74 protein-coding genes and 1 pseudogene (1 of these 75 cut by a window edge) are annotated in these 53,098 nt (G+C 50.6%); 61 read left to right on the top strand and 14 right to left on the bottom strand.

The window, feature by feature from the left end; all coding sequences use genetic code 11:
* The 8 genes from ureE to crcB form a co-directional block, all read left to right on the top strand.
* Window positions 1-446, top strand: partial view of an urease accessory protein UreE gene (gene ureE / locus AAZR23_RS19505; RefSeq protein ID WP_052926008.1) — the 3' portion only. The gene continues 232 nt to the left of window position 1, outside the view; 446 of the gene's 678 nt are visible here — the last part of the coding sequence; the start codon falls outside the window, past its left edge; it ends in the stop codon at window positions 444-446.
* Window positions 447-470: 24 nt separating this feature from the next.
* Complete coding sequence (locus AAZR23_RS19500; RefSeq protein ID WP_004237086.1) at window positions 471-1,157, top strand: urease accessory protein UreF; 687 nt, start codon at window positions 471-473, stop codon at window positions 1,155-1,157.
* A 32-nt stretch (window positions 1,158-1,189) separates the two neighbouring features.
* The gene (ureG, locus tag AAZR23_RS19495) at window positions 1,190-1,825 is read left to right on the top strand and encodes an urease accessory protein UreG (RefSeq protein ID WP_046894043.1); all 636 of its coding nucleotides are present in this window, start codon (window positions 1,190-1,192) and stop codon (window positions 1,823-1,825) included.
* Window positions 1,822-2,787: an urease accessory protein UreD gene (locus tag AAZR23_RS19490; RefSeq protein WP_046894044.1), complete on the top strand. Its 966-nt coding sequence runs from the start codon at window positions 1,822-1,824 to the stop codon at window positions 2,785-2,787. The genes ureG and AAZR23_RS19490 overlap by 4 nt, the downstream gene beginning before the upstream one ends.
* 93 nt (window positions 2,788-2,880) lie before the next feature.
* Window positions 2,881-3,873, top strand: coding sequence for an urea transporter (gene yut, locus AAZR23_RS19485; protein ID WP_166706938.1), 993 nt, complete (start codon window positions 2,881-2,883; stop codon window positions 3,871-3,873).
* Between the two features lie 12 nt (window positions 3,874-3,885).
* Window positions 3,886-5,052 (top strand): NAD-binding protein, encoded by a 1,167-nt coding sequence (locus AAZR23_RS19480; RefSeq protein ID WP_052926006.1) that lies wholly within the window; start codon window positions 3,886-3,888, stop codon window positions 5,050-5,052.
* Window positions 5,053-5,064: 12 nt separating this feature from the next.
* The gene (locus tag AAZR23_RS19475) at window positions 5,065-6,147 is read left to right on the top strand and encodes an FUSC family protein (RefSeq protein ID WP_107680486.1); all 1,083 of its coding nucleotides are present in this window, start codon (window positions 5,065-5,067) and stop codon (window positions 6,145-6,147) included.
* A gap of 40 nt (window positions 6,148-6,187) precedes the next feature.
* Window positions 6,188-6,571: a fluoride efflux transporter CrcB gene (gene crcB / locus AAZR23_RS19470; protein ID WP_046894047.1), complete on the top strand. Its 384-nt coding sequence runs from the start codon at window positions 6,188-6,190 to the stop codon at window positions 6,569-6,571.
* Window positions 6,572-6,584: 13 nt separating this feature from the next.
* Here crcB and AAZR23_RS19465 read toward each other — a convergent pair whose 3' ends face one another.
* Complete coding sequence (locus AAZR23_RS19465; RefSeq protein ID WP_166706941.1) at window positions 6,585-7,253, bottom strand: YtjB family periplasmic protein; 669 nt, start codon at window positions 7,251-7,253, stop codon at window positions 6,585-6,587.
* 101 nt (window positions 7,254-7,354) lie between these two features.
* Here AAZR23_RS19465 and serB point away from each other — a divergent pair, with 101 nt between their 5' ends.
* Genes serB through nadR form a run of 3 tightly spaced genes read left to right on the top strand, consistent with a single transcriptional unit; the run spans window position 7,355 to window position 11,024 of the window.
* On the top strand, window positions 7,355-8,332 hold the full coding sequence (gene serB / locus AAZR23_RS19460; RefSeq protein ID WP_166706942.1) for a phosphoserine phosphatase: 978 nt from the start codon (window positions 7,355-7,357) through the stop codon (window positions 8,330-8,332).
* A 25-nt stretch (window positions 8,333-8,357) separates the two neighbouring features.
* Entirely contained in the window at window positions 8,358-9,746 is a 1,389-nt protein-coding gene (gene radA / locus AAZR23_RS19455; protein WP_046894049.1) for a DNA repair protein RadA, read from the top strand.
* Window positions 9,747-9,761: 15 nt separating this feature from the next.
* Window positions 9,762-11,024, top strand: a complete 1,263-nt coding sequence (gene nadR, locus AAZR23_RS19450) for a multifunctional transcriptional regulator/nicotinamide-nucleotide adenylyltransferase/ribosylnicotinamide kinase NadR (protein ID WP_046894050.1) — start codon at window positions 9,762-9,764, stop codon at window positions 11,022-11,024.
* Between the two features lie 330 nt (window positions 11,025-11,354).
* Here the strand turns inward: nadR and AAZR23_RS19445 are convergent, their stop codons facing one another.
* From AAZR23_RS19445 to AAZR23_RS19405, 9 genes are all read right to left on the bottom strand, one after another.
* Window positions 11,355-11,609 (bottom strand): Txe/YoeB family addiction module toxin, encoded by a 255-nt coding sequence (locus AAZR23_RS19445; protein WP_052926004.1) that lies wholly within the window; start codon window positions 11,607-11,609, stop codon window positions 11,355-11,357.
* The gene (gene yefM, locus AAZR23_RS19440; RefSeq protein ID WP_046894052.1) at window positions 11,606-11,857 is read right to left on the bottom strand and encodes a YoeB-YefM toxin-antitoxin system antitoxin YefM; all 252 of its coding nucleotides are present in this window, start codon (window positions 11,855-11,857) and stop codon (window positions 11,606-11,608) included. Before yefM ends, AAZR23_RS19445 begins: the two co-directional genes overlap by 4 nt.
* 138 nt (window positions 11,858-11,995) lie before the next feature.
* Window positions 11,996-13,663, bottom strand: a complete 1,668-nt coding sequence (ettA, locus tag AAZR23_RS19435) for an energy-dependent translational throttle protein EttA (RefSeq protein ID WP_046894053.1) — start codon at window positions 13,661-13,663, stop codon at window positions 11,996-11,998.
* Between the two features lie 29 nt (window positions 13,664-13,692).
* Window positions 13,693-14,994, bottom strand: a complete 1,302-nt coding sequence (locus AAZR23_RS19430; RefSeq protein ID WP_338856886.1) for an Arm DNA-binding domain-containing protein — start codon at window positions 14,992-14,994, stop codon at window positions 13,693-13,695.
* On the bottom strand, window positions 14,987-15,277 hold the full coding sequence (xisR, locus tag AAZR23_RS19425; protein ID WP_046894055.1) for an excisionase family protein: 291 nt from the start codon (window positions 15,275-15,277) through the stop codon (window positions 14,987-14,989). Before xisR ends, AAZR23_RS19430 begins: the two co-directional genes overlap by 8 nt.
* Before the next feature lie 32 nt (window positions 15,278-15,309).
* Complete coding sequence (locus AAZR23_RS19420) at window positions 15,310-15,879, bottom strand: 3'-5' exonuclease (RefSeq protein ID WP_434694411.1); 570 nt, start codon at window positions 15,877-15,879, stop codon at window positions 15,310-15,312.
* Between the two features lie 316 nt (window positions 15,880-16,195).
* Window positions 16,196-16,723 carry an HD family hydrolase gene (locus AAZR23_RS19415; RefSeq protein ID WP_434694410.1) on the bottom strand — a complete coding sequence of 176 codons (528 nt, stop codon included), beginning with the start codon at window positions 16,721-16,723 and terminating at the stop codon, window positions 16,196-16,198.
* 108 nt (window positions 16,724-16,831) lie between these two features.
* On the bottom strand, window positions 16,832-17,659 hold the full coding sequence (locus AAZR23_RS19410) for a YfdQ family protein (protein ID WP_434694409.1): 828 nt from the start codon (window positions 17,657-17,659) through the stop codon (window positions 16,832-16,834).
* A gap of 63 nt (window positions 17,660-17,722) precedes the next feature.
* On the bottom strand, window positions 17,723-18,085 hold the full coding sequence (locus AAZR23_RS19405) for a hypothetical protein (RefSeq protein ID WP_434694408.1): 363 nt from the start codon (window positions 18,083-18,085) through the stop codon (window positions 17,723-17,725).
* A gap of 311 nt (window positions 18,086-18,396) precedes the next feature.
* Between AAZR23_RS19405 and AAZR23_RS19400 the strand changes: the two genes are divergently transcribed.
* On the top strand, window positions 18,397-18,630 hold the full coding sequence (locus tag AAZR23_RS19400) for a hypothetical protein (RefSeq protein WP_274370994.1): 234 nt from the start codon (window positions 18,397-18,399) through the stop codon (window positions 18,628-18,630).
* Here the strand turns inward: AAZR23_RS19400 and AAZR23_RS19395 are convergent.
* The 3 genes from AAZR23_RS19395 to AAZR23_RS19385 form a co-directional block, all read right to left on the bottom strand.
* Complete coding sequence (locus AAZR23_RS19395; RefSeq protein WP_434694407.1) at window positions 18,596-18,790, bottom strand: hypothetical protein; 195 nt, start codon at window positions 18,788-18,790, stop codon at window positions 18,596-18,598. The two genes, AAZR23_RS19400 and AAZR23_RS19395, sit on opposite strands and share 35 nt — an antisense overlap.
* Before the next feature lie 59 nt (window positions 18,791-18,849).
* Window positions 18,850-19,062: a hypothetical protein gene (locus AAZR23_RS19390; RefSeq protein WP_434694406.1), complete on the bottom strand. Its 213-nt coding sequence runs from the start codon at window positions 19,060-19,062 to the stop codon at window positions 18,850-18,852.
* 114 nt (window positions 19,063-19,176) lie between these two features.
* Window positions 19,177-19,836, bottom strand: coding sequence for a LexA family protein (locus AAZR23_RS19385; protein WP_349478446.1), 660 nt, complete (start codon window positions 19,834-19,836; stop codon window positions 19,177-19,179).
* Window positions 19,837-19,932: 96 nt separating this feature from the next.
* On the opposite strand from AAZR23_RS19385, the gene AAZR23_RS19380 reads away from it, so the two are divergent.
* The 39 genes from AAZR23_RS19380 to AAZR23_RS19190 all read left to right on the top strand — a co-directional run bounded on the left by AAZR23_RS19380 (window position 19,933) and on the right by AAZR23_RS19190 (window position 45,265).
* Window positions 19,933-20,136 (top strand): Cro/CI family transcriptional regulator, encoded by a 204-nt coding sequence (locus AAZR23_RS19380; RefSeq protein ID WP_434694405.1) that lies wholly within the window; start codon window positions 19,933-19,935, stop codon window positions 20,134-20,136.
* Window positions 20,137-20,165: 29 nt separating this feature from the next.
* Window positions 20,166-20,645 (top strand): YmfL family putative regulatory protein, encoded by a 480-nt coding sequence (locus tag AAZR23_RS19375; RefSeq protein WP_434694404.1) that lies wholly within the window; start codon window positions 20,166-20,168, stop codon window positions 20,643-20,645.
* Window positions 20,646-20,709: 64 nt separating this feature from the next.
* The gene (locus tag AAZR23_RS19370; RefSeq protein ID WP_434694403.1) at window positions 20,710-20,910 is read left to right on the top strand and encodes a hypothetical protein; all 201 of its coding nucleotides are present in this window, start codon (window positions 20,710-20,712) and stop codon (window positions 20,908-20,910) included.
* Window positions 20,903-21,094: a DUF4222 domain-containing protein gene (locus AAZR23_RS19365; RefSeq protein ID WP_159298540.1), complete on the top strand. Its 192-nt coding sequence runs from the start codon at window positions 20,903-20,905 to the stop codon at window positions 21,092-21,094. The genes AAZR23_RS19370 and AAZR23_RS19365 overlap by 8 nt, the downstream gene beginning before the upstream one ends.
* Window positions 21,091-22,230, top strand: a complete 1,140-nt coding sequence (locus tag AAZR23_RS19360; protein WP_434694402.1) for a replication protein 15 — start codon at window positions 21,091-21,093, stop codon at window positions 22,228-22,230. Before AAZR23_RS19365 ends, AAZR23_RS19360 begins: the two co-directional genes overlap by 4 nt.
* Entirely contained in the window at window positions 22,227-22,475 is a 249-nt protein-coding gene (locus AAZR23_RS19355) for a hypothetical protein (RefSeq protein ID WP_434694401.1), read from the top strand. Before AAZR23_RS19360 ends, AAZR23_RS19355 begins: the two co-directional genes overlap by 4 nt.
* A complete protein-coding gene (locus AAZR23_RS19350) occupies window positions 22,475-23,011 on the top strand; it encodes a phage N-6-adenine-methyltransferase (protein ID WP_434694400.1) in 537 nt (178 codons plus the stop codon). Before AAZR23_RS19355 ends, AAZR23_RS19350 begins: the two co-directional genes overlap by 1 nt.
* Entirely contained in the window at window positions 23,008-23,403 is a 396-nt protein-coding gene (locus AAZR23_RS19345) for a hypothetical protein (RefSeq protein WP_434694399.1), read from the top strand. Before AAZR23_RS19350 ends, AAZR23_RS19345 begins: the two co-directional genes overlap by 4 nt.
* A complete protein-coding gene (locus AAZR23_RS19340) occupies window positions 23,400-23,693 on the top strand; it encodes a hypothetical protein (protein WP_434694398.1) in 294 nt (97 codons plus the stop codon). Before AAZR23_RS19345 ends, AAZR23_RS19340 begins: the two co-directional genes overlap by 4 nt.
* A complete protein-coding gene (locus AAZR23_RS19335) occupies window positions 23,690-24,094 on the top strand; it encodes a RusA family crossover junction endodeoxyribonuclease (RefSeq protein WP_434694397.1) in 405 nt (134 codons plus the stop codon). Before AAZR23_RS19340 ends, AAZR23_RS19335 begins: the two co-directional genes overlap by 4 nt.
* Window positions 24,095-24,111: 17 nt before the next feature.
* Entirely contained in the window at window positions 24,112-24,825 is a 714-nt protein-coding gene (locus tag AAZR23_RS19330) for a phage antirepressor KilAC domain-containing protein (RefSeq protein ID WP_368886730.1), read from the top strand.
* On the top strand, window positions 24,825-25,841 hold the full coding sequence (locus tag AAZR23_RS19325) for a DUF968 domain-containing protein (RefSeq protein ID WP_434694396.1): 1,017 nt from the start codon (window positions 24,825-24,827) through the stop codon (window positions 25,839-25,841). Before AAZR23_RS19330 ends, AAZR23_RS19325 begins: the two co-directional genes overlap by 1 nt.
* Before the next feature lie 30 nt (window positions 25,842-25,871).
* A complete protein-coding gene (locus tag AAZR23_RS19320) occupies window positions 25,872-26,549 on the top strand; it encodes a bacteriophage antitermination protein Q (protein ID WP_434694395.1) in 678 nt (225 codons plus the stop codon).
* Window positions 26,550-27,216: 667 nt separating this feature from the next.
* Entirely contained in the window at window positions 27,217-27,714 is a 498-nt protein-coding gene (locus AAZR23_RS19315; protein ID WP_434694394.1) for an HNH endonuclease, read from the top strand.
* A 73-nt stretch (window positions 27,715-27,787) separates the two neighbouring features.
* Entirely contained in the window at window positions 27,788-28,009 is a 222-nt protein-coding gene (locus AAZR23_RS19310; protein WP_434694393.1) for a class II holin family protein, read from the top strand.
* The gene (locus AAZR23_RS19305; protein ID WP_434694392.1) at window positions 28,002-28,481 is read left to right on the top strand and encodes a lysozyme; all 480 of its coding nucleotides are present in this window, start codon (window positions 28,002-28,004) and stop codon (window positions 28,479-28,481) included. Before AAZR23_RS19310 ends, AAZR23_RS19305 begins: the two co-directional genes overlap by 8 nt.
* 100 nt (window positions 28,482-28,581) lie before the next feature.
* Complete coding sequence (locus AAZR23_RS19300; protein ID WP_434694391.1) at window positions 28,582-28,734, top strand: hypothetical protein; 153 nt, start codon at window positions 28,582-28,584, stop codon at window positions 28,732-28,734.
* Entirely contained in the window at window positions 28,731-29,108 is a 378-nt protein-coding gene (locus AAZR23_RS19295) for a hypothetical protein (protein WP_434694390.1), read from the top strand. Before AAZR23_RS19300 ends, AAZR23_RS19295 begins: the two co-directional genes overlap by 4 nt.
* Window positions 29,080-29,250: an Rz1-like lysis system protein LysC gene (gene lysC, locus AAZR23_RS19290; RefSeq protein ID WP_434694389.1), complete on the top strand. Its 171-nt coding sequence runs from the start codon at window positions 29,080-29,082 to the stop codon at window positions 29,248-29,250. The genes AAZR23_RS19295 and lysC overlap by 29 nt, the downstream gene beginning before the upstream one ends.
* 369 nt (window positions 29,251-29,619) lie before the next feature.
* Complete coding sequence (locus AAZR23_RS19285; RefSeq protein WP_434694388.1) at window positions 29,620-29,775, top strand: hypothetical protein; 156 nt, start codon at window positions 29,620-29,622, stop codon at window positions 29,773-29,775.
* Window positions 29,776-30,032: 257 nt separating this feature from the next.
* Window positions 30,033-30,677 carry a hypothetical protein gene (locus tag AAZR23_RS19280; protein ID WP_434694387.1) on the top strand — a complete coding sequence of 215 codons (645 nt, stop codon included), beginning with the start codon at window positions 30,033-30,035 and terminating at the stop codon, window positions 30,675-30,677.
* 3 nt (window positions 30,678-30,680) lie between these two features.
* Window positions 30,681-31,202, top strand: a complete 522-nt coding sequence (locus tag AAZR23_RS19275) for a hypothetical protein (RefSeq protein ID WP_434694386.1) — start codon at window positions 30,681-30,683, stop codon at window positions 31,200-31,202.
* A 496-nt stretch (window positions 31,203-31,698) separates the two neighbouring features.
* Window positions 31,699-32,280 carry a hypothetical protein gene (locus AAZR23_RS19270; protein WP_052925985.1) on the top strand — a complete coding sequence of 194 codons (582 nt, stop codon included), beginning with the start codon at window positions 31,699-31,701 and terminating at the stop codon, window positions 32,278-32,280.
* The gene (locus AAZR23_RS19265; protein ID WP_434694385.1) at window positions 32,255-34,228 is read left to right on the top strand and encodes a phage terminase large subunit family protein; all 1,974 of its coding nucleotides are present in this window, start codon (window positions 32,255-32,257) and stop codon (window positions 34,226-34,228) included. Before AAZR23_RS19270 ends, AAZR23_RS19265 begins: the two co-directional genes overlap by 26 nt.
* Window positions 34,229-34,237: 9 nt before the next feature.
* Window positions 34,238-34,489, top strand: a complete 252-nt coding sequence (gene gpW / locus AAZR23_RS19260) for a gpW family head-tail joining protein (protein ID WP_004904843.1) — start codon at window positions 34,238-34,240, stop codon at window positions 34,487-34,489.
* Complete coding sequence (locus AAZR23_RS19255) at window positions 34,489-36,141, top strand: phage portal protein (RefSeq protein WP_404932263.1); 1,653 nt, start codon at window positions 34,489-34,491, stop codon at window positions 36,139-36,141. Before gpW ends, AAZR23_RS19255 begins: the two co-directional genes overlap by 1 nt.
* A complete protein-coding gene (locus AAZR23_RS19250; protein ID WP_434694384.1) occupies window positions 36,138-36,992 on the top strand; it encodes a S49 family peptidase in 855 nt (284 codons plus the stop codon). The genes AAZR23_RS19255 and AAZR23_RS19250 overlap by 4 nt, the downstream gene beginning before the upstream one ends.
* 2 nt (window positions 36,993-36,994) lie before the next feature.
* Window positions 36,995-37,606: a hypothetical protein gene (locus tag AAZR23_RS19245; RefSeq protein ID WP_434694383.1), complete on the top strand. Its 612-nt coding sequence runs from the start codon at window positions 36,995-36,997 to the stop codon at window positions 37,604-37,606.
* Window positions 37,606-37,998, top strand: a complete 393-nt coding sequence (locus AAZR23_RS19240) for a head decoration protein (protein ID WP_434694382.1) — start codon at window positions 37,606-37,608, stop codon at window positions 37,996-37,998. The genes AAZR23_RS19245 and AAZR23_RS19240 overlap by 1 nt, the downstream gene beginning before the upstream one ends.
* A 72-nt stretch (window positions 37,999-38,070) precedes the next feature.
* Window positions 38,071-39,117 (top strand): major capsid protein, encoded by a 1,047-nt coding sequence (locus AAZR23_RS19235; protein WP_434694381.1) that lies wholly within the window; start codon window positions 38,071-38,073, stop codon window positions 39,115-39,117.
* 12 nt (window positions 39,118-39,129) lie between these two features.
* A complete protein-coding gene (locus tag AAZR23_RS19230) occupies window positions 39,130-39,501 on the top strand; it encodes a hypothetical protein (protein WP_087769818.1) in 372 nt (123 codons plus the stop codon).
* Entirely contained in the window at window positions 39,491-39,829 is a 339-nt protein-coding gene (locus tag AAZR23_RS19225) for a head-tail joining protein (RefSeq protein WP_166707890.1), read from the top strand. The genes AAZR23_RS19230 and AAZR23_RS19225 overlap by 11 nt, the downstream gene beginning before the upstream one ends.
* The gene (locus AAZR23_RS19220) at window positions 39,829-40,377 is read left to right on the top strand and encodes an ATP-binding protein (protein ID WP_434694380.1); all 549 of its coding nucleotides are present in this window, start codon (window positions 39,829-39,831) and stop codon (window positions 40,375-40,377) included. Before AAZR23_RS19225 ends, AAZR23_RS19220 begins: the two co-directional genes overlap by 1 nt.
* A 2-nt stretch (window positions 40,378-40,379) precedes the next feature.
* Window positions 40,380-40,547, top strand: coding sequence for a DUF2635 domain-containing protein (locus AAZR23_RS19215; RefSeq protein ID WP_004904824.1), 168 nt, complete (start codon window positions 40,380-40,382; stop codon window positions 40,545-40,547).
* Window positions 40,544-42,025: a phage tail sheath subtilisin-like domain-containing protein gene (locus AAZR23_RS19210; RefSeq protein ID WP_434694379.1), complete on the top strand. Its 1,482-nt coding sequence runs from the start codon at window positions 40,544-40,546 to the stop codon at window positions 42,023-42,025. The genes AAZR23_RS19215 and AAZR23_RS19210 overlap by 4 nt, the downstream gene beginning before the upstream one ends.
* A 9-nt stretch (window positions 42,026-42,034) precedes the next feature.
* A complete protein-coding gene (locus AAZR23_RS19205) occupies window positions 42,035-42,403 on the top strand; it encodes a phage tail tube protein (RefSeq protein WP_318711308.1) in 369 nt (122 codons plus the stop codon).
* Between the two features lie 2 nt (window positions 42,404-42,405).
* Window positions 42,406-42,696 (top strand): phage tail assembly protein, encoded by a 291-nt coding sequence (locus AAZR23_RS19200; protein WP_166707887.1) that lies wholly within the window; start codon window positions 42,406-42,408, stop codon window positions 42,694-42,696.
* 118 nt (window positions 42,697-42,814) lie between these two features.
* Window positions 42,815-44,725 (top strand): hypothetical protein, encoded by a 1,911-nt coding sequence (locus AAZR23_RS19195; RefSeq protein WP_434694377.1) that lies wholly within the window; start codon window positions 42,815-42,817, stop codon window positions 44,723-44,725.
* A gap of 33 nt (window positions 44,726-44,758) precedes the next feature.
* Window positions 44,759-45,265 carry a hypothetical protein gene (locus AAZR23_RS19190; protein ID WP_434694375.1) on the top strand — a complete coding sequence of 169 codons (507 nt, stop codon included), beginning with the start codon at window positions 44,759-44,761 and terminating at the stop codon, window positions 45,263-45,265.
* A gap of 19 nt (window positions 45,266-45,284) precedes the next feature.
* Here the strand turns inward: AAZR23_RS19190 and AAZR23_RS19185 are convergent, their stop codons facing one another.
* The gene (locus AAZR23_RS19185) at window positions 45,285-45,605 is read right to left on the bottom strand and encodes an Arc family DNA-binding protein (protein ID WP_434694373.1); all 321 of its coding nucleotides are present in this window, start codon (window positions 45,603-45,605) and stop codon (window positions 45,285-45,287) included.
* Between the two features lie 123 nt (window positions 45,606-45,728).
* On the opposite strand from AAZR23_RS19185, the gene AAZR23_RS19180 reads away from it, so the two are divergent.
* From AAZR23_RS19180 to AAZR23_RS19135, 10 genes and pseudogenes are all read left to right on the top strand, one after another.
* A complete protein-coding gene (locus AAZR23_RS19180) occupies window positions 45,729-45,899 on the top strand; it encodes an Arc family DNA-binding protein (protein WP_214209064.1) in 171 nt (56 codons plus the stop codon).
* Between the two features lie 68 nt (window positions 45,900-45,967).
* Window positions 45,968-46,555, top strand: coding sequence for a BRO-N domain-containing protein (locus tag AAZR23_RS19175; RefSeq protein WP_434694371.1), 588 nt, complete (start codon window positions 45,968-45,970; stop codon window positions 46,553-46,555).
* Between the two features lie 60 nt (window positions 46,556-46,615).
* The gene (locus AAZR23_RS19170) at window positions 46,616-47,344 is read left to right on the top strand and encodes a hypothetical protein (RefSeq protein ID WP_434694368.1); all 729 of its coding nucleotides are present in this window, start codon (window positions 46,616-46,618) and stop codon (window positions 47,342-47,344) included.
* Between the two features lie 76 nt (window positions 47,345-47,420).
* Window positions 47,421-48,821 (top strand): DNA circularization protein, encoded by a 1,401-nt coding sequence (locus tag AAZR23_RS19165; protein WP_434694366.1) that lies wholly within the window; start codon window positions 47,421-47,423, stop codon window positions 48,819-48,821.
* A complete protein-coding gene (locus AAZR23_RS19160; RefSeq protein ID WP_434694364.1) occupies window positions 48,818-49,888 on the top strand; it encodes a phage baseplate assembly protein in 1,071 nt (356 codons plus the stop codon). The genes AAZR23_RS19165 and AAZR23_RS19160 overlap by 4 nt, the downstream gene beginning before the upstream one ends.
* Window positions 49,889-49,890: 2 nt before the next feature.
* Window positions 49,891-50,475 (top strand): phage baseplate assembly protein domain-containing protein, encoded by a 585-nt coding sequence (locus AAZR23_RS19155; RefSeq protein ID WP_318669194.1) that lies wholly within the window; start codon window positions 49,891-49,893, stop codon window positions 50,473-50,475.
* Window positions 50,475-50,912 carry a phage GP46 family protein gene (locus tag AAZR23_RS19150; RefSeq protein WP_318669182.1) on the top strand — a complete coding sequence of 146 codons (438 nt, stop codon included), beginning with the start codon at window positions 50,475-50,477 and terminating at the stop codon, window positions 50,910-50,912. The genes AAZR23_RS19155 and AAZR23_RS19150 overlap by 1 nt, the downstream gene beginning before the upstream one ends.
* Window positions 50,913-52,052: a baseplate J/gp47 family protein gene (locus tag AAZR23_RS19145; protein ID WP_318669183.1), complete on the top strand. Its 1,140-nt coding sequence runs from the start codon at window positions 50,913-50,915 to the stop codon at window positions 52,050-52,052.
* Entirely contained in the window at window positions 52,049-52,642 is a 594-nt protein-coding gene (locus AAZR23_RS19140; protein ID WP_098935915.1) for a YmfQ family protein, read from the top strand. Before AAZR23_RS19145 ends, AAZR23_RS19140 begins: the two co-directional genes overlap by 4 nt.
* Before the next feature lie 50 nt (window positions 52,643-52,692).
* Window positions 52,693-53,098, top strand: a pseudogene (locus AAZR23_RS19135) (hypothetical protein); the annotation flags it as partial.

Genomic DNA, 53,098 nt, shown 5'->3' with positions numbered 1-53,098 from the left:
TCGTCCAGATCGATCTGCGTGATGTCATGGTTGTTGATCTTAAACGTCTTCAGGGCAGCACGCCGGAAGAGCAGATCCGCATCAGTTTTGAACTGGGCCATGCGCTCGGTAACCAGCACTGGAAAGCAGTGATCAAAGAAAACAAGGTGTATGTCCCGCTGACCGTCAGTGAAAAAGTGATGGAATCCGTGATGCGCACCCACGGTTTCGGCAATGATACGTTTGCTTTTGTCAAAGGCGAAACCATTCTGCCGATCCTGACCAACTCAGAATCCCGTCTGCTGTTCGGCGGCGCGGAAGAAACCGATACGCATGTGCATGTGGCACATAACCACGGGCACTCACATTCACACGGCCACGATCACGGGCACAGCCATGATCATGACCACAGTCACGACCACGGCCATGATCACCACCATGATCACGACCATGACCACAAACACTGACAGACCGGAACGGGAGAACGTGTGATGAAAGCGGCTGATCTTATCCGGATCATGCAGTTTGGTGATTCGGCACTTCCCGTCGGCGCCTTTACTTTCTCAAACGGTGTGGAATCGGCGATTCAGACGGGCGTGGTACATGATGCAGAAACCCTGAAAGGGTTTGTCCGCACTGCGCTGAAACAGGCGGCCAGTGGTGACGGTATTGCCGTTGTCGCGGCACACCGAGCTGTGCTGGCGGGTGACAATGATGCCATCCTGCGGGTCGATCGGGCGGTGAATAACCGCAAACTGAATGAAGAAGCCCGTCTGATGGCAACACGGATGGGGAAAAAGCTGGCGGAGATTTCCGTCCATATTTTTGACGATCCGCTCGTGGCCTGGTGGCTGGCGCAGATTAAAAGCGGGGATACCCCCGGCACACAGCCTGTGACTCAGGCCATTGTGATGGCGGTACAGGGTATCGGCGAGCGCGAAGTGGTGGTCATGCATCAGTACGGGATCGCGATGACGATCCTCAGCGCCGCCATGCGCCTGATGCGGATTACGCACTTTGAAACACAGCACATTTTATTTGAGCTGAACAACGACATTGAAACCTTCTGCGATATTGCAGCCTGCGGCGACATTGAACAGATGTCTTCCTATGTGCCGGTGATCGACGTCCTTGCGGCAGTTCATACCAAATCTTTTGTCCGCCTGTTTATGAACTGACAGGCGGCTGACTTATTTCCGGGAGTATATTGATGAAAAAAATGACACGGATCGGCATCGGCGGCCCTGTTGGCTCAGGTAAAACGGCGATTATTGAGGTGATCACTCCGATTCTGATTGAACGCGGGATCAAACCGTTAATCATCACTAATGACATCGTGACCACCGAAGATGCGAAACAGGTCAAACGTACCCTGAAAGGTATCCTCGACGAAGAGAAAATCCTCGGCGTTGAAACCGGTGCCTGCCCGCACACCGCGGTACGCGAAGATCCGAGTATGAACATTGCCGCTGTGGAAGATATGGAAGAGCGCTTCCCGGACAGTGACGTCATCATGATCGAAAGCGGCGGCGACAACCTGACACTGACCTTCAGTCCGGCACTCGCTGACTTCTACATCTATGTTATTGATGTGGCGGAAGGGGAAAAAATCCCGCGTAAAAACGGACCGGGCCTGGTGCAGGCGGATATCCTGGTGATCAACAAAATCGACCTGGCGCCGTATGTCGGCGCGAGCCTGGAAGTCATGGAAAGTGACACCAAAGTGGTGCGCGGCAACCGTCCGTATGTCATGACCAACTGCAAAACCGGCGAAGGTGTGATTGAGCTGGTGGATATGATCATGGATAAATTCCTGTTCACCCATCAGGCGGGAGCGAAAGCATGACACAACTGAGGGCTGAGATTGCGGGGACGCCGACACGTCTCCGGGCTCATCTCTTAGGGGAAAAGGCGCCGGAAATGGCGCCTTACCAGGATGAGCCAAAACAGATGCAAAGTGGTGCCATCGGGAAAAGCGGCTATCTGAAACTGCGGTTTGCCAAACGGGAATACCGCAGTGAAATGGTGGAAATGGAGCGCCGGGTACCCTCTCTGGTGCAGCGTGCGCTGTACTGGGATGAACTGATGCCGCAAATGCCGTGTGTCACCATGATTTCAACTTCCGGCTGCCTGTTACAGGGCGACCGCCAGGCGCTGGATCTGATTGTGGAAGAAGGGGCATGTGCCCATGTCACCACACAGTCCGCCACCAAAATCCACATGATGGAGGCGAACTACGCCACGCAGTACCAGAACGTGGTGGTGGAAGCGGGCGGTTATCTGGAGTTTATGCCGGACCCGATTATTCCGCACCGTAATGCCCGGTTTTTAACGGATACACAGATAACGATTGATCCGACGGCCACGATGATCTATTCCGAAATCCTGATGTCAGGGCGGAAATATCACCACCCGGACGAACAATTCGGATTTGATATTTTCTCATCAAAGATCAGGGCGGAAGACAGTGAGGGGAAAGAGTTATTTGTTGAAAAATATATTCTGGAACCGAAAAAAGAAGCCTTGAATGTTGTCGGCGTGATGGGCGGGTTTGATGTCTTCGGTAATGTGATTTTACTGACACCGAAAGAGCATCATGCCCGTATTCTGGAACGCCTGGAAGCCCGTTATGACACGGATGAAGAGGTTGCATTCGGGGCAACGCAGTTGCCGAACGAATGTGGTCTGGTCTTCAAAGTGCTGGGAATCGACAGCCCGAAAACCAAAGAAGCTGTCCGTTATTTCTGGCAAATCGCCCGGGAAGAGATCCTCGGCATCACATTGCAGAAACCGTTCCTGTGGCGCTGATGCGCCGCAGGATGATACCGGTAGTTACTCAGGGGACTGATTATTATCAGCATAATCAGTCCCTTTGTCTGGTTCACCTTCAGGGGAAAGACAATGACAACTTCAACAGTCAGTCAGAACGGCTGGAATAAACTGGCCGGATCCAATCCTGTCATACATTTTATTGATATCACGCTGCGCGGCTGCGCACAGGTGATGTTTCAGAACAACCCGCTGACCGGGCTGTTCTTCTTCGCGGCTATTTTTATTGGTGCGTACAGTGAAGGCATTCCGGCAGTCGGCTGGGGCTGTCTGCTCGGTACGGTCGTATCCACGCTGACCGCGTACGTCAGCAAAATGGATGTCACCTCACTGCGTGCCGGGCTGTACGGCTATAACGGCTGTCTGGTCGGTGTTGCACTGCCGACTTTCCTGGAAAATTCAGCGTTTATGTGGGCGGCTATTGTGCTCGGCAGTATCGTGGCGGTGATCGCCACCATCTCACTGACCGATTTTCTGAAAAACTGGAAAGTGGCAGCACTGACCGCGCCTTTCGTGCTGGTGACCTGGACTATCCTGCTGGCCAGTTACAGTTTCTTCGGCATCAAGGGCGTCAGCCTGCCGGGACCGGCACTGCCGGATCAGTATGTGGCGCCGATCGCCGGTATCCCGTATTCCGATCTGATCCCGGATATATTCCGCGGTGTATCCGAAGTCTTCCTGCTGAGCAGCATCACTGTCGGAATACTGTTTGTGATCGGTCTGGCGGTCAGCTCTGTATGGGCGGCGATCTTTGCGGTGCTCGGTTCACTGCTGGCTTTTGGTGTGGCGTCATTCCTGAAAGCCGATTTCGGCAGTGTCCATACCGGGCTTTATTCATTCAGCGCCGTGTTAACCGCGATTGCGCTGGGCTCCACATTTAACAAACCGAGCTTCAAAGTACTGGTGTATACCGTTGTGGGTGTGATTTTCACGGTGTTTGTCCAGGGCGCACTGGATGTGGTGGTATCGCCGTTCGGCATTCCGACACTGACCATGCCGTTCGTTCTGGCCTCCTGGCTGTTCCTGGTGCCGAATCAGGACATCATGCCGGAACACCGTCAGTAAAAGGGGAGAGATATGCAGAGTAATCTACTGAAGACAGGATTACATAAGTTACTGAGTTTGCGGGTGATCCTGTCGGTGCTGCTGTTTATTGACGGGGTGATGATTCTGTCGCCGGTTCTGTTTTCCTATACCGGAGACATTGCCTGGCAGGACGGCGGCTTCACCGCGTGGTTACAGTCGCTCGGGTTTATAAAATTACTGGATATTCCCCGCTTTATGCTGGGGCTGCTGCTGGCGCTGCTGGCCCTGCTGATGATGACAGGTGCACGTATTGCCTGGCTGTTCTCCCTGTTTATCCTGCTCACGATGGTACTGATGGATCTGGGGCTGGCACATGAATACACACTTCAGGGGCTGTTCTCACTGGCGCTGCTGATTGCCTGCGGCTGTCTGTGGCGGCAGTTCCCGCATCACAGCCTGACCAGTGCCGGCGTGGTGGCGGTCAGCAGTATTATCCTGCTGGTGGTGTATTCCGTTTTCGGCACCCTGTATCTCGGCAATGAGTTCCAGCCGCATGTTACTGACATCTCAGCAGCGTTCTATTTTGCCCTGGTCTGTATGACCACCGTCGGCTTCGGGGATATCATCCCGATCAGCGTGGAAGCGCGGATGTTTACCCTGACGGTGGTGGTGTTTGGTATCACTATTTTCACCACATCTATTGTGTACATTGTGGGTGTCGTTCTGCGCGGCACACGCGAGATTGTCAAAAAGAGGTTGCTGCACATGAAAGAGCATTATGTTGTTATCGGCGCGAATCCGCTGGCGGTCAATATCTATAAGGGCCTGAAAAAACGCGGTTTGCAGGTGGTCGTGATCTGTTCTGATGACGAAAAAGCGCATTTCCCTGATGGTACGGTGGCCGTTGCCGGTGACAGCGCGGATGCGGTGACCCTGAATGAAGCGAATGTGAAAGACGCCCGCTGTGTGATGGCCATCAGTGATAATGATGCGGATAACACCTTTGCCCTGCTGGCGGTAAAACAGCTGGCCGGAGAGGGTGTGAAAACCGTGACGGTGGTGAATCAGGAAGAGAACCGCGACAAAATGCGCCTGCTGCATGCGGATATGACTTTCTCCCTGTCACAACTCGGCAGTGAAGTGCTGATGAAAATGCTGTGCGGCGAGAACATCAATAACAGCGTCATGGCTGACATCTTATTAGCCAAAGCGCCATAAGCAGGGCCGGTTGTGAAGCATAAAGAAAAAAAAATAAATCTGAGCCACGGGATCACCCGGGCTCAGTCATTCTTTTATTCCCGGTTTAAACAGCTGCACGGCATCCGCATTGCACTGGCATTTACACTGACGTTTATGGTGTTCCGGGAATTACACAGCGATAAGCTCGATTACATTATCATGACACTTATCTCTATCCTGATGCCGATGCCGTACTGGGGAAATGTGCTGATACGTTCAATGCAGCGCACGCTCGGCACCGTGATCGGCTCACTGATAGGGATGCTGCTGCTGTACACGGAAACCCACTCTTTTCCGCTGATGCTGGCGCTGGCAACGATTGCAATGTTTGTCTGCGGCCTGATTGCGCTGGGCAAAAACATGTATGTCGGGATGCTGATCGGGATGACCATCAGTATCGTTGCCACTGCACCTGTCGGGGATATGGACTCCGCGCTTATCCGTTCGGCGCAGACCGTGGGCGGCTCCATTCTGGCGCTGGTCTTCTCGGCGATTCTGCCGCTGAAAGGGTTTGTGTTCTGGCGGATGAATATCAGTACCATTCTGCGCGATACCGCCAGATTATATGATGAGCACATCATGAAACTGAACAGCACAGACCCGGAGCGATGGGATAATCAGCTGAAAGATACGTTATCGACGTTATTGGCCTGTAATACCTATATTGCGCCGTCCGTCAAAGAAACCCATGTCCCGGCGGCCACTTTTACTGCCATTCACGGGCGCATCCGGCGGCTGGTGGCGATACTGGAACTGCTGACAGACACCTTCAGTAAAAACTACTTCGCCCACGCGCTGAACACCGAGAATCCTTACATTGTGCAGTTACAGAAAAGTAACAGTGAAATTATGAAACTTCTCTCTGATATCTTTGTGCAGGGGAAAGACGATGACACGATGGATAAGCTTCAGGCACTGCGTGCCAGCACACATGAGCTGCATCAGAAGATCAATGCACAGCCGGAAAGTAATTCGGCGGATGCCATGATGGTCGGGATGAGTGTGGAGGTTATCAAACTGCTGGATGAAGTGTGCGGGCTTGTTCAGATTGACATTTTAAAGAAATGCGCATAAACACAGAAACATTGAAATAAAAATGGCGTAAGGTTTTTCTATGTTAAATGTGATCCTCAGCATTTCCGCAGGATCAGTACTCGGCGGCCTCGGCCGCTGGGTGTTGAGTAATAAATTCAATCCGGTACTGGCGATGATGCCGCTGGGAACGTATCTCGCCAATATTATTGCCGGTTATATTATCGGCCTGGCTGTGGCATTTTTCTCTTCGCACCCGACACTCCCGGCGGAATGGCGGCTGTTTATTGTCACCGGGTTCTGCGGTGCGTTATCGACATTCTCGACGTTCTCACTGGAGATTGTGCAGGCCTTTCAGGCCGGGCGCATCCACCACGGCATGGCCGAAATCGCCCTGCATGTCATCAGTTCCCTGCTGATGACCTGGCTCGGTCTGCTGACCTGGCAGGTGTTGCAGCACCGGTAAAAGAAAGGGGAAATTATTCCCCCTTTTCTTTATCTTCCGTTTTACTTCCCTGCTTCTCATCTTCATTTTTCAGATTAGCGGTCAGCAGATACAGAGATTGCTGCCAGCGGCTCGGGGTCAGTTGCAGCAGATTATTAGCCAGGACAAAACCGATGCCGAGAGCGAGAAGTAACATTACCCGCAGCAGGTTCGTGGTGTTATCCACCTGAGTGGATTCCGTGGCCAGCCGGTGAGTATCAATGGTCAGACGCAGAAAGCCTTTCGGGCCTTTTTTTCCGGGGATAGCAGCGACAATCTGATGGTTAAAATAACTGCCGGCTTTTTGTCCGTCCAGCGCCAGCCGGTCACGGACAGTAATACTCTCGCCGCTGCCTGCTATCTGCACCCCGTCATCCTGATATACTGTGGCATCGAGAATACGGCTGTTGGTGGTCAGTTGCTCTAAATTTGCCGTAATCTGTTTCTTATTGAGCACTTTCCCGTTATCGTCTATAGCATCGGAAAGGTTAAACGCCACCTGCTGTGCCAGTGAATAGGCCAGTTCATTAAACTGATCCATTGACGACTGCTGGTGTACGCGGCTGAAATAAGACACGCCCTGTAACAGACACACCATCAGGGCGAGACAAATCAGAATAATGGCTGTTTTGTGCAGCCGGAATGTTAACTTCGTTTTGGCCATTGTTTATCCGTTTTTCCGTTGTCGCCACCATATTGCCAGAAGCGGCAATTTTTATCTGCTACCATCATGAATATTATCAGGGATTATAGGAGTATCTGTTGATGTCGACGAGTCTGACCTACTGTTATTTGCCGAATGAAATCCATAAATGGCCGGGTCTTCCTCTTTCCCTGAGCGGTGATGAGGTCATGCCGCTGGACTACCGGGCGGGCGACAGCGGCTGGCTGCTGTACGGGCGCGGGCTGGATAAAGCGCGGATCAGCGACTTCCAGCACCGTCTGGGAGCGGCAATTGTGGTGGTCTCGTCATGGCGGATTGATGACTATCAGGTGGTCCGGATTGCGGGCAGCCTGACCGGGCGTATCAAGCGTGTGGCCGATGAATTTCAGATGGATGTGGTGCCGCTGGGAAATATTCCGAAATTGCGTTCACCCGGACTACTGATGATGGATATGGATTCCACTGCGATCCAAATCGAATGTATCGATGAAATTGCCCGGCTGGCCGGGGTCGGTGATGAAGTTGCGGACGTGACAGAAAGAGCAATGCAGGGCGAGCTGGATTTCAGCGAAAGCCTCAAAGCGCGTGTCGGCCTGCTGGCCGGGGCGGATGCCGCTATTTTACAGCAGGTGCTGGATACGCTGCCGCTGATGCCGGGGCTGACCAGCCTGGTGCGGAAACTCCAGGCGATGGACTGGCATGTCGCGATTGCCTCAGGCGGATTTACTTTCTACGCCAATCATTTAAAAGATTCTCTGCGCCTGATTGCTGTCTATGCCAATCAGCTGGAAATTAAAGACGGCAAACTGACCGGCAAAGTCAAAGGCCCGGTGGTGGATGCCAAATACAAAGCACAGGCGCTGGTGAAACTGGCAGAATTTCTCAATATTCCGTTAGAACAGACCGTGGCTATCGGTGATGGTGCCAATGACCTGAAAATGCTGAAAAAAGCAGGCCTTGGAATTGCATTCCATGCCAAACCGAAAGTCTATGCACGGGCGAAAGTGGCTATCCGCCACGCCGATCTGATGGGGGTCATGTGTACCCTCAGCGGTGGTCTGAAACACGAAGAACGTTAATTTATCAGTTATTACGGGGTCACGAGTGGCAAAACCAGCAAAACGCGCCTTTGTCTGTAATGAGTGCGGGGCGGATTATCCCCGCTGGCAGGGGCAGTGCACCGCGTGTCAGGCGTGGAATACCATCACGGAAGTCCGGCTGGCTTCTGTTTCATCTTCGGCGGCGCGCAGTGACCGTCTCAGCGGTTATGCCGGACAGAGCGGCATCAGCAAAGTGCAGAAGCTGTCGGAAATCAGTCTTGAGGAACTGCCGCGTTTCTCCACCGGTTTCAAAGAATTTGACCGCGTGCTGGGCGGCGGCGTGGTGCCTGGCAGTGCCATTCTGATCGGCGGTAATCCGGGCGCCGGGAAAAGTACTCTGCTGTTACAGACCATGTGTCAGCTCGCCGCACAGATGAAAACCCTGTATGTCACGGGGGAAGAATCCTTGCAGCAGGTGGCGATGCGGGCGCACCGTCTCGGACTGCCGATGGACAACCTCAATATGCTGTCGGAAACGGCGATTGAGCAGATTTGCCTGATCGCAGAGCAGGAGCAGCCGAAGCTGATGGTGATTGACTCCATCCAGGTGATGCACATGGCGGATATTCAGTCTTCGCCGGGCAGTGTGGCACAGGTGCGCGAAACCGCCGCCTATCTGACCCGCTTTGCCAAAACCCGGGGTGTGGCGATCATTATGGTCGGCCACGTCACCAAAGACGGCTCTCTGGCCGGGCCGAAAGTACTCGAACACTGTATTGACTGCTCGGTCATGCTCGACGGCGAGGCCGATTCCCGTTTCCGTACGCTGCGCAGCCATAAAAACCGCTTTGGTGCGGTGAATGAGCTGGGTGTGTTTGCCATGACGGAGCAGGGGCTGCGCGAGGTGAGCAACCCGTCCGCCATTTTCCTGAGCCGCGGGGATGAAATCACGTCCGGCAGTTCAGTGATGGTGGTCTGGGAAGGCACACGTCCGCTGCTGGTGGAAATCCAGGCGCTGGTGGATCACTCGATGATGTCGAATCCGCGCCGTGTGGCGGTCGGGCTGGAGCAGAACCGGCTGGCGATCCTGCTGGCTGTGCTGCACCGTCACGGCGGATTGCAGATGTCGGATCAGGATGTGTTCGTCAACGTGGTCGGCGGGGTAAAAGTGACAGAAACCAGTGCGGATCTGGCATTACTGCTCTCGCTGGTGTCCAGTTTCCGTGACCGGCCGATCCCGCGTGATGTGGTGATTTTCGGTGAAGTCGGACTGGCGGGGGAGATCCGCCCGGTACCGAGCGGCCAGGAGCGGATCTCGGAAGCGGCCAAACACGGCTTTAAGCGGGCGATTGTACCGAATGCCAACCGCCCGAAAAATCCGCCGCCGGGCATGCAGGTGTTTGGTGTGAAAAAATTATCGGATGCCCTGTCTGTACTGGATGAACTGGAATAAGTGAGGCAGCAGAGAATGACGGATTTTTCCTATCTGAAACAAGCCATTAAACAGGCTGGTGTGACACTTCAGCAACTGGCGGATCAGTGCGGGGTGACCAAAGGGTATCTCAGCCAGCTGATTAACAACAAAATCAAAAGTCCCGGCGGTCAGAAACTGGCCAGTCTGCACAGCGCGCTGGGGCTGGATTATCCGCTGAAGAAAAAAAGCGTCGGAGTGGTGTTCGGCAAGTTTTATCCGCTGCATACCGGGCATATCTACCTGATCCAGCGCGCGTGCAGCCAGGTGGATGAGCTGCATGTGATCCTCTGCCATGACGAGCCGCGTGATAAGGCGTTATTTATCAACAGTTCTATGTCTCAGCAGCCGACAGTCAGTGACCGTCTGCGCTGGCTGCTGCAAACGTTTAAGTATCAGAAAAATATCCGTATTCACTCATTTGATGAGCATGCCTATGACCCGTATCCGCACGGCTGGGAACACTGGAGTCAGGGCGTGTGCCAGTTTATGCGGGAAAAAGGGATCACGCCGGATTTTATCTATTCAGGTGAGAAAGCGGATGTGCCGCGTTACCGTGAATCGTTCGGTATCGAAACGGTGCTTATCGACCCGGAACGCACCTTTATGAATATCAGCGGACGGCAGATCCGTCAGGCGCCATTCCGCTACTGGGACTATATCCCGACAGAGGTAAAACCTTTCTTTGTGCGGACTGTGGCGGTGCTCGGCGGGGAATCCAGCGGTAAATCCACACTCGTCAATAAACTGGCGAATATGTTCAATACCACCAGTGCCTGGGAATACGGGCGTGATTACGTGTTTTCCCATCTGGGCGGCGATGAAATGGCGCTGCAATATTCCGATTATGACAAAATCGCACTGGGACATGCACAGTACATTGATTTTGCAGTAAAATATGCGAATAAAGTTGCTTTTGTGGATACGGATTTTGTCACGACACAGGCGTTTTGCAAACGCTATGAAGGCAAAGAGCATCCGTTTGTGCAGGCGCTGATTGCCGAATACCGCTTTGATCTGGTGATCCTGCTGGAAAATAACACACCGTGGGTGGCGGACGGGTTACGCAGCCTCGGCAGTGATAATGACCGTAAAGCGTTTCAGGATCTGCTTATCAGTATGCTGCGGGAAAACGGCATTAAGTTTGTCCATGTGACATCAGGGGACTATGACACCCGTTTTCTTGAATGTGTGGATTTGGTTCAGCATCTGCTGATGCTGGATACCCCTGAAATTCGTGACGGGGATCAGCAAAAATAAAGAATACAGAGAAAATTGAAAATTAATCGGGGTATTTCCGGGAGAAATTATTTTTCTCTTCTATACTGAAAGAACAAGGACAACACACAGCGTCCGGCAGAATTCAGGGCAACAAAGGGAGGAAAGATGAAGAGTAAAGGATCCCTTTACTGATGGTGTTAACTGATTGATTTGTTGATCGGTTTTAGTGTTAGAAAGCGGTAAATATGAAGTAGTAAGTCAGCTTCGGTTGTACCTTAAGTACCAGGTTCAATGTAATACCCGTAACAAAAAACACTCTTTTATCCATCCAACCAAAAATGCCGCGCGGTTCCTCACCACGCGGCATTTTCAGTAATGATACCGGCAGGCCGCCACCTCAACACCCTGGTTAGTGACACGGTAAACTAACCGGTGTTCTTCTGTTATTCGCCGCGACCACCAGCCGGAGAGATTATTCTTCAGTGGTTCCGGCTTTCCTATACCTGAGAAAGGCGTTCTTTGTGCAGCTTTAATTAATTCGTTGATACGTCTGAGGGTTTTTTTATCTGTATTTTGCCAGTACAGATAGTCTTCCCATGCCTGAGACGAAAACGTCAATGTCATTCATTGATTTCCTTTTTGAGTCCCTTGCCGGCATTCAATTCATCAATGGAATCCATTAAACGTCGCGCGTTATTAGGTGAACGCATTAAATAGGCGGTCTCTTCCAGAGACTGATATTCATCAAGTGATAATAATACACATGCAGTGCCTTTCTGCCGGGTAATCAAAATAGGGATACGGTCATCCACTGTTTCATTCATCGCAGCGGTGAGATTCTGCCGTACTTCACTGTATGTTAATGTTTTCATTTTGATTCCTCATGTACGAATTCTGTACAGGAAGAGTATAGCTTACCGGCCTTTCAGGTACAAGTTATTGTACAATGTGTGCGGGGGGTACAAAAAAGCCGCGTAATTTTCACCACGCGGCTTTTTTGGTCATATGACCTACTTGGTCATACGTTTGTACTTGATGCGGTGCGGCTCCAGTGCGGCCTCGCCGAGAGTTCGTTTCTTGTAATCTTCATATTCACTGAAGTTACCTTCGAAGAACTCCACTTTCCCCTCATCCTGATAGTCGATGATATGGGTAGCGATACGGTCAAGGAACCAGCGGTCATGGGAAATGACCATCGCGCAGCCCGGGAACTCCAGCAGGGCGTTTTCCAGTGCGCGCAGGGTTTCGATATCCAGGTCGTTGGTCGGTTCATCGAGAAGCAGCATGTTGCCGCCGACCTGCAACAGTTTCGCCAGATGCAGACGACCACGCTCACCACCGGATAATTCGCCGACACGTTTGCCCTGATCAACGCCTTTGAAGTTAAAGCGCCCGACATAAGCACGGCTCGGGATCTCTGTGGTGCCGATACGCATGATATCCTGCCCGCCGGAGACTTCTTCCCAGACGGTTTTCTTATCATCCATCGCATCACGGAACTGATCGACAGATGCGATAGTGACGGTATCACCGAGAGTGATCGTACCGGAATCCGGCTGTTCTTTACCGCTGATCATGCGGAACAGAGTGGATTTACCCGCACCGTTCGGCCCGATAATCCCGACGATCGCGCCTTTCGGCAGAGAGAAACTCAGATTATCAATCAGAGTGCGGCCATCGTAGGATTTGGTCAGGTTTTCCACTTCCAGCACTTTGTCACCCAGACGCGGACCAGGCGGAATAAAGAGTTCGTTAGTCTCGTTACGTTTCTGGTACTCGACGCTGTTCAGTTCCTCAAAGCGGGCCAGACGGGCTTTGCCTTTGGACTGACGGCCTTTCGGATTCTGACGGATCCACTCCAGCTCTTTCTCGATAGACTTACGGCGGGCAGCTTCAGAAGAGGCTTCCTGCGCCAGACGGGCATCTTTCTGCTCCAGCCAGCTGGAGTAGTTGCCTTCCCACGGAATACCTTCACCGCGGTCGAGTTCGAGGATCCAGCCGGCGACATTATCGAGGAAGTAACGGTCGTGGGTGATCGCCACAACGGTGCCCTCGTAGTCGTGCAGGAAGCGTTCCAGCCAGGCAACAGATTCCGCATCCAGGTGGTTGGTTGGTTCGTCCAGCAACAGCATATCCGGTTTTTCCAGCAGCAGGCGGCAGATAGCCACACGGCGGCGCTCACCCCCGGAAAGATTACCGATTTTGGCATCCCAGGCCGGTAAACGCAGGGCGTCTGCCGCACGTTCCAGCTGGTTTTCCAGATTATGACCGTCATGAGACTGGATAATTGCTTCCAGTTCACCCTGTTCTTTGGCGAGTTTGTCAAAGTCCGCATCCGGGTCCGCGTACAGTGCGTACACCTCATCCAGACGGGTCAGGGCATTTTTCACTTCAGCTACCGCTTCTTCAACTGCTTCACGGACAGTGTGTTCCGGATTCAGTTTTGGTTCCTGCGGCAGATAACCGATGTTCAGGCCGGGCTGCGGGCGTGCTTCACCTTCAATATCGGTATCCACACCTGCCATAATGCGCAGCAGGGTTGATTTACCGGCACCATTCAGGCCGAGAACACCGATTTTGGCGCCCGGGAAGAAACTCAGAGAGATATCTTTCAGTATATGACGCTTCGGCGGCACAATTTTGCCGACACGGTGCATCGAATAAACGTATTGAGCCAATGTAGTATACCTTTTGAAAAATATGAGATTTATTTAACAGCTTTTAGTTTATGGGGCATCTGTGGGGCATTATGACTAAGTTTCTCATTTAGTAAAGCCACCTGAGTTTCATTGTTGCCCTGCATCCAGTTCCCGTAAACACTAAAAATCATTTGTGCTGATGTGTGGCCCATCTGCGAAGCAATAAAGGATGGGTTTGCCCCGGCAGCCAGCATCCAGCACGCATAAGTATGCCGTGTCTGATAGGCATTGCGGTGCCTCAGCCCTGCTTTACGTATTGCTCTGCTCCATATATCACTGATGGATGTGCCTGAGTAACAGTTTGTTTTTTCGGTTTTCCCGCGAGCATACAGATTAGGATCGAAAACGAATGTACATTTATCCGTTCGTGTTTTTCCATGCTCACGGAGATGTACGCTGACTTTTACCGGCGGACGCAGCAGCGTCAGCTCCCGCTGCGATTGTAGCGCATTTTTGGCCGGATCAAGCAGAGATATAACCCGATCAGTACCTGCATCTGTTTTTGGCAGGGTAAACAGTTTAACACTGGTCCAGTTTCTTCTCACCGTGATAGTTCCGGCTTCGAGATCTACATCTTCCCAGGCAAGCGCAGATAATTCACCGTGGCGTATCCCGGTATAAAAAGCAACCGTCCACAGGTTAACTGATTGCTGATTTGTACATGCATTAATGAGCCTTTTAAACTCATCCTGTGAAAATGGATCCGGAATTGTCCGTGATTTTTTCAGCTTACTGACACCCAGTGTAAGATCTGTACCGAGGTATCCGTTTTCATACGCAAATTTTAATACACCTTTACAGCAGACAAGGTAATCGTTCACTGTCGCCACCGTGCGACCTCTGGAAATAAATTTTCTTCCCCTGGCTGGCCGGTGGAGGCCGTTTAAAAGTGTATTTCTCAGATCTAGGATGTCTTCACGGGTTAATGACTCTAAGTGCCGGTCTTCACCAAGGATTGTCCAGCACGTTTCCAGCTTGCACGCATACCTGCGAAGGGTATTCAGTGATATCTCCGGGGTTTTCAGTGCCAGCCACTTCTGAATAATACCCTTCACGGTTATTTCTTTTATTTCATCGGTTCTGAATTTCAGTGCATTCTTTGATTCCGGAAACCGCCGGTAATAATCAAATGTTCCCGTTCTTATCTCATAAAGTACCGATTGCCGGACATCACTCGCGTATTTCCTGTTTTTGGGTGTGTCCGGCAGTTTTAGTGACTCTCTGTACCGCTTACCCTGAAACATGAACCAGATGCGGAGTGACCCGCCATGATTTTCAACGCCTGCAGGGTATACGATAGATTTAGACACGGCTTTCTCCTTTGAGGTTTGCGTAATCAGCCGGTTTCGGTTTTTTATACCGGGGCTGATTTTTAATCTGTGATTCAAACCATTTATTTATGTTCGGGAGGTTATAGAGAATTTCGCTGTTTTCTTTCGGGGTTCCATCAGTGGCCACAAAAATCCATTGTCTGCCGTGGACCCATGATCTTTCCCGAAAACTGCGAATTTTTCTGGTTGAATAGCCAGTGATATCCGCCAGCTTTTCCTCTGTTAACCAATCGTTTGGGGTAATAGTTATTAACTGAATCATGATTTTTTCTCTCCACACATCGCCGTATACGATTAGAGGTTTTTAAATAAATGCTGGTGGATTGCGACCACGTAATTCACCTGGTGCAATGCATCATCCAGTGCATTGTGTGCTTCACCAACAAACGGGAAATCTTTTTTCGGGTCGATGTCGGCATTGCGACCAAGTTCGACAATGGTGCGCACATCCCGGTCATTCCAGTGCCTCCAGAATGGATTTATCTCACAGTTTTCGTATGCAGTACGCAGGATCACATTATCGAAATTACTTCCGTTACCCCACACCTGCACTCGTTCTTCACAGAATTCTGAAGCAAACGAACTCAGGCGGGTCAGCGCATCCGGCAGATCAATAGCTTTTTCGCTGTTAATGATCTCACTCCGGGCATTATCGCTTTTACCCAGCCACCACAGCACGGTGTCTGCGTCGATACTACCGCCGTATTTTTCGCTGCTGCGCAGGTCGATAATTTCATAAAAAAGTGCATCATCAGTTACACCGGAAACCATGTCGAACGGCACAGCAGCAATAGCCACGATAGCGGAATCCGGCTTGTTACCCATAGTTTCAAGGTCAATCATCAGGTGTTTGAATTTATCCATGTATTATTTACCCGTTATGTTATGTATGTAAGTTTTCTCATGAATAGCATTTTACGCTGAAAAAACGATCACTTTAGTTTGATTTTAATCAAATAATGTTCACTTATTAGAGAGTGTATACGTTGCCATACTTTGCAATTGGTTACATTTTTAAAGTAAATATGTAGAATTATCATCTTGCATAACTAAAAAATTCGAAATGAGAGCATGATGAGTAGTACTCCCTGTAGCCTTGATAAGCTATTCTTGGTTATCTTTAGAGTGATGTTATTATTTGCATTCATAGCATTTTTTGTTCCGTGCGTTGTAATGCTGTTTATCTGAAAGGCGTTAAACAGTTAAACCGTACCATAAACTGGTGATATGCCTGCGGTGGTGTCAGTGGCTGGATAATGATGTCATCATGTGGCGGAGCTGAATCCAGCATCGGCCAGTGGCTGCTGGGGTCTATTTCAAAGTCCCGCTTTTCGGTCGCCAGCATGACCAGATCGGCGTAGTGAACATCAACGGTCATTATCGGCGGCAGGCCGAACTTCTCACGGATAACCGCTTCAATGCGTTTCTCCACAGCTTTATAGTCCGGCAGCATGGCTTTCAGCGGCGAGGGGATATCTTTGATATACGCCTCAGCTGCATCGTGCAGCAGGGCTTCCAGTGCATATTCCGGCGGCACAATCTGGCTGACGTATACAGAGTGCTGAGCCACGGAATAGAAACTCTCCAGTTGCCCGGCAAAGCGGCATTCATTCGACAGGTCGCGTGCGATATCTTCGATACAAATCTGATCCGGAGTGATATCGGCGAAATCAATATGCTTTCCGGTACTGGTTGCTATATATGACATTTATCTCTCCACACAATTTAGATAATAAAAAGCCGTTACTTTTTATAAGTAATTAATTCCCTGGTGCTGAAATATAAAAATGCCGCCGGTTAAAGCGGCATAAAATAATTAAGCTTTGAATTTACCGATATACGTCTGGATTTCAGTTTCTTCGAATTTATCAGCCAGCAGATCACGGAATTCCTGGGCGATTTGCTCTTCCAGTTTTTCCAGCTGAACAATACGCAGTACCAGCGCAGGCACATCACCACCGGTCAGAACGCTGTAACGCAGTTTGATAGCACGCTCAGACAGTTCATCGTATGGCGTACAGGTAAACTGAAATACTGCAGGCATGACGTCACGGCTTTTCGCTTCCACGTTTTCCATTACGGAGCGGCTGGCACCAAAATCACGATCTTCATGATCTGCGGAACGGCTGGCTTCAATGGTGATTTTGCGCACAGCATTGATTGCCTGCTTAATATCGATAACATTACCTTCTGCATCAAACGCCATCAGGTTATCGCGCCAGTCTTCCAGCCATTCAGCCAGTTCTTTCTGACCACAGCGGCGGCCGTTCATATGCAGAAGTGACTCAAATGGTGATGTCTTTTTCAGTGATACCATAGCGGTGTTATCAGCATGCCCCGGCTCACCGATGGTACCGATATTAAAGATGGTTTTAGCAGCCATCTCATCAGCATCAATAAAACAGCTGACACCTTCATCAACACCGTGTTGCAGGGAATACTTCACAAAATCAGTGATACTGGTTGTATCCATCGCACCACGGAAGCGGTAGCGGCCTTCCTGTAAGTGCTCCAGGCTTTTAACATTGAAATCACCCGGTAAAACCACAGCAGGGCAGAGGGATTTTTCTACAGCATCCAGACTTAATGCAGCAACAGCCATATTCTGAATCTGTGAGATAGCAGTTCCGTCCAAATTAGACATACAAAGGCTCCTGTTTAATTAAAAACATAAAAAGTAAATTGAGTGGTTTTTAAAAAAAAGAAATTAATTAATGGCTTTTAATTTCCCGTCGATACTGCCGTCGATACCAAATAACTGCCCCTGATCTTCCGGCAGAATAGTGAGTTTCCCGCCTTTACCGACCCACATCGGTGTTTCGCTTGTATCCTCTTCCGATTTTTTACCGCGCTTAGTCGGGGTAACCATTTTCAGTTTGTGAGATATTTTCACGCGGTCTTCATCTGACTGAGTGAATTTAAAAATCACATGTACTTCACCGGTACCACCGTTCTTATTGGTACCGAAAGCGACTTCATTCAGTGCAGCAGAAAGTTTGTTTTCAAACACACCGGCATCTAACTCGGAGAGAAAGTCCGGTACACTGGTCATACGGTTATTCTCGCTCATTGCGTTTTTCCTTTCATTGTCTCTTCACACAAAAATAAGTCCACCAGCGGTTAGGCTAGGTATTCATCCGGCAGGACGATTTACGCCAGTGGACTTATGTTTGTAAAAAATTGGCGGCCGGCTGGTGGACTGCACCGTGGTATGCACGGCCGCTAATAGTGCTGCATGGTTATTGTTATGGGGTCGTCTCTCTTCACAATATTCGTGCCCGGTTGTTTAACCACCTCGGGCGGCGGTGGTTTCCGTAGTTCCACAACAGACAGAAATTGGTTACTATTAAATCACCACAACAGATGAAATAAGGATTATGTATGTCTTTTCAACCTGTCGATCTTGCCATCCTTGAAAGGAGAATGGTTGCTCTTGAGACAGCTATGTTCGTTACTCTAGCCTCACTCGAAAAAGCATCTCTAAATGCAAAAGCTGATGTTATCTACACGCTTGAACGTCATGCCAGTGAAAATCCAGATCCAACAATACAGGAAGCATTTAGTAAACTGGCAACAAAAATTAAGGCTCTGAACGTGCAAGATAAGCCTGAGTGATTCCCGCATCTTCAATCACTACAGTTTCATACATTGCAATAAATACATCACGAACGGACAGGGCTAATTCTTTTGTTGGCTCTGCCCCGTTAACAACAAGCTGCGATACACAGTCAGCTGCTATTCTCTGCATTTCTGATGGTAATTCAGCAAATTTCATAACGTCTATCTCCCCACACTAATTGATACTCTTCACACAGTTATTCAGATACGCAGCCGTTACTGCGGTTGTACTGTTAAAGAACAGCGATCTTCCCACTTGGCAATGTCTTCATCAAAGCGGTCCAGAGCACGTTCGTGATCGCGGATTGCTCTTTCGCGTTCGGTACGGAGTGATTGCAGTTTGTGAAAAGCCTGGGCTTTTTCGGTGATCCACGCGGCAACATCGTCTACTGACATGTTGTTAGTGGTGATGATTGGTTCGGTTTGCATTTGTCACCTCATGTAATAATTGGTACCTGTTGTATGAAACTAAAAGTACCTTATGTTACATTGGTGGTCAATAGGTAATGTGAAAAAAGTTACATTACCTGTTTGGTTGGCGGGCTAGATATTTTGAATAACCTGAACGACCCTGCCGATAATTCGGCAATTCCCGTTTACGATAATTGGTTTGAAGTTGGGGTTTAGTGGAACGAGGTAGGTGTATGGAGCATCCCAAACTAGTTTTTTTATGGTTGCTTCCGAAGATCCATCAAGCATTGCAACAACAATTTTGCCATATAGATCATCGTGGCATCCGTATTCAGTTTCAACAATGACGGTTGACCCTTCTGGGATGGTAGGGGATCCCATTGGGTTTGTCATTGAATCACCTTTAACATCAAGGCCAAAAGCACTATCTGACACTCTCGCTGTGGTGTTAACCCATCTCATCACATCATCGATAGTTGCTGCTGAGTAAGTCGATGTCCATTCTCCAGCCTGGACTGCCGAAATGACAGGAATTTGTCTGACGGTTACGGGCTTTCTTGTGGATACCAATTCAGAGGAAAGTGGTTCATTTTCTCCAAACAATAACCATTCTGGGGAGACGTTAAGAGTTTTAGCCAGCATATGGAGATTTTCTCCGTCTGGTTTTGTCACCCCGGTTTCCCACTTGGTTATAGACACACGCGAAACCCCTAGAATTTTTGCAAGGGATTGCTGGGTCATGTTGAGCTGCAATCTGCGAGCTTTTATTCGTTCGTTCATGTTTATTTTCATGTAACCAATGTTACATCACAATGATGTGAAATGTGTTTGCATATCAATGTACCTTTTGTTACCTTTGTCCGTACCATAAATTCAAGGAGCCAACAGATGTTAAAACAAGACGTTCTTATTTTTTTTGGCGGAGTGCAAAAGACGGCAAGGGCACTAAATATAAGCCACCCGGCAGTGTGTCGCTGGAAAAGCGTGATTCCAGAGAAGCAGGCACTAATTATCGATCGCATCACGAAAGGGAAATTAAAGTATTCCTCAGCCCTTTACCAACAGCATAGCAGCACAGAAAAGCACGGTTAACTACAATCCAACCTGAAAGCGAGTAGGCAATGAAGAATGAATCACTGAAAGAAGTCGTAAAAAAAATGTGCTGCGCCATGCCGGGTGGGCGGGAAGCACTGGCCGGGGCGCTGGGTATGTCACTGACGACATTCAACAACAACCTGTACGAGAAGAACGGCTGCCGGTTTTTCGACAATGACGAGCTGGAAGCGATGGAAGACCTGACCAAAACCCGTCACCTGGTCGAGTACCACATGGACCGGCACGACATTACGCCGATGGAAACGATCGAATCTGAAAATATCGACGAAGTGGAATTATTCAAAATCCAGACAAACCTCAGCGCACATCAGGGGCAGCTTTCCGAGTTAATCAAAAAGAGCCTGGAAGATGATGTTCTGACGGAAGAGGAAATGACGGCTATCCACAAAAAAATGAACAAAGTGTTCGCATACGCCCGTGGGTTTATTGCGTCACTGAATGTGGTTTACGGGGTGGGAAATGATTCAGGTAACCAGAAAGGGTGAAGCCGAAGGTATACGGCCTCCGGCTTCGGTCGCGCTATATCAATTTGTGTGAAGAGATAAACGCATGAGCAGATTAACTCATTCAGAACCAGAAAAGCAATTTAAATGCCTCGTCATTGGTAATGAACCGTTTCGTTATGTTGAAAGCATACCTGCTGGTGGCATAGCGGACAACTACCGGGAAGCACCGGAAATGGTAGAACGGGCAGAGCTGAAAGAATACTGGTCAAAATACTATTACCGCAGCGGAGGACGGGATGCCTAAAGAAACAGCTGACAATCTTGATCGGTATTACACCGACAGCCGCGGGCGGAAAGTCCACGTTGTTCGGTTTGACCGGCAAAACAGCCGGGTGATTTTCATGCGTGACGGCTATGAACATCCGTGCTTTGAACCTCTGAAAACCTTTCAGGAGCGGTATACACGCGTGGATGAGGTGAAACCATGAAAAGTGTGTTTGAAATCGTTCAGGCAATGTCCGGTCAGAAAAACGTTATTGTGATACCGGTGCCGTTCCTGGAGTTTTTTGCCGGTGATCAGCAGGCCCATGCATTAGGTGCTGTCCTGAATCAGCTGGTGTTCTGGTCCGGCGTTTCTTCCAGTGCCGGTGATGGCTGGTTCTACAAAAGTCATGAGGAGCTGGCTGATGAAATTAAGGGATTATCCGGAGAAGAACAGGCCCGTCGCCTGGTTAATAAGCTGCGCACGAAATATTTTCCGGGCATTATCGAGACGAAAGCAAAGAAAGTTAACGGCACCCCGGTAACGCACTATCGTATTGATGGGGAAGCCCTTTTACTGAAAATATTCCCTGATAAAACCGAAACGTCGAAATCGACGAATGGAAACGTCGAAAGTGCGGAATCCAAACGTCGAAACTGCGGAATGGAAAACGCAGAAATGCAGGTTCCTGGAAACGTCGAAAGTGAGGTTTCCTATCTTTATACAGATCTTAAAACAGATCATAACTTACAGATCAATACTGACTCTTCGTCGCAGAATTCTGGCGAATCCAGCGACAACCCTCTTAATGATTTTTTAACACGTAATCCTGATGCCGCTATCTACAGCGCTAATGGTCAGAAATGGGGGACACAGGATGATCTGGACTGCGCAAAATGGATTTCTGAGCGCCGCAAAGGGGTATTCGCAGAGCTCGGACTGAAAGAACCAAAAGAGCCTAATTTTACCGAATGGGCGAATGATGTCCGCCTCATGCGTCAGATTGACGGGCATTCGTACCGTGAAATTTGCGCCCTGTACAAGCGTGTGGCTGCTGATAATTTCTGGCGTAAGAATATTCAGAGTACCCGTTCACTCCGTGACAGCTGGGATGATTTAACCCTTCGCCTGGCCGAAACACAGCAATTAAAACCGTCTGTCGATATCGTGGCCCGCGAGAACGCATATACCCGCATTATCTGCAGTCGCTCAAAACCACAGACCAGAACTGAAGAAATTGCCCGCGATTTGGCAGGCAAGGCAGGGTTGCGCGGAATGAAGGAATTTGATGCCCGCCGTGCATGGGTTGGTATCTGGTCACAGGCTACAGAGCAGGCCGCCAAAGAACGGGAGGCAGCATGAACATGCGCTCAGAAAGCAAAGAGATTTACGGCGTGAGTGTGTTCCCGGTGCTGGCCGTCCTGCATCAGATCCGCCGGTGGTGGGTGCTGCGTGACCTGAAAGACCACTGGAACAGCCGCCATAAGGTAATCCGCATTTGCCGCAGTCGTGGATGGGATGAACATATCCGGTTTCAGAACATCGAGCGGCAGTATTTCATGACCCGCGCCACAGCTAAACGCTACCAGCACAAGGGGGTTATCTGATGGCCGGATATGCAAGCAAAACAGCCCCTGAGCATAAAGACAGTTGGCAAACTCCGGAGTGGCTTTTCACTGCGCTGGATCTGGAGTTCGGATTCTATCTGGATGCCGCAGCGAGTGACATCAATGCACTTTGTTCCCGGTACCTGACTGAGCAGGATGACGCACTCAAATCGGAGTGGCTCAGCCATGGTGCTATCTGGTGTAACCCGCCATTCAGCAATATCCGTCCGTGGGTGGAAAAAGCAGCCGAACAATCCCGCATACAGAATCAGCCGGTCGTAATGCTGGTACCTGAAGACATGTCTGTTGGCTGGTTTCTGGAGGCACTGAAAACGGTTGATGAAGTGCGGGTTATTACCGGTGGACGTATCAATTTCGTTAATCCCGTCACCGGCGAGGAAAAAAAGGGTAACAGCAAGGGCTCCATGTTTCTTATCTGGCGTCCGTTTATCACCCCGCGCCGGTTGTCTTCTTTCGTGCTGAAACAGGAGCTGGAAGCGATCGGGAATCAGTATCTGGCGGAGGTATCTGCATGATTCTCTACCTCAAAATTGCAACTGATATCCCGGCGGGTACTGCAATCACGACCCGCTACATCATGGACAAATACAAAGTGTCACGCAGTACAAGCCAGTCGGCAATCAGATCACTGGAGGCTGCCGGGATTGTCAGTGCGGGCGAGCGGAGGAACGGTATCAAAATAGTCTATACGGTTCTGCCCGGAGCTTCGGAAAAAATCGCGGCATACGGTGAACATGTGAGGATGTGCCGCGTGCTTGCGGGAAATACCTGCAGGGCGGTACGGGTAGTCAAAGGGAGCCCTTACGACAGGGAAGAGCGCGATTTTGTATCTGCACATAACCGGTTGTTTATGGCGCTGGCGGCAAAGCGCCGGGAGATGAAACAGAGCTGCGGGGTGATGGCGTGAAGACTAAACAAACCAAAATGGAATTAATCCATTACGAAAAAGGCAAAGATAAAAAGTCAAAAAAGTACATGGTGAGCCACGATAACGGAAAAACAAAATTGGAGCAGGAGCTTAGCGTTACCTGTGATTTGTTTTTTAGCCGTGGCTTCAAAGTTGAAATAGCTATGGACGATTTCCCGCGTTTCGATAATGAAATCGAGGCGGTACTGAAGTATGCAGACTGGCTTGAGAGACTTGGAATTGCATTACGCCGGGAAGCGAAAAAGGCAATTAAGCGGGGTGTTGCATGACATCTTTAACTCTGACCCTCCCGTTCCCGCCCAGCATGAACACCTACTGGCGATCCCCATCGCGGGGAGCCTTAAAAGGCCGGGTACTGATCAGCGAAAACGGCCGCCGGTTCCGTCTGAATGTTATTGCTGACATCCTGGATCATTTTAACGGCCGGACACCGAAACCGGTCACCGGTGATATCAGCCTGAAGCTGGTGCTGTTCCCGCCATCGAATCACCGCCGGGATCTGGATAACTTCATCAAGGCGATACAGGACGCACTGACACATGCCGGTATCTGGAATGACGACAGCCAGGTAAAGCATCTTGATATTGAATGGGGTGAAAAAGTCGCTGGTGGTAAATCCGTGGTGACGATCAGCCCCTATGTAAAACGCGCAGTATACGGCTGCGCTTAATGAGTGGAGAGATAAATATGCAGCAGATTACCCACGGTGTCAGTATTTCGCCTGTGATGCACAATCAGGCGGTAACGATGTCGAGCCGTGAGATTGCCGGTTTAACCGGGAGTCTCCATGCAAATGTTAAGCGGTCGGCAGAGCGGCTGGTCGTCGCCGGTATTTTAACCTATCCGTTGGATGAGTTCCCCTTTGAGCATAACGGTAATACCTATACCGAGTACCGTTTCAATAAACGTGATTCTCTGGTGCTGGTGGCCAGACTTTCCCCGGAGTTCACCGCAAAGATTGTCGATCGGTGGCAGGAGCTGGAAGAGGAGCTTCAGCCTAAAATTCCGCAGTCCTACACCGAGGCTTTACGCCTGGCGGCAGATCTGAATGAACAACTTGAAGAAAAATCCCGCGCCCTGGAACTGGCCGCCCCGAAAGCAGAGTTCGTCGATCGGTATGTCGAAACCACCGGCTCAATGACATTCCGCCAGGTATGCAAGCTGCTGAAGGTGAAAGAGGCTGAATTCCGGCTGTTCCTGCAGGAGAAAAAAATCATGTACCGCCTGGGCGGGTCGTGGTCTGCATACCAGTGCCATATTGACGCGGGGAGGCTTGAGATTAAAACCGGTACCAGCCAGACGAATAACCATTCATTTTCACAGGCTCGGTTTACACCGAAGGGCGTGAAGTGGATTGCTGGGCTGTGGGGAACCTCTCAGGTTGAAGGAGCTGTTTCCTGATGAATTACCTGTTAACCGGCTTTGTCCAGAAAGATGCCCGGATACTGATGTTTAATCCGGGCGCGGAGATCGGCAATTTCCTGAATGGCGCCCGTTATGTTGTGAGTGCAGCTCCCCGTTCAATGGATGGCATTCCGTCCGGCCGCGTTCCGGCAGATGCGCAGCCGCTGCTGACAGATGAGCGGGTGCTTCGTTTCCTGGATAATCCCGCCGTGATAAAAGCCGCCGGCGGACTATCCGGAGCCCGTCACTACGTTAAATCAGTTGGCTACTGCCAGATTAACGATCCGGAAAACCCTTACCACCACCACGAACTGACCATGACCCGCCACAAAGATGGTTTTATCCGGACATGCTGGCATCATGACAACATCCTGCGGGCGAGTGATGTCCACCAGCAGCAGGCGGACGAAATTCTGTTACACAACCAACGGGCGTTTGTGGCACGCAGCATCTTTACCGATCTGCGGCTGCCGGCCGGTCATCTTCTTAATCCTTCCGATTTGTTCACCTGGTCGGTGATGCGCCGCGTCAGTGATCATCTTCCGGCCTTTATCAGTTCCTACATTCTGATGCAGAAACCGGAGGAAGAGATAACCGGCACCATGACAGAGCATTCTATTGTCCATCAACCGCGCTCACACAGCCGGATTGTTCAGGACATCGTGGAGCAGATAAAACCGGTCGTTGTTCCTGATATAGAGCCGGAGCCGCCAGCAAGTTTTATGCGGATCCCGAAGTTAAAGCGCTGGGAGTGTCTGAAATACCTGCAGTGGGTCAAAAGCCAGCCGTGTTGTGTGTGCGGCCAGCAGGCGGACGACCCGCATCACATCATCGGTCACGGTACCGGCGGCACAGGTACAAAAGCACACGACATTTTTACTATCCCGTTGTGCCGGGTTCACCACGACGAGTTACACCGGGATCCGGCAGCATGGGAAGAAAAGCACGGCAGTCAGCTGGAGTTGTTATTTAAGTTTATGAACCGGTCATACGGGATCGGCGTTTTTGGTTAATGCGCTGTACGGAGCGCGGAGAGATAAACGATGATTGAGCACGATTTGCAGTACCTGCGGGATATGGCGACTATCGCAATGACTGACCACAGCAGCAGAACCAAAGGCCAGCTTGAAGCATTTGAGGGATTTGTATTGGGAAACACAACGCGCTACCCACGTAAAAAGCCCCGTGATATTACCGTGAACGGCAGAAAGGTAAGCCGGGAAACCGAGGCGGTATCCTGCTGGTCAACACACTATTCCGTATTACCGATGCCACCTATTGACCGGGTGGACTATCAGAACTGTTCCTGGCGGCGGGCAATTATGGAATTGGATGAGGCAGAGCAGTCCTGGCTGTTGTATTGCTATGGTAAAGAATTGAAGTTCTCACACCAGACGACTATCACCGCCTATGTATGGAGCGAAATGCAGGAACGGATTAAAGGCCGCCGGGTGTCAAAGAAAGTAAAAGAACGACTCAGGGCGCTGGTATGGCTGGCAGTGCAGGATTACACCCTGAACAAAGACGGGTATTACTATCAGTCTGAACTGGCCGAGCTGGTTGGTGTCGAGCGGAATAACTGGAATATGCACTATGAAAAGCACTGGCAGGAACTGCGATTGATTTGTAAAACCTTGGACTGTAGGGCATTACGAAAAATGAAAAACAACAGGGCGGAAATCTGGCGCAAAAATGCAGCTAAAACTTGCAAAAGTGAATAATTTGAGCCATATTTGATGGTAATTTGATATGTTGTCATAACTGTATATAAACCTCGCAATAGCGGGGTTTTTTATTGCCTGAAATCCAACTTGTAAGAGTTACTTACAGGTTCAACTCTCCGGAATTTCCGGATAGTTCACATAACGCATGTGCCACGAGTACATTGCGCGTACGGATTCGCTATGCGAGTCCAGCATTCCAAAGGTCGCCTTGTGCGGCCTTTTTTGTTGGAGAAAATATGAAAAGCGTAATTACAAAAATATGCCTGAAGTTATCAGGTAAAACTCATGAGCAGTTAGCGATAGCCTGGTCATTCCATTACTTCATCACCAGATCAAAGTATAAGGCGTACTGGCGGGCAGTATTCCAATAATTTATCTGTATCTCATGCAGAGAAATCGGTAATAGCGCATAAGGTGGAGTTGCGCCACCACTACAGCAACAATAAGAGCATTGGAATACGACAGGCTCATTACCTAATCCGTATTCGACCACAGTGCTCTTTTTATTGCTTTCCCGCCGCTGGTGGGATTCCGAATAATGCCGCAGCCACCTCACTTTAACCTGTTTAAAACATATAACCCGGTTGCGGCATTTCCCTATCACTCAACATACGGAACACTCCGCAGGGGGTGGATATGTTGCTGAAAATAAAACGGTGGAATAATGAATACATTAACAGCCGATGATATTAGAGCTGCGCTTTCATACACACCAGGTACCGGGATATTTGTCTGGAAAGTTAACATAACAAAAAGAATAAAGGCGGGTACGATAGCGGGAACCACTAATAGGTTTGGTTATATTCAAATAGTGTTTCGCAATAAAATTTATAAAGCACACCGCTTAGCCTGGGCTTATGTTTACGGGCATCTCCCTGATGGAGACATTGACCATATTAACGGTAATACATCAGACAACAGAATTGTAAATTTAAGGGTGGCCACTCATGCTGAAAACATGAGAAACAGAAAGATGCCAAAAACAAATACATCTGGTGTTAAAGGTGTTTATTGGGACAGGGAGAAGAGAAAGTGGCGAGCGGCACTCATGTTTGACGGAAAGAAAAAAAGTGTTGGTTATTTTTCCGAGCTATCAGTTGCGACAAAAGCAATTTGCAAAGCCAGGGAAGAGCTACATAAAAGTTTCGCCAGACATAACTGACCAGCTTACATGATTATCGTCATTTATTTTATTAATAATTAACTCTATCCCCTTAAATAAACGGGGTTTTGGTATGCAAATGGACAAAATCACAACCGGCATTTCATACGGCACGTCCGGGGCCGGAGCCCTGTACTGGATGAAGCAGCTGCTGGACGGTTTCTCTCCGGAACAGTGGGCAGCAATCGGCGTACTGGGCAGCTTACTGTTCGCTTTCCTGACCTTTCTGACCAACCTGTATTTCAGACACCGCGAGTACAAGCGCCGCTGCAAAGAGGAACCACAGGATGAATAACGGTCTGGTTAAAAAAGCAATGGCTGCTGTCAGCGGTGGTGCGATTGCTGTTGCGATGGTTCTGATCCCGGCGTTCGAAGGTATGAGGTATAAACCTTATCAGGATGTCGCCGGAGTATGGACAGTGTGTGCCGGGCATACAGGGCCGGATATTCAGCGGGATAAGATTTACACGCAGGCAGAATGTGATGCGCTGCTGGAAAAAGACCTTGCTATCGTGGCGAAAGGGGTAGACAGGCTTATCCGTGTTGATATTCCTGTCTATACCAGAGGGGCACTCTACTCATTTGTATATAACACAGGTGTGGGGGCATTCTCTCGGTCAACTTTGCTCAGAAAACTGAATGCCGGTGACAGAGCCGGAGCTTGTGGCGAAATAAAACGCTGGGTTTTCGCCGGCGGCAAGCCGTGGAAAGGGCTGATGACCCGCCGGGAGATAGAGGAAATTGTATGCAACGGAGAGCCGCGATGAAATATTTAGCAGCGGCGACATTGTTCGCATCGGCCGGATTTATTGCTGCAAATGGGTATGGCGGATGGGGATGGTTCCTTTTTGTCGGGGTGATCATCCTATGAAAGAGATGCTGACCGTCTTGGCTGTTTCTGTTTTTATCGCCCTGATATCCGTTGCCGGGCTTTATCTGTATTCGCTGACAAATCACTGTAAGCCGCAGCCGGGTAATCCTCTGGATGGTGTGATCCATTATGAGTGTGAAGCGCCATGAACTGGAAAGAGGCGGTAATTGCCGCGCTGTTTATTGCTGCCGCCTGGTGGGTATATGACACCTACCGTGATAACCAGCAGCTGAAGGTGAATAACACAACATTGTCCGGGCAATTGTCAGCACAGCAGACGATAAACACCATCACGCTTTCAGCCGTTGCTATCAGACACCGTGCCGCACTCGACAACATCAAAGCCAAAGAAACGGAGGGCACGGAGAATGTCAAAGTTAAAACCGTTATTAGAACGGAGTTTAAAGACAGTGAGTGCGCTGTTACTCCTGTTTCCCCTGGCATTGTTGGGAAGTTGCAGCAATACGAAAGAGACATTCGTGCCCGTGCCGGTGGTGCCGATCCCGCCACAACTGACGGCTGATTGTCCGCTGCCGGTTATTCCGGATGAACTGACATACGGCGGCGCAATCCTGTTGTTGGCCGATGCAATGAAGTCGATAGCGGGCTGTAATCACGATAAGCGGGCAATACGGGAGATTGAAGCGGAGAGGGCAAAAAAATAGCCCCGAGTGACAGGGCTAAATAAAGCTACACGAATAATTTTCTTTTATGAAAACTCAGCATATTTATCTTAAGTTGGAGCATTGCCCGGTATCAAATGGAATTATTGGGATATAAGATCTACGTCATACAAATATAAAAACAAAGATACTTTTTCAGGCAAAAAAAAGCTCCTGGCTGTGTGCAGGAGCTGATCATACTGCCATCAAAAAGCCTCTACCCAGCCCATGAGGGTAGAGGTAAAAGGCCCTGGTGTTGGCCTGAAAACTGGGTTTCTTTGTGGCGCAGATAATACAGGTGGATATTTAAACAAAACCTAAATAATCGTGATGAATATCACATTACAAATGTAACGAAGTGTGGAGGATTTCATGACTGAAATCATCATCGCAGTGATTGCGGTATTAGCTGGCTTCATAGCCGGTGCGCTGGTCTACCGCAAGCATACAAAAGAGGCTGAGCGCATCATCAAACAAATGCAGGATGCCAATGACAGACTGCAAAAGCGCCTGGATAGTCGAAAGTAGTAACACTTCACAAAGCCTGCTCACTGAGTGGGCTTTTTAATGCGCGGCGTTGTCGCTGTCTCCCTGCGTTAACTATGACCCGTCACCTTATGCGGTGAGTGCGCGGGAAGAATCAAAAACAACGAATCTACGGTCAGCTACTACCGAGGTAGGCAGCAACGTCAGCTGCCAGAGCAGTATGGCGTGACAGCCGGAGAGACGGCGATATTCCGATCATTATTTACGAGTGGTGAGCGGAATATAAAACAGGGGTGTCTATGGCAAATCTCACAGACCTGAGCAACCAGCTCCGAACTCTGCGGAAGCAGCTACCCTTTGCTACCGCTCAGGCTATGACAGCTGTTGTCAGAAAGATTGAAGACGCGCAGAAAGTGGCAATGCAGCGCAATCTGGATAATCCGACACCATTCACGGTGAAAAGCGTTAAAAGCCGCGGTGCCAGAAAAAGTGACCTGAAAGCGAAAGTGTTCGTGATGAATACCGCTGCTGCATACCTTGAACCGTTTGAAACCGGCGGGGTGCATAAACTCAACGGGTCTGCACTGCTGAACCCCAAAGACATCAAGCTGAACAAATACGGCAATCTCCCACGTAATAAGCTTTCCAGTCTTAAGAGCAAAGAAAACACTTTCATCGGTGATATCAGTGGTGTTAATGGCGTGTGGCAACGGAAGAAAGCAAAGAAGGGCAAGAAAGGCCGGAAGCGTCTGCAGCGGTCACCTAACGGAACCCGCAGAGACAGAAAGAAACAACCAATGCCGAAACTGTTAATCCGGTTCGGTGATGCACTGCCTGTTGAACCCGTGCTGGGATATCAGGACAGAGCAATGAAGATGACACAGGCGCTGTTGCCTCAGGAGATTAACTGGGCAATAGCAGAGGCGATACGAACGGCGAGGTGAATAATGAAAGTAAAAGTAGAGCATAACGGCAAAACCATTTGGTGCCGTGACAGCGAGAGTGGTACTGGTATGACATCACGCGGATATCTGACAGACGGTACACAGCAGAAGATTGTTACCGCCCTGATCACTGCACTGACGCAGGCTAACGGCGAAATGTCATTGTCCTGTCCGGTGGGTGAGGCTTGCCTGACACTCTCAGATGAACAACTGAAAGAGATTGCAGAAGAATTGAGAGCACATCCGGCATTTATACCACCACTGTATCCTGCACAGAAAGAGATGAACCTTGCTGAACAAGCAATACTGGACAGGGCCAGAGGTTGTGAAAAACGTCCGGTTGTGTGGATTGTTCAGGTGGGTAGTGATGACGTATGGTTCAGTCGGGTAACAAACGGGCGCATAGATTATGACTACGCGCCCGTCAGCAGAGGCAAAGCTAATGTGTATGCATCAGCTATTCTGAATGATCTTGAACCACCAAGACATCTTCAGAAGTCCGATAAACCGACTGTTCAAACTTAATCTGAACAACATCCTCATCCGTTTTATTTACACAGCGAAAATCCAGTCCGCTGAAAGATACGCGGGTATTATCCGGGTAATGGCTAAGTTGGCGCCTTAATGTCCCTAAATCCACGGTATGACTTCGGATGATTTCTTTACTTGGCATTAGGTTGCTCCGTATTAATGGAAAGAGCAGTCAGTATGCGGTTACAGGAAAAAGAAAACGTCGATATTTATTGCAAGTTTACGGATGACTGGGGTGGGATGGTGCTCAGAATTTTTTGGGTCCTTCCTAAGTCTTTGATATTACACGGGCATTGCGCGCCGCGTTCTGCGTCTAGCTGTGAAATTTTGATTTTGTGTCCCATGTCCCATGACAGCGGTCAGGTGCTTTCATTTCTGATTCAGTAAGTTACGTAAAAAAATTCTGAGTTTTGTGTCCCATGAAATGTGGGACATGTCCCGCGCAATGTCCCATGTGCCCCGATGTCCCACGTCAGCAGGAAAATGTCCCATGACCACGATGAATATTTCCGACTATGCGAAGCATGCGGATGTGAACCGCAAGACGATCACCCGGTGGATAAAGGCCGGAAAATATATCGTGATGGCCGGGGATGAAATCGACGTGGAGGCCAGCGACCGGAATCTGAAAAAGTACCGGGACAGTAAAGACCCGCGCACAAAGAATGCGGCGAAAAAATCTGACGCTCCGGAGAAAAAACCAGCAAAAGAAAAAAGCAGTTTTCAGCAGCGTGCCGAATCTGTGTATGCAGAGCTGGTTTCCGGCGAAGAGGAAGTCCGTGATCTGGAAAAGTCCAGAGCCATCAAAGAGCACTACTTTGCAGAGCTGGCCCGGCTGGAGTACGAAGAGAAATCCGGCATGGTGCTGCCGTGGCAGGACATGATCGACAAGGTGGGCGAGGAATATCATGCTATGCGCACCCGCCTGATTGCGATAGCCCCTGAACACGGCCCCCGCCTGCGGTCGCTGGCACTGACTTCCTCTGATACAGAGTTTGTGGCCGCGCTGCAGGACATTATTCATGAGGCGATGGAGGAATTGAGCCTTGACCACAGTGAACAGGGGGGATAATGCATGGCAACAATTCACCCGTGCACTGAGTCAGAAACGCGCTGTCGTCAGACCTCCGGAAGCCTTATCGCTGAGCGGGTGGGCGAACAAATACGCGGTGCTGTCGAAAGAAAACGCCGCACAGACCGGCCGGTTCCGGTCATTTAAATATCAGGATGGCATTATGGATGCCTTTACCGATCAGTCGGTAACTCAGGTGTCCGTGATGAAATCTGCCCGTGTCGGGTATACCAAGATTCTCGACCATGCCGTTGCTTATTACCTGTCGCATGACCCGTCCCCGATCCTGGTGGTTCAGCCCCGAGTGGAGGATGCGGAGGACTACAGTAAGACCGAAATTGCGCCGATGCTGCGTGATACCCCGGCACTGAAAGCCATTGCCGGTGAGGCCAAAGCTAAAGACAGCGGCCAGACCATCCTCAAAAAGCAGTTTTCCAACGGAGCCAATTTAACGCTGGTGGGCGCAAACTCACCCGGCGGGTTTCGTCGTATCACCTGCCGGATCATCCTGTTTGATGAAGTGGACGGTTATCCGTCCGGCGGGGCCGGTTCGGAGGGTGACCAGATTGCTCTGGGTATCAAACGCTCAGAGACATTCTGGAACCGGAAAATCGGCCTCGGTTCAACGCCGACCGTAAAGAACGTCAGCCGTATCGAGAAAGCCTATAACGAAAGTGATCAGCGGCACTACTGGGTACCGTGTCCGCACTGTGGTGAGTTTCAGATTCTGGAATGGGGCGGACCCGATACGCCGTACGGTATGAAGTGGGATAAAGACAAAGACGGTAACGGGTTGCCGGATACCGCGTATTACGTCTGCCGCCATAACGGGTGTGTTATTCACGACAGCGATAAACCGCTGATGATTAAAAACGGGGAATGGCGCGCTGAAAAGCCGTTTACCGGTCACGCAGGATTTCATATCTGGGCGGCGTACAGCCTGTTCCCGAACGCAGCCTGGCCGAATCTGGTGAAAGAATGGCTGCGGGTGAAAGATGATCCGCTGATGCGGCAGACCTTTATCAACCTGGTACTCGGTGAACCATATGAGGACCGGGGTGAAAAAGCCCTGAGCGAACAGAAATTACTGGAGCGCTGCGAAGTGTGGGCGGCGGAAGTGCCGGACGGTGTCACGCTGCTGACGGCCGGTATTGATACGCAGGATGACCGCTTTGAGATTGAGGTGGTCGGCTGGGGCCGCAGTGAGGAAAGCTGGTCAGTCGCCCACGATGTGATTGAAGGGGATCTGGAAACACCGGAGCCGTGGGAGCGCCTCGATGCGTACCTGAAACAAATCTGGCGGCGTGCCGATGGTCGCGGATTTGCCATTATGGCGGCCTGCATGGACTCCGGAGGACACCACACCCAGGCCGTTTATGATTTCTGTAAAGCGCGTCTCGGTCGCAGGATTTGGGCTGTCAAAGGTGAATCCGCCCGTGGCGGTAAACGCTCACCGATCTGGCCGACAAAACGCATTACATCCCGTTCGAAAGCCGGATTTAAACCGGTAATTATCGGTGTGAACGCGGCAAAAGATGCGGTACGCGGTCGTCTGCATCTGGAACCACCGGCAGCAGGCGAACCGGCACCGGCGTATATGCATTTCCCGGTTGATCGTGATTTGCAGTATTTTGGTCAGCTTCTGGCAGAGCGGTCAGTAATTAAAGTGTCCGGCGGTCAGCGGTACCGGGTCTGGGAGCAGATACCGGGGCGGGCAAACGAAGCACTGGACTGCCGCGTGTACAGCTATGCCGCGCTGTGCGGCCTGATGTATATGGGGCTGAAACTTAATGCGCTGGCTGACGCTGTCGCCGGTAATCCGGAACGGCTTATTGAACCGCCGGCAGAGACTCAGACCAAAGTTAACCTTCGCTTCCCGGGGGCGATCATCCCGGAGGAAACCAATGAAAAGCCTCAGCGGAAGCGGATATCCCAGCTTTTGCCATAAGGAGTGTCAATGTCACGAATTACCACGCTGCTTACCGGCATGAGTGATGCGCAGTTAAAGCAGGCGCTTGTTCAGGCGCAGCAGGCCTATATCGACCTGTCAACCGGTGCCAAAGGCGTTTCATTTTCCTATACACAGGGTGACGGGACGCGATCGGTGTCCTATCAGCAGACCAGTCTTGGCGACCTATTGGCGCTGATCCAGACAATACAGGCCATGCTGGGGATCTCCCGCAGGCGTCCAATCAGGGTGAGGTACTGATGAGTGTACAAATCTTAGGAGCGGACGGGCGCCCGCTGCCTCCGGCTGCCCCGAAAATGAAATACGGGGCACTGTCCGGCAGTGGCCGGGTGCCGTATGACGCGGCGGATTCATTCAGTGATCAGATGGCGAACTGGCAGCCCGCGCTGTGGTCGCCGGATAATGAAATAAATATCTACCGTGACCGCATTGTGTCACGTATGCGTGATCTGGCACGGAATGACGGCTGGGCGTCCGGCTCGATAACCCGAGTCCTGGATAATGCGGTGGGTGCCTGTTACCGGCCGGTATTCAAACCCGATTACCGGATGCTCAGGCAACTGACCGGCAATAAGGCATTTGATGCGGTGTGGGCTGCCGAGTACAGCCGGTTTATTACCGCGCACTGGCGCTCATGGGCGAATGACAAAGGCCGGTACTGTGATGTTGAACGCAAGCAGACCGTATCGCAGATGCTGCGGCTGGCTTTCCGTCACAAGTTGCTGGACGGTGACGCGCTGGCGGTTCTGCAGTACCGTCCTGACCGGCTTGGTCACGGCAAGGCCCGTTATGCGACGACAGTTCAGATTGTTGACCCCGATCGCCTGAGCAACCCGCAGCAGAATTTTGACATGCCAAATATCCGTGGCGGGGTGGAGATTGACGGTGACGGTGCCCCGATAGCCTATCACATCCGTGAAGCCCATATGGGCGACTGGTGGGCCGGTAAAAAAACCATGACCTGGAAACGCATTCAGCGTGAAACGTCATGGGGTCGTCCGGTGGTGGTGCATGATTTTGATATGGAGCGCGGTGCTCAGCACCGGGGGATCGGTATTCTGGCCCCCATCGTTCAGAAGCTGAAAATGCTGATTAAGTACGATGAATCAGAACTGGAGGCGGCAATCCTCAATGCCATTTTCGGGGCGTATATCGAATCCCCGTATGATGCGCAGATGGTGGCTTCCGCCCTGGGGGATACCGGCGATTTTACCGGTGATGAACTCAGTGCCTACCAGACACAGCGGACAGAATACTATCAGGATAAGCGACTCAATCTTCAGAACGGCGCACGTATCCCGCACCTGTTCCCGAATGAAAAAATAGTCACACTGTCCGCTGCCCGGCCGACCAGTAACTTTGACGGCTTTGAAAGTGCGGTGCTGCGGAATATCTCTGCGGCCACCGGTCTGTCAGCCCAGCAGGTCACGCAGGACTGGTCTGATGTTAACTATTCCTCAGCCCGTGCCGCCATGCTGGAAGCCTGGAAAACCCTGACCCGCCGCCGTGATGATTTCTCAAACGGCTTCGCACAACCGATAGCGGTGGCCTTTGCCGAAGAAATTCACGATGTGGAAGATGTTCCGTTACCGAATGATGCCCCGGACTTTATGGACGCATCAGCATCCTACTGCCGCGCGCGGTGGATGGGGCCGGGTCGCGGCTGGGTGGATCCGGTCGCAGAGAAAAAAGGCGCCATCCTCAGTATGGAAGCCGGTTTCTCAACACTGGAAATGGAAGTGGCTGAAAACATGGGTGAGGACTGGGAAGAGTTGGTCGATCAGCGCAGCTATGAACTTCAGCGGTTTGAAGAGCTCGGATTGCCGCCACCCAGCTGGGCAGTGGCAGATACCTTTGCACCAAACCCCGAAAATAAACAGGAGGCGAAGTGAATTTACCCCACCTGGCACAGAAGCTGTTTAACACGCCTCTTGCCATACACCCGCAGAAAGCGGAAGTGATTGTGTCATCACTGACAGAGCGGCTCGGTATCACGCAGATCCGCAGCGCCATGATGGAAGACGATGACGAATATTTCAGCCGTAAAGCTCGGAAAGACAGCGGGTATGACGTGCTGGAGGGCATCGCGATTATCCCGGTCTACGGCACACTGGTTCAGAAACTCGGCACACTGCGGCCGTATAGCGGCATGACCGGTTATGACGGCATCCGCCGGGCCTTCCTGACCGCCGTTAACGATCCGGAAGTGAAGGGTATCTGTCTGGATATCGACTCCCCCGGCGGTGAAGTGGCCGGTTGTTTTGACCTGGTTGATTTGATTTATGCCGAACGCGGCAAAAAGCCCATTCACGCCATTCTGTCCGAAAATGCCTTTTCCGCTGCTTATGCCATTGCCAGCGCCGCGGACAAAATTTACGTCCCGCGTACCGGCGGTGTCGGTTCGGTCGGGGTGATCGTCATTCACTGCGACTGGTCACAGCACATCAAGGATGACGGGCTGAAAGTGTCCATTATCACCTACGGGAACCGCAAAGCGGAAAGTAATCCGTATGTGGCGCTGAGTGATGAGGCGAAAGCCGCCATTCAGCACGATGTCGATGAAATGGGGCGTCTGTTTGTGAGCACTGTTTCCCGTAACCGCGGACTGTCTGAGACAGTGATCCGCAATACACAGGCCGCCTGTTATCTGGCAGCCGAGGGCGTACAGATGGGTCTGGCTGATGTGGTTGCCAGTCCTGATGTCGCATTTCAGGAACTGATGAAAGAATCCGGAGTAATTTAACTATGGCAGACAATAAGTTTACTTTTGCACACCTTATCGGCCTTGGTAAAAAAGCCAGAGCCTCGGAAGAGGATGAAGATAAAAAAGTGCGCAAAGCCAAAGGCGGCAAAGCGGAAGAGGACGAGCGCGACGAAGATGCGGAAGACGATGAAGATCGTGAAGGCGCAGAAGATCAGGACGACGAAAAGCAGGGCCGTAAAGCTAAAAAAGCCGGAGGCGACGACGATGATCCTGACGCCGAAGATGATGAAGACGCGGAAGGTGATGACGAAGACGCCGAAGACGACGATGAAAATAAAGACGTGAAAAAAGGCCGCCGCGCTGAACGCAAACGCTGTGCCCGCATCTTTGGCAGCAAGGCTGCCGCCGGTCGTCCGGATATGGCTGCACATCTGGCATTCAATACCCGAATGTCTTCATCCGAAGCGATCAGCACCCTGAAGGCAATGGGTGCGGTACAGCCCGCAACACAGCGCGCATCGCTCGACAGCCGCATGCGGGCAGAGCAGCAGGTACGCATCAGTCCGGATGCTCAGGCACCGGCAGCGGGTACCGCCGCCGCGCTGGTTCATCAGATGACCAGTCTTTATAACAGCAACAAGGGAGCGAAATAATGGAACAGTTCTCACAAAACCCGTTTCAGCCGGGAGTGCGTCAGGCGGTATTTAATCCGGATCAGCTGATCTCCGGTCCGCTTCAGGTTGTTACCGATACCGGCATTATTGCCAAAGCCGGTATTCTGAAGCGCGGCACCATCCTCGGTATGGTCACCGCCTCCGGGGAATACGTGATCAGCAAAAAAGATGCAACAGACGGCAGTGAAAAGCCGAGTGCAATTTTGGTTGATGATGTCGATACCACGACTGATGCTGTGAGCGGCGGCCTGTATCTGATGGGTGAATTTAACCAGAACCGCATTATCCATGATGACACCTGGACCGCAGCCGATCTTAAAGCAGCAATGCGCCAGTTCTCTATCTTCCTGCGCGACAGCGTACAAGCCTGATCTTCCCTTTAATACAGACGTCCTGATGTCAGCTATGGCAGGCATTGTGACGTCTTTTATACGAGAAAAAGCATGAATATTTTCGATACCAATGTATTAATCCAGGTTGTTCCGAATCTGATGACCAGTCAGAACTGGCTGCTGGATAAGTTTTTCCCGAATATCACGGAATCCGATACCGAAGAGGTTTCCATTGATGTGGATGTCGGCCTGCGCCGTCTGGCGCCGTTCGTTTCGCCGCTGGTGGAAGGTAAGCTGGTGGAATCCCGTAAGTTCCAGACCAACAGCTTTAAACCGGCGTATATCAAAGACAAACGTGCACCGGATCTGCGCAAACCCATCCGCCGTCAGATTGGTGAGCGCATCGGCGGTCAGTATTCTGCCGCTGAACGTGAAATGCTGAACCTGCAGTTCGAACTGACTGACCAGATTGACATGATCAACCGCCGTCTGGAATGGATGGCGGCCAGTGCACTCCAGACCGGTACGGTGACAGTAACCGGTGAAGGTTATGAAACTCAGGTGGTGGATTTCGGGCGTTCGTCCGATCTGACTATTGCCCTGAGCGGTGCCGATAAATGGCCGGAAACCGTGGAAGCAGGAAAAACCAACACCAAACCGACTGATGACATCGAAGACTGGGCGCAGCGCATGCTGAAGGAGTCCGGTGCGGTGGCGACCGATATCGTGTTCACCACCAAATCGTGGAAAGCTTTCCGTCTGGACACATCGGTTAAGGATAGCGCCATTACCTTCCCTGCGCTTTCTCCGTTCGGTAACCAGATTAACCCGGGTACGCAAATCAAAACAGGTGCTGTATACAAAGGCCGCTGGGGTAATTATGACCTGTGGGTATACAACGACTGGTTTATTGATCCGCTGGATGGTAAAGAAAAACCGATGATTGCTGACGGCTCGGTGATTATGTCCGGCGCTGACCTGATGGGGACCCGTGCATTTGGTGCCATTATCGACCCGGCATTCAATTACGGCCCGATGGCCTATGCGCCGAAGTCCTGGCTGCAGCACGATCCGGCGCAGCGTTTTATTATGGTTCAGTCTGCGCCGCTGGTCATCCCGAGCCGTGTTAACGCATCACTGTGTGCCGTTGTGGTTTAACAGGGGGATTTGATGGCGAATAAAAAAAATACGCCGGAGAAACCACAGGAGCCGGGCGGCCTGCCGCCCGAGCTGATGGTTCCCGGTCAGGTTAATCCGGTGAAGGATCCGGAGACTGCCGGCAGTGAACCGGTAACCGAAACCGTATCAGCGCAGAATTTCACTCCGGAACCTGACCCGGAAGCCGATGGTGTGTATGTGGTGGTCAAAGGCCGCAGTGTGCAGCATGACGGTGAGTTTTACCGGGAAAACCAGCAAATCACGCTGGATGATTCTGATGCTGTCCGCCTGATTGATCTGGGCGTGGTGATGTCCCTGGAGGCAGTGCGGGAAAAACTGGCGAAAGCCAACCCGCCCGGCACTGTAACCATCAATGGGCGTTGACTGGGATAAACACCTGCTGGGGCCGCTGCACAACGTCTTTGCGGAAAAAGCGCGCTGGGAACCGGTGAAAAGTGCCAAAGGCGCAGAATTTTACGACATCGACGGCATTTTTGACCGGGCCTATTTCCAGAACTACGAAAGCATGGACGGTGAAAGCGGTATCAATACCACCCGTCCGATCCTCGGTGTGCGCGATGTTATTTTTACTGTGCCTCCGGCGAAAGGGGATCGGGTATTTGTCTACAGCGTCAGCACCCTGTTTGTGGTATCCGATGTACAGCCGGACAGCCACGGCGGGACGCATCTGATCCTGAATAAGGTGAAATAATGAATGCCGCCAGAGTTCGCGAGCTGGTTGTTGCTGCCCTGAAGGGGAAAACCGGCGCGGAAGACCGCGTGTATTCCCCGCAGGACCGGCCGACCACCAATGCGGAATACCCCTGCATTATCGTGCAGACCCCGTTTGATGAAAAACACTCCCTGGGCCGTAACGTTCCGCAGTTCAACACCGTAACCACGGTCCGCGTCACCGGCCGCCTGGAAGAGTTCGATGAGGAAGACCGGAACGGCGCCATAAAAGCAGAGCTGGCACTGGAAGCCCTGCGGGAACAGATTGAACGGGCGGTAATTAACAGTTATGAGCTGACCCGGCAAATCCAGCAGTTCCTGAATATCCGCTCTCAGATAAACATCAGTGCCGCCGGTGAAGGTCATATGGCGCAATTGCTGATGGATCTGGATATCGAATATTACCAGGGGCCGGAGGAGTTTTACCCGGTTGACGCGGATCCGCTTACCGGTATCGATATCAGTGTTCAGATGCCTGACGGCAGTCCGGAACATCACGTCTCCATCGACCTGACTAATCAGGAGTAACCATGTTTGTAAAACCCGTAAAAGGCCGCAGCGTCCGCTGTCCGGTCAAAGGGGAGCTTTTGCCTGAATCCGGGCAGGACGTCCCCGATAATGTTTTCTGGCGCACCCGTCTGAATCAGGGGGATGTCGTGCCGGGTAATCCTCAGAAAGTGAAGGAGCAAAAAGCATGACAGTGCCATTTGCCACTATTCCGCAGAATCTGCGGACTCCGCTGTTTTTCGTTGAGTTTGATAACTCGATGGCCAACACAGCAACTGCCACGCAGCGCACGCTGTTAATCGGCCAGATGCTGGAAGGTGCGGCGGGCAAAGACAGCATTCCTGAGCGTATAACATCAGGGACGCAGGCCGCAGAGCGTTTTGGTCGCGGATCTATGCTGCACACCGAAGCGGATGCGTATTTCCGTAATGACACAGCCGGTGAAGTGTGGGTGTTACCGCTGGCGGATGCTGAATCGCAGACAGCAGCTGCCGGTAAACTGAAAATTACCAGTGCCGCTAATGATACCGGTGTTATTTCACTGTATATCGCGGGTATCCGTGTTCAGATGGCCGTTGTGGCTACGGACACAGCGGAAGCTATCGCAACCGGACTGACTAAAGTGATTAACCGCAATGCGAACCTGTCGGTAACAGCAGCAGCAGAGGCGGATACGGTTACTCTGACGGCCAAAAACAAAGGCGCTCACGGTAACGGGATTGATATCCGGCTGAACTACCTCGGGCTGACCGGGGGCGAGTTGGCACCGTCCGGTTTTGAAATGACCATCACGGCGATGTCCGGCGGTAACGGCGCTCCGGATCTGCTTAATGGTCTGGCGAATCTGAAAGACCGATCCTTTGATTTTATCGTGAACCCGTATACCGATACGGTGTCTCTCGATGTGGTGAAAACCTTTCTGGCAGACCGCTGGGCGTGGGACAAACAGTTGTACGGCCACAGCTACGGAGTGATCACCGGCACCTATGGTCAGCTGGCTGATTTTGGTGAAAAGCGTAACGATCAGCATGCCTCTCTGCTCGGAGTGAATGGTTCACCCTCACCGGATTATCAGTGGAGTGCAGCATATACCGGTGCTATTGCCCAGAGCCTGCGTAATGATCCGGGCCGCCCGTTACAGACGCTGGTTATCAGTGGTGTGCTGCCGCCGGACGACACGAAGATTCTTGAACTGACTGAGCGCAATAACCTGCTGCACAGCGGTATCTCCACATTTACCGTGGATGACGACGGTACCGTGCGGGTTGAGAATATCATCACGACCTACCAGAAAAACGCCTACGGCGATAATGACGACAGTTACCTGCAGGTGGAAACGCTGTATCTGCTGATGTTTGTCTCCCGCTATCTGCGCACCCAGGTGACCAGTAAATTCGGACGTATGAAACTGGCAGATGACGGGACCCGCTTCGCACCGGGGTCTGCAATCGTCACGCCGAATATCATCCGGGCAGAACTGATCGCGCAATATGGTTTCCTGGAATTTAACGGTCATGTGCAGGACGCGAAAGGGTTTGCCAAAGGCCTGAAAGTCGAGCGCAACAGCCAGAACCCGAACCGTGTTGATGTCCTGTGGACCGGTACCCTCATTAACCAGCTGCGCGTGTTTGCGCTGCTTAACCAGTTCCGCCTGATGCCGGGTAACTAAGGAGAAATCATGGGCGATACATCTAACCGTCTGGCGGGAACGGCTCACGTCTCCGTCAACGGTATGTCAATTATGGTGGCGGCGGACTTTAAATACAGTCCGTCCACGGTCACCCGCGAAACCCTGACCGGTATGGACTATGTCCACGGTTACAAAGAAAAGCCGGTTGCCGGTTTTATCGCGATGCGTGTCCGTGATTCCGGCGGTACCACTGTGGCGGATTTCAACGGCATGACCAATGTGAACGTGGTGGCTGAACTGGCGAACGGCAAAACCATCATCGGTCAGGGGCTCTGGGTTGTTCAGACTCAGGAAGTAAACAGCGAAGACGCCGTGTTTGACGTGCGTTTTGAAGGTCGTTCGGTAACGGAGAACTAATTGTGGAAACAACAAAAACTATCAAGCTGAGTAAACCGCTGGAATCCAATGACGGCAAAGTCCGTTATGAGGAAGTTAACCTGCGTGAGCCGTGCCTGTTCGAAGTGGAACAGTTTTATAACGAGATGGATAAAACGATTGGTTCTCTTCCGGCTATGCGTCTGCTGATCGTGCTGGTCAGCGGGGTGCCGGATCAGGCGGTTAAGCGAATGGCAATTTCTGATTTTGTGGAATGCCGTGATTTCCTGATGGATTTTTTGACTTTAACGCCTGGCAAAAATATCAGCAAATAAGTGCCGATTTAACGTACTTTTTCCGGTGGGGGCCGAGTGATGCATGGAATATGGCCCCCAGCCGGTTGTTGTGGTGGGCTTCACAGGCAGCCCGAATTAACAAAATGAGGCAGTAATTATGGCGGGAAATACCTTTGATTTTGAACTGAATGCTGATGATCAGGCCAGTCAGGAAATTGCCAATATTGAAGCAGAGTTAAATAAGCTTCGCCCTGTTTTAAAGGATGTGCGCGAAAGCCTTAAAATGGGTGGTGATGAATCAATTTCCGGATTAAGGGATGTTGGCGAAAGAATTCGTGACATGTCCGATTTTTCGAAAAAAGGCGCTCAAAGCATCGGAGATATGATCCCGCCACTGAAAAACTTCGGCGAGTTGTCCGGTAAGTATATGGACATGGCTAAAAAAATTGGGGGCATCGGAGCCATTGGCTACGCCGGGTATCAAATGGTCAGCCAGGTACCGGAACAAGCCAAGAAAGCGACAGAAGTCTCAACCAGTGCCAAAAATACGGGAATGAGCGTTGAGGAAGGCACGCGTCTTACGGGCACGCTTATTCAAAAAGGGTCTACAGAGGAGGATGCCCGCAATATTATTGAAAATCAGTTTGAACAGTTCAGCAGAGCTCAGAATGGTGATGATAATGATTTACGGGCTGCTATTCGCAGTATTGGTGCGGAAATTTCCACCAATAAAGACGGCAGCGTTAATATGGTTGAGACACTAAAGAGTCTTGAAGCCACGATTAAAGTACTGCCGGAACATCGAAACTGGGAGCTCAGGGATAAATTAAAGCTACCACCGGAGCTTATTGCCCTGTTACGGGAAGGAGATTTACAGGGGCGGCTGGATAAATCAGATCGCATGGGGCATACACGTAAAGATGCCGTTGTTGAGCAACTCAGTGAAATGGATGCGGCCCTTAAAAATATTTCAGCGGCATACGAGGGAGCAAAAACTAAAACTGGTGATGCGGTTTCAGGTGCGTTACTTTCAGATGGATCAGTAATCGATGGTCTGAATGGTGTAGAGCAGATACTGACATACGGGCCTGATAACGTGGCACTTATGCAAACAATGGGTTTCCTGCATGATAATGATTCTGACATCTTGCGAACCACATATAACACGCCGGAGCTTTACGGTAATTTGGGCATGTGGGATCAGTCGATGGTGGATTTCGGTATTATGACAGACGATATCCGTAAAAACTATGAGGGGTGGACGAAAGAGCGGGAGTCAGCAAGAAAAGCACAGGAAAAAGAGGAAGAAAAACAGCGACAGGCCAATGCGCCGGACGGCTGGAAACAGGATAGCGGATATGATCCTAATGTTCGTGCGTTCCGTAATAACAACCCGGGTAATGTGCGGTGGACTAATAATGAGATTGGCAGAGATCGCGAAGGCGTTGATGCTCAGGGTAACAAAAAAGGGTTTGGTATTTTAAAGGATGAAAATGACGGACGTGCAGCTCTCGCCAGACAGTTATTATTATATATGGACCGAGGCAATAACACGATCAATGGAATACTGAATGATTACGCACCAGGTGCGGATAATAATGATACTAACGGCTATATTCAGCATCTGACAAAGCATATGGGGGTGACACCAAATACCCCATTAGACATGTATAACCCTGAAATATTGGCTCAGATGATGAACGGTATCATAAAAAAGGAATCAGGATATCAACCATACTCTTATGATGAAATGATGGGTTCAATAGATGACGCGGTGAATAGTTCCCGATGGGCCGGAAAGAGAAACCCACAACGACTCTTAGAGCAGCGTGAACAGTGGACTATGCGACATAATCAGGATGAATCAAAAGCAACACCTATTATTAACACGGAGAAGGATCCTGCTGAGGTGTTGATGGGTTTTGCTGAACAACTGGCACGAGTGTTGGATGAAAATAAAGCTGGTGGTACCTTGGAAATAGTTCTGACTAACTCGGATACGGGTACAAAAAGCAGCGTCAACGTAAAACCTAAAGGCAGGGTGACAACCGCGATGAATATGCCGTAGTATATAAAAAATGTTAATCATAAGGTTGAAAATATGAAAAAATTGCTTTTGTCTATCCCTATATTATTAATCTCATATTCTGTAAATGCTGCATGGACCTCAAATTCTGAGGATAATATCTTTGGAGAAAAGGATGCTCTATTGGTAGGTCAGTTAAACGTTTCCAACGCGGTATCATTATTCAGATGCTCGGGAGATAAATTATCTTTTTCTTATGTTGAATTTACTAAAGATGCCGATTTTAAAGGTAGACCAGCCGATCTTCTGTTTAAAGTGGATGGAAATAACGTCATTAAGTTCGATGCGGAATTCAGAGTGAAAAATAATAAGTCTGTAGAAGCAATCTCTTACGATGAAGGAAAGATAACCAAAGCTTTAAGTGAGCTTAAATCCGCAAACAGTAAGTACCTTATAGGCGTTAATATTAAAGGCTCCAGCTTTGATCCAGACGATAATTATAAAATATCGCACCCAGGGAATGTTGCAAGGTCTACGGCAGAGGTAAATAAATTCGTAAAAGCATGTGATATTAAATTATAAATAAAGCCCCGGAAGGGGCTTATTTTTTGGGTGAAATATTCAATAAATTAATTCCAGAATCCTCATCCTTTAGGTTAAATAATTTTCGTTTCTGTTCTTCAAATTCTTCCAAGGCCAGTATCATTCTTCTGGCAGCAATCTTAAATTCAGTCGGAGTTGATTTATCGAAGTCATCAACATTGCTAATATCGTCACGAATGAGTGCGTCCTGAAGTATTTGTACAATTTCTGAATTGATAGACCGCCCGTTTTCTTTTGCCCGCTCAGCAATGGCGTCCTTCATCCCATCCGGAAGTCTTAGGTTGAATTTATCTTGTAACTGACTTGGGTACTTTGCCATCACCATCACCTGAATATGTATACAAAAAAAACATTGTAGGATTAACTTGACACCACATGCAATGGTGTTAAATTAATCCCATGGTATTAATTTAATCCCAATGATAGCAAAGGAGATATGTTGATGGATGCGCTTTATACCCAGCGAGCAACAGAAAAATATAACTTAAGACTTCCAAAGCGCATAAAAGAGCGCTTGGAGAAACAGGCAAGGGAGGAGGGGTTGTCACTTAATTCAGCAATTATTCAACGTCTGGTGTGGAGCTTGAATAATGAAGATCGGATGCGTGGTTAAAAGAAAGCCCCAGTTGCACGAACAACTGAGGCCAGTTGCCAAATACCCTTACGACAGGAATAAATGACATGAACAGTGTAGCGAAAACAGACTTAACTTTCCAGAAATTCACATTTAACCCTGTAACCGAAAACGGGCAGGTGTGGCTGACCTCGGCGGAGTTGGCTAGAGCGCTGGAATACTCAAGCAGTAAATCAATCAGTACTCTGTATTCACGAAATGAGGATGAGTTTACGCCGGCAATGACTCAGGTCATCGAAGTGATGACCTCAGGAAATTACAGAAAGAGAATCCGGATCTTTTCTCTCAGAGGTGCGCATCTTCTGGCAATGTTTGCCAAAACAGAAGTCGCAAAGTTATTCAGAAAATGGGTGCTGGATATCCTGGATCATCAGCCTGTCCGGGATTTAAAAGCAAAGTCACCTACGCAAAGAGAAATTGATGCACATAACATCAACTCATTGGCCGGGCACTACGAATTTTTTTATTCAGCCTGGAAAGAAGAAATCTATCCGGCACTGAAATTACTTGGCTCTCCTCTGGCAGGAAGGTTATCGGATCGGTTTCAGGATGGAAATGCTTTCGTCACTCGCTTAAAGCAGGACATAAACAGGAGGTTATCAGCAGGAGAAAAACCGTGGATAGAACTGAAATAGAAAAGCCAACAGGGGCAAGCTGCTGGCTGATTCCAAACTTAACCAAAAGGAAAAGTTGTAATGAACGAATTGACTTTATCAAATAGCTTTGGCGTTGTCACGGGCAAAGTAATCGATACGCAAAAGCTGCTTTCCATGATCAACATGGCTCGCAAGTCGTGCGGTGAAAATCAAATCCGCAATAACGTATTGATTGAACGGGTAAAAGACGAATTGGATGGGGAGCACTACAAAATTTTTGTAGTTCAAAAACCAAACAATACATCGTCTGAAATCATCGAAATGGAGATCAAGCAGGCGCTGCGCGTTGCTGCCCGTGAATCAAAAGCTGTTCGTCGTGTGCTGGTGGATAAATTAGAATCGATGCATGTTTCGGCACAGAAATCCGGAAGAAGTCAGTCTGGGCTTCCTGAATATCGCCAGGCGCGGACACTAAAAATGTCAGTAGATGCTATCAGTGATCTGTTCGGCATGATGCCAAATCTTAGCCCGGAAGCAAAACAGTGTGCAGCGGCGAATATCGTGAATCCAATAGTCGGGTTTGAGGCTGTTCCTCTGCCGGTTCTTGAGCAGAAATATTATACCGCCGGTGAAGTTGGTGAAATGCTGGAAGTGTCTGCGAATAAGATAGGCCGGATCGCCAACAAGCATGAACTGAAAACCGATGAGTTCGGTAAATTCTTCCTCGATAAATCGGCACACTCTGCAAAGCAGGTTGAATCGTTCCGCTATAACGATGAAGGCATTAAAGCACTTCGCCATATTATTCATGGTCAGCAGGTAGCGTAATTCCCACAGGCCACGGATGGCCTTACAAAACAAATAATCATGCCGCTTAATTGCGGTTTTTTCCGTTGGAGCCCACATGCCAATTATCAAAGACGCCATATCTGATGTACTCGGCATTGAGCCGGACTGGAATTGGTCAGAACACCTGCAGCAGGCTTCATTCCGTGGTGTGCCGTTCGGTGTGATCAGCGGTGAAAGTGTTTACGGTCGCCGCCAGGCCATTCACGAATATGCCTACCGCGATCAGTCCTGGATAGAGGATATGGGGCGCAGTAACCGGCGGATCACCATAAAAGGATTCCTGATTCAGGACAGTCTCGTTTATGACGCGCCGGATGTTATCACCCAGCGCTACAATCTGGTGGCCGCCTGTGAAGTTGGTGAGGCCGGAACGCTGGTTCACCCGACACTCGGAGAAATGACCGTCAGCGTGACTGAGAGCGGCCTGCGGGTGTCAGAAAACGCAGAAAGCGGCCGGGTGTTTGAGTTTGAGCTGGTGGTTATCGAGTCCGGCCTGAAAGTGTTTGCCATCACCGGCAGTGAAAAAACTGGTGAACTGACATTCGGGCAGTGGCTGAAAGAAGCAGCGCATACCACCCTGAAGACGATCGCCATGATTAAAGGTGAGGTCAGGTCTGTCACGCAGATGATGAAGACGCTGAAACAGACTGCGGATTTTTGGGTAAATATGGTCAGCAGTTCAGTTGATGAGGTCACTAATCTCAGTAACTCGCTGAACAGTGTGTTCGGCAGCAATAAATACGGTCGCTATCAGAAAGGCAGCGCGGGCGGGGCGGTGTCCGGTGCGACCGGCAAGCGCATACATCAGGGTGATACTGATGACCGTGAAATTATCGATAAAACGCTGAACCAGGCCATTATTGACCGGCAAAGGCTGGATGAAACACTCAGCGCGGTCAGTGATGCTGAAACCCCCGAAGATGTGATCGCACAGATACAGCAGGTGTTTGTCATCCTGATAACAATGGACGGTGACACCGGCCAGAAGATGCAGATCCTGAATACATTATCCCGTTTCCGCAATCTGGAATATCAGCAGGCGGAGCAGGATAAAAGAATTGCCGCACTGGCTGAAATGATGCTGGTTGTGCTGGCGGCATCGGCGCTTTCGGTTGTGGCCGGACAGTCTGACCCGACAAACAGCACCGGGGCCGCCGGATATCAGCGGGAAGTCTGTGAATCCCTCGATGATGCCATGACTATCACCGGGGATCTGGCGCTGGATGACATCTATCTTACCCTCCTGAACCGGCGCGAACAGGTTGTCATTTTCTTCACTGATAAAGGCTCCGAACGCGGCCGCCTGTCGTCTTACGCTCTGCCGTCGGTGCTGCCGTCTCTCAATATTGCCAACCGCCTGTATCAGGATGCAACCCGCAGCGACGAACTGGTGATGGAGACTCAGCCACGGCATCCGGCGTTTATGCCGGTGAGATTTAAGGCACTGAAAAAATGACGGAAGAGACGAAAAAAACCGAAGAATTATCCCTGGTGATAAACGGCAAGCGTATTTCCGGCTGGGACAGTGTCCGGGTTACCCGTGGTATTGAACGGCTGCCGAACGATTTTGAAATCAGCCTGATGGATTACTACCCGGCAACGGATGAAAAACAGCTGTTTAAACCGGGCGACCCCTGTGAGGTGTTCCTCGGTCAGGATCGGGTTATTACCGGTTATATCGACACGTGGAACGGGCAGATCAATAAAAATCAGCATCAGATAAGTGTCTCCGGCAGGGGGAAGTGTCAGGACCTGGTGGACTGCTCAGCCAAATGGCCGAACAACGTGATCAGCCAGTCCAACGCCCTGCAAATTGCACAGAAACTGGCGCAGTGGTACGGAATAGAAGTGACGAGTACCATTCCTGATAGTGAATTACAGATTGTTCCGCAATTCACTCTGAACTGGGGAGAAGTTTGCCAGCAGGTGATCGAACGCTGCTGCCGGTACTCTGCACTACTGTATTACGAACAGCCGGACGGAAACCTGCTGCTGACCCGCGTCAGTGACAAGGTGGCGGCCAGCGGCGTGGAGCAGGGTAAAAATATCGAAAGTGCTGATTTCTCGGATTCTATGGCAGAGCGCTATTCCGATTATACCGGTGTGTCGCTGTCTGTTACCCCGTTTGCCGGGGATGTGTCAGCGGTACAGAACGCCTCGGCGCGGGATCCGGAGGCCGGGAAAATGCGGTACCGGAATTATATCACCATCATCGAAAGCACCCTGATCACCGCTAAACGGGAGCAGGAGAGTATCGACTGGGAAATGAACCGCCGTTACGGACGCTCAAAAATCCTGAGTGTGATGGTGGACAGCTGGCGGGATGCCTCCGGGAAACTGTGGGAGCCGAACACGATGATCCCGATAGATATTCCGGTTCTTGGGGTGACGGATAAATTCTGGACGCTGTCGGATGTGACCTATCTGCGGGATGCCGGCGGGACACGTGCGACATTACAGCTGATGCCGCCGGAAGCATTCATTGCTGAACCGTATGAATTTTACCAGGTAATAAGGGTGTGACGATGAGTGATCAGGTCCGCGATTTAAAAACCCGGATGTCGATGATGATTGGTGCCGGTAAATCCAGTATCACCAAAGATGACGGAGCGATACAGACCATCCAGTACAGCACCGCACTGGAAGTCCGTGACGGCACTTACCGTATGACGGAATTTGGCTTTTCTTCCTCTCTGCCGCCGGGGTCGGATGTTCTGATTGCCTATCTAGGCGGTAACCGTTCCAGTGCCGTAGTTATCGGCAGCAATCACCCCGGTTCCCGGCATACCGGCCTCTCACCGGGTGAAAGCGTGATGTACAACCTGTGGGGTATGTACATCCACATGACAGAGGACGGCATTGTGATTGAGGCCAAAGATAAAGATGTGACCATCAATAACGCTGATAAGGTGACGGTCAACGCCAAAACAGAAGTGGTGCTGAATACGCCGATCCTGAAAGTGTCCGGTGATGTGATTGATAACTACGGTAGCAATAAATCCACACTGAAAACGCTGCGGGACAGTTACAACACACACAACCATGATGTGAAAAATGTCGAGCCGGGCAGTGCCACCCTAACCAGTAACCCGATTAAGGAGAAAGTCTGATGTCTGATATTTCTTCCTGGTGGAACGCGGACACGCTGCGCGCCGACTGGATAGCCGGAAACGGTGACCTGCTTTCCGGTGATGATTTGCAGTCAGCGATTATGATCAGTCTGTTCACGGACCGTCTGGCGCACAGTGACGATGATTACGACGATGAGTACCGGCGGGGATGGTGGGCCGATACCGGAACTGATGGGTTTATCGGTTCCCGTCTCTGGCTGCTGAGGCGTCAGAAACTGATCACGCAGGTGGCAAAGAAAGCAGAAGATTACGCCCGGGAGGCGCTGGCCTGGCTGATAACTGACGGGGTCGTATCTGATATTCAGATCCGGACACAAATAGTGTGGCCACAGCGGCTGAACATGGTTATCCGCTATCACCGGCCGGACGCCGGTGCGGAAGATCTGCGTTTTTACTGGGTATGGGAGAAACAATAAATGCCGTTTAAGCGTAAAACACTGACGGAGCTGCGGGAGCAGAACCAGAATTTCCTGCGCAATGAACTGAAAGAGCCCGGTGCGCTGCTACGGTATTCCAATATGCGGGTACTGGCGGATATGGATGCCGGTATGGCGCACCTGCATTATGCCTATCTGGATTACATTGCAAAACAGGCAACACCGTTTACCGCAACGGATGAATATCTGGCAGGCTGGGGCGCGCTGAAACGGGTGTACCGCAAACCACCGAACAAAGCTACCGGTACAAAGGTTCAGTTTGACGGCGTGCCGGGCAGCATCATTCCGGCCGGTACGGCGATGACCCGCGGGGATGGATACCGGTACCAGTCTGTTACTGAGGCCCATATTAATTCTGACGGAAAAGGCTTCACATCTGTTGAAGCCATTCTGCCCGGCATTGACGATAATATTTACGGCGGCGGCGCGGCGGGTAACTCACCGGCCGGGACAAAACTGACGCTTGAGATAGCGATATCCGGAGTATTTTCGGAATGCGTCGCTGTTGACCCGATCACCGGCGGCAGTGATATTGAGAACGAAGAGGCTTTCCGTCAGCGTGTCCTGCATGCGTACCAGAAACCACCGCAGGGCGGCAGCGATACAGACTATGAGGGCTGGGCGAAAGAAGTGCCCGGTATTTCCCGTGCCTGGGTAAAACGCCGCCTGCTGGGGGCCGGGTCGGTCGGTATCTACATTATGTGTGACGGCAACAGCAACGGCGGCTTTCCGCTGGGAACTGACGGACCGGCTACCAAAGAAACTTATTCAGTTCATGCGACCGGTGACCAGTTGCGTGTTGCAGATCATATCTGGGATGTGCAGACGGTAACGGCGCTGGTGTGGGTCTGTTCACCTATTGCGAAAAAGATAGATTTTGAAATTGAAGGGCTGAGTCGGGCAACCTCGGAATTACATCAGCAGATAGCCAAAGCCATTGATGATGTGTTCTTCCGGGACAGTGACCCGACCGGCGGCGCAAAAATCTACCTTTCTGACCTGCAGTATGCGATTGCTGATATCCCGGGCACCACCGGCTTTGTCCTGAAAAAACCGGCTGAAAATATAGTTCTGAGCACCGGTGAGCTGGCGCAGCGCGGGGAGGTGTCATACACATGAATTACACCGCTGATGATTACACTCAGGCGATGATCGGACTTGCTCCGCAGGGTATGGCGTGGGACTGGCGTCCGGGGTCGAATATGCATGCTGTTCTCCGGGCGCTGGCTCGTGGTTATGAGGCCTCGGATATTGACGCTGTTCAGCTGCTTGAGGGGGCATTTCCGAAGACGGCCACAACGTTATTGCCGGAGTGGGAAAAAACGCTCGGACTGCCGGATGATTGTGCGATCGGGGAGATGGACACCATTCCGAAACGACAATCCGCAGTTCTTTCAAAACTGCTGCGCACCGGCGGGATGTCAAAACCCTACTACATCAGCCTGGCCGCCGAGATGGGGTACACCATCACCATTACTGAATTCCGGCAGGCAAGGGCAGGGCTGTCGGCCTGCGGTGATGCACTGAACGGTGATGAATGGCCGTTTGTCTGGCGCATCAATGCCGGAAACACGCAGGTGACATACGCGGTCGCCGGCGGCAGTTACTGTGGTGATCCGCTGCGTTCGTGGGGTGAGCATTACCTCGAGTGCCAGTTTAACCAGATTTCTCCCTCTCACACGATCCTTCAGGTCGGTTACGGCCAGTAAACCCTGATTATCAACAAATAATTATCACCTTCACTGAGTGAGGCTTTGTTATGAAAAAAATTGGTGATGTCACCAGTACCGCCGATAAAAACGGCGAGTGGACAAACGGCAACGTGGCCGCCGGTATCGCACCGACCATCCTTGAAGCGGGCTGGCTTAATTCCGTCCAGCGAGAAATTCTCGGCGTTCTGATTGAGGCTGGTATTGCGCAGGATAAAAATAATGATAACCAGCTGAAGGACGCGATCAAAAAAATAATCTCCGGCGGTAACTACGCCACAAAAACAGAAGTAAACAGCAAGCTCGCCAAAGACCAGAACGGCGCAGATATTCCGAATAAACCGAAGTTTATCGAAAACCTTGGTTTAGGAGATGCGGCAAAAAGTGATATCGCGCAGGGCACTGGCACATCAACAACAAGTGTGATGAGTCAGAAAGCAGTGACTGATTTGGCTG

The organism is Morganella sp. Je.2.23, from assembly GCF_051129855.1.
GTDB lineage: Bacteria > Pseudomonadota > Gammaproteobacteria > Enterobacterales > Enterobacteriaceae > Morganella > Morganella sibonii.
The sequence above is the reverse complement of the archived record's forward strand: the minus strand, read 5'-3'. Positions and strand labels throughout refer to the sequence as shown.

Excerpts from the sequence above, each read along its gene's own strand:
- AAZR23_RS19380 (WP_434694405.1), top strand. The coding sequence starts at position 19,933 with ATGTTAAAACAAGACGTTCTTATTTTTTTTGGCGGAGTGCAAAAGACG.
- AAZR23_RS19480 (WP_052926006.1), top strand. The coding sequence starts at position 3,886 with ATGCAGAGTAATCTACTGAAGACAGGATTACATAAGTTACTGAGTTTG.
- yefM (WP_046894052.1), bottom strand. The coding sequence starts at position 11,857 with ATGAAAACATTAACATACAGTGAAGTACGGCAGAATCTCACCGCTGCG.
- AAZR23_RS19235 (WP_434694381.1), top strand. The coding sequence starts at position 38,071 with ATGAATATTTTCGATACCAATGTATTAATCCAGGTTGTTCCGAATCTG.
- AAZR23_RS19410 (WP_434694409.1), bottom strand. The coding sequence starts at position 17,659 with ATGTCTAATTTGGACGGAACTGCTATCTCACAGATTCAGAATATGGCT.
- AAZR23_RS19385 (WP_349478446.1), bottom strand. The coding sequence starts at position 19,836 with ATGAAAATAAACATGAACGAACGAATAAAAGCTCGCAGATTGCAGCTC.
- AAZR23_RS19375 (WP_434694404.1), top strand. The coding sequence starts at position 20,166 with ATGAAGAATGAATCACTGAAAGAAGTCGTAAAAAAAATGTGCTGCGCC.
- AAZR23_RS19300 (WP_434694391.1), top strand. The coding sequence starts at position 28,582 with ATGAAAGAGATGCTGACCGTCTTGGCTGTTTCTGTTTTTATCGCCCTG.
- AAZR23_RS19150 (WP_318669182.1), top strand. The coding sequence starts at position 50,475 with ATGTCTGATATTTCTTCCTGGTGGAACGCGGACACGCTGCGCGCCGAC.
- AAZR23_RS19175 (WP_434694371.1), top strand. The coding sequence starts at position 45,968 with ATGAACAGTGTAGCGAAAACAGACTTAACTTTCCAGAAATTCACATTT.
- AAZR23_RS19420 (WP_434694411.1), bottom strand. The coding sequence starts at position 15,879 with ATGGATAAATTCAAACACCTGATGATTGACCTTGAAACTATGGGTAAC.
- AAZR23_RS19285 (WP_434694388.1), top strand. The coding sequence starts at position 29,620 with ATGACTGAAATCATCATCGCAGTGATTGCGGTATTAGCTGGCTTCATA.
- AAZR23_RS19155 (WP_318669194.1), top strand. The coding sequence starts at position 49,891 with ATGAGTGATCAGGTCCGCGATTTAAAAACCCGGATGTCGATGATGATT.
- AAZR23_RS19220 (WP_434694380.1), top strand. The coding sequence starts at position 39,829 with ATGAATGCCGCCAGAGTTCGCGAGCTGGTTGTTGCTGCCCTGAAGGGG.
- AAZR23_RS19160 (WP_434694364.1), top strand. The coding sequence starts at position 48,818 with ATGACGGAAGAGACGAAAAAAACCGAAGAATTATCCCTGGTGATAAAC.
- AAZR23_RS19215 (WP_004904824.1), top strand. The coding sequence starts at position 40,380 with ATGTTTGTAAAACCCGTAAAAGGCCGCAGCGTCCGCTGTCCGGTCAAA.
- AAZR23_RS19140 (WP_098935915.1), top strand. The coding sequence starts at position 52,049 with ATGAATTACACCGCTGATGATTACACTCAGGCGATGATCGGACTTGCT.
- AAZR23_RS19280 (WP_434694387.1), top strand. The coding sequence starts at position 30,033 with ATGGCAAATCTCACAGACCTGAGCAACCAGCTCCGAACTCTGCGGAAG.
- AAZR23_RS19370 (WP_434694403.1), top strand. The coding sequence starts at position 20,710 with ATGAGCAGATTAACTCATTCAGAACCAGAAAAGCAATTTAAATGCCTC.
- AAZR23_RS19305 (WP_434694392.1), top strand. The coding sequence starts at position 28,002 with ATGAATAACGGTCTGGTTAAAAAAGCAATGGCTGCTGTCAGCGGTGGT.
- AAZR23_RS19395 (WP_434694407.1), bottom strand. The coding sequence starts at position 18,790 with ATGAAATTTGCTGAATTACCATCAGAAATGCAGAGAATAGCAGCTGAC.
- AAZR23_RS19400 (WP_274370994.1), top strand. The coding sequence starts at position 18,397 with ATGTCTTTTCAACCTGTCGATCTTGCCATCCTTGAAAGGAGAATGGTT.
- AAZR23_RS19315 (WP_434694394.1), top strand. The coding sequence starts at position 27,217 with ATGAATACATTAACAGCCGATGATATTAGAGCTGCGCTTTCATACACA.
- ureG (WP_046894043.1), top strand. The coding sequence starts at position 1,190 with ATGAAAAAAATGACACGGATCGGCATCGGCGGCCCTGTTGGCTCAGGT.
- AAZR23_RS19225 (WP_166707890.1), top strand. The coding sequence starts at position 39,491 with ATGGGCGTTGACTGGGATAAACACCTGCTGGGGCCGCTGCACAACGTC.
- xisR (WP_046894055.1), bottom strand. The coding sequence starts at position 15,277 with ATGATTCAGTTAATAACTATTACCCCAAACGATTGGTTAACAGAGGAA.
- yut (WP_166706938.1), top strand. The coding sequence starts at position 2,881 with ATGACAACTTCAACAGTCAGTCAGAACGGCTGGAATAAACTGGCCGGA.
- AAZR23_RS19270 (WP_052925985.1), top strand. The coding sequence starts at position 31,699 with ATGACCACGATGAATATTTCCGACTATGCGAAGCATGCGGATGTGAAC.
- AAZR23_RS19165 (WP_434694366.1), top strand. The coding sequence starts at position 47,421 with ATGCCAATTATCAAAGACGCCATATCTGATGTACTCGGCATTGAGCCG.
- AAZR23_RS19320 (WP_434694395.1), top strand. The coding sequence starts at position 25,872 with ATGATTGAGCACGATTTGCAGTACCTGCGGGATATGGCGACTATCGCA.
- AAZR23_RS19350 (WP_434694400.1), top strand. The coding sequence starts at position 22,475 with ATGGCCGGATATGCAAGCAAAACAGCCCCTGAGCATAAAGACAGTTGG.
- AAZR23_RS19465 (WP_166706941.1), bottom strand. The coding sequence starts at position 7,253 with ATGGCCAAAACGAAGTTAACATTCCGGCTGCACAAAACAGCCATTATT.
- AAZR23_RS19490 (WP_046894044.1), top strand. The coding sequence starts at position 1,822 with ATGACACAACTGAGGGCTGAGATTGCGGGGACGCCGACACGTCTCCGG.
- crcB (WP_046894047.1), top strand. The coding sequence starts at position 6,188 with ATGTTAAATGTGATCCTCAGCATTTCCGCAGGATCAGTACTCGGCGGC.
- AAZR23_RS19445 (WP_052926004.1), bottom strand. The coding sequence starts at position 11,609 with ATGACATTGACGTTTTCGTCTCAGGCATGGGAAGACTATCTGTACTGG.
- AAZR23_RS19390 (WP_434694406.1), bottom strand. The coding sequence starts at position 19,062 with ATGCAAACCGAACCAATCATCACCACTAACAACATGTCAGTAGACGAT.
- AAZR23_RS19415 (WP_434694410.1), bottom strand. The coding sequence starts at position 16,723 with ATGTCATATATAGCAACCAGTACCGGAAAGCATATTGATTTCGCCGAT.
- gpW (WP_004904843.1), top strand. The coding sequence starts at position 34,238 with ATGTCACGAATTACCACGCTGCTTACCGGCATGAGTGATGCGCAGTTA.
- AAZR23_RS19185 (WP_434694373.1), bottom strand. The coding sequence starts at position 45,605 with ATGGCAAAGTACCCAAGTCAGTTACAAGATAAATTCAACCTAAGACTT.
- AAZR23_RS19275 (WP_434694386.1), top strand. The coding sequence starts at position 30,681 with ATGAAAGTAAAAGTAGAGCATAACGGCAAAACCATTTGGTGCCGTGAC.
- AAZR23_RS19240 (WP_434694382.1), top strand. The coding sequence starts at position 37,606 with ATGGAACAGTTCTCACAAAACCCGTTTCAGCCGGGAGTGCGTCAGGCG.
- AAZR23_RS19180 (WP_214209064.1), top strand. The coding sequence starts at position 45,729 with ATGGATGCGCTTTATACCCAGCGAGCAACAGAAAAATATAACTTAAGA.
- AAZR23_RS19310 (WP_434694393.1), top strand. The coding sequence starts at position 27,788 with ATGCAAATGGACAAAATCACAACCGGCATTTCATACGGCACGTCCGGG.
- AAZR23_RS19245 (WP_434694383.1), top strand. The coding sequence starts at position 36,995 with ATGGCAGACAATAAGTTTACTTTTGCACACCTTATCGGCCTTGGTAAA.
- AAZR23_RS19335 (WP_434694397.1), top strand. The coding sequence starts at position 23,690 with ATGACATCTTTAACTCTGACCCTCCCGTTCCCGCCCAGCATGAACACC.
- AAZR23_RS19145 (WP_318669183.1), top strand. The coding sequence starts at position 50,913 with ATGCCGTTTAAGCGTAAAACACTGACGGAGCTGCGGGAGCAGAACCAG.
- serB (WP_166706942.1), top strand. The coding sequence starts at position 7,355 with ATGTCGACGAGTCTGACCTACTGTTATTTGCCGAATGAAATCCATAAA.
- AAZR23_RS19255 (WP_404932263.1), top strand. The coding sequence starts at position 34,489 with ATGAGTGTACAAATCTTAGGAGCGGACGGGCGCCCGCTGCCTCCGGCT.
- AAZR23_RS19345 (WP_434694399.1), top strand. The coding sequence starts at position 23,008 with ATGATTCTCTACCTCAAAATTGCAACTGATATCCCGGCGGGTACTGCA.
- AAZR23_RS19325 (WP_434694396.1), top strand. The coding sequence starts at position 24,825 with ATGAATTACCTGTTAACCGGCTTTGTCCAGAAAGATGCCCGGATACTG.
- AAZR23_RS19195 (WP_434694377.1), top strand. The coding sequence starts at position 42,815 with ATGGCGGGAAATACCTTTGATTTTGAACTGAATGCTGATGATCAGGCC.
- AAZR23_RS19205 (WP_318711308.1), top strand. The coding sequence starts at position 42,035 with ATGGGCGATACATCTAACCGTCTGGCGGGAACGGCTCACGTCTCCGTC.
- AAZR23_RS19190 (WP_434694375.1), top strand. The coding sequence starts at position 44,759 with ATGAAAAAATTGCTTTTGTCTATCCCTATATTATTAATCTCATATTCT.
- AAZR23_RS19295 (WP_434694390.1), top strand. The coding sequence starts at position 28,731 with ATGAACTGGAAAGAGGCGGTAATTGCCGCGCTGTTTATTGCTGCCGCC.
- AAZR23_RS19365 (WP_159298540.1), top strand. The coding sequence starts at position 20,903 with ATGCCTAAAGAAACAGCTGACAATCTTGATCGGTATTACACCGACAGC.
- AAZR23_RS19360 (WP_434694402.1), top strand. The coding sequence starts at position 21,091 with ATGAAAAGTGTGTTTGAAATCGTTCAGGCAATGTCCGGTCAGAAAAAC.
- AAZR23_RS19405 (WP_434694408.1), bottom strand. The coding sequence starts at position 18,085 with ATGAGCGAGAATAACCGTATGACCAGTGTACCGGACTTTCTCTCCGAG.
- AAZR23_RS19230 (WP_087769818.1), top strand. The coding sequence starts at position 39,130 with ATGGCGAATAAAAAAAATACGCCGGAGAAACCACAGGAGCCGGGCGGC.
- AAZR23_RS19330 (WP_368886730.1), top strand. The coding sequence starts at position 24,112 with ATGCAGCAGATTACCCACGGTGTCAGTATTTCGCCTGTGATGCACAAT.
- AAZR23_RS19355 (WP_434694401.1), top strand. The coding sequence starts at position 22,227 with ATGAACATGCGCTCAGAAAGCAAAGAGATTTACGGCGTGAGTGTGTTC.
- AAZR23_RS19500 (WP_004237086.1), top strand. The coding sequence starts at position 471 with ATGAAAGCGGCTGATCTTATCCGGATCATGCAGTTTGGTGATTCGGCA.
- nadR (WP_046894050.1), top strand. The coding sequence starts at position 9,762 with ATGACGGATTTTTCCTATCTGAAACAAGCCATTAAACAGGCTGGTGTG.
- AAZR23_RS19210 (WP_434694379.1), top strand. The coding sequence starts at position 40,544 with ATGACAGTGCCATTTGCCACTATTCCGCAGAATCTGCGGACTCCGCTG.
- AAZR23_RS19170 (WP_434694368.1), top strand. The coding sequence starts at position 46,616 with ATGAACGAATTGACTTTATCAAATAGCTTTGGCGTTGTCACGGGCAAA.